Here is a 56,479-nt window from a genome sequence, read left to right as displayed (position 1 = left end):
GTCTGCTGCCCGACGATGACCGTGTCCTGCGACACCTTGACGGTCGACGGTGGCAGTTCGCGCACGGTGATCTTGCCCTTGGGCACCTGTACCGTGCCGGCGATTTTCAGTTGGTCATCCTGCAGGGTAATCGCCAGATCCGGTGCCGCCTCAAGCTCGGCATACGGTTGGACTACAATCGGCAGACGCGAACCCTTGAGACGAATATCCACCGCCAGCGCGCTACCCCAGGCCACCTGCCCGCCGATGCTGCCAACGCCGGTCGCACCGCTTTTCCAGCCGCCATCGAGTTGCACGTTTTCGCCGGCAATTTGTGCGGTGAGGCGCAGGTCCTGCAATTGAATCGGCAATTCAGGCCCTGACACTTCGCCACCCGACAGGGTCAGATTGCCATTGACCTGCGGCGCCAGCAGACTGCCGGAAATGCGCCCGCTGCCGTTGAGACGCCCGTTCAGGGTTTCGACCATGGGCGCGAACGGTCGCGCCACCGAGATGTCCACGGCACTCAGGGTAAAGTCGCCAGTGACCGGCTTATCGCGTGCCACCGGATCGATGCGCGCATTGAGCAGCAGGCGCCCCAGGCGGTTACCGTCGAACTCCAGCCGGGAATCGATGCGCTTGGGCGTCAGGCTGCTGGTCAGCTTGAGGGTGCTGTAGGGGAAGTCCAGCCACTGTTGCTTGTCACGGATACGCAACGTGCCGCCCCCGGCATCGACGCTGATCTGGCCACTGGGGCCGGCGGCTGGCACATCGAGCGAGACGTCGGCATTGACCTGGCCTTTCCAGGCGAAGTCCTTGGGCATCCACTGTGCCAGACTGTCGAGCGGGAAGTTTTTCAGGCGATAACGCAAGCGTGGGTCGGGCATCAGCCGCTGGTTATCGCCGCACAGGCTGGCCGCGCCGGATACAAAGCAATGCGCGCCAAAATTGACGGTGCCATTGGCCAGGCGCTCAAGCCGTGCCGGCGCCTGCAAGCGCCAGTGCTGGCCACCGCTTTGCACATCGCCACTGACCAGCCGGCCGCGCCAGTTGTCTTTATCGACGCCGCCATCGAGCGCCAGCGCCAGTTTCAGCAACGGACCTTGCAGGTCGAGCTTGAGCTGCTGGGCCTTGAGCGTGCCCTGACCGTCGACCAGCAAGCTACCGAGTTGCGTATCGCCCGCCTGGATAGCCTCGCCTTTCAGGTTCAGGGTCGCGCGCTGAGCCGCGTCGAGCTTGCCGGCAAGGCTCAGGCGTCGCAGGCGATTGTCCTGAAACGCCAGAGCATTGCCTTGCAGGTTCAACTGACCTTGCGGCGCTTGCAGCGTACCAGCCGCATCCAGTCGCCCTTTGACTGCGCCTTGCAGGCCCGGCCAGAGTTGCGCCAGCCTCGGCAGGTCCAGATCGAGCTGCCCGCGCAGTTGCTGCGCCAGGCTGCCAGTGCCTTGAATACGGTTATCGCCCAGACGCACCAGCAACGTGTCGAGCTTCCATTGCTGTCCATCACCAGCGGCCTTGGCCTGCAACGCCGCCGGCTGACCACGCAAGCGACCGTTAAGGTCGAGGTCGGCTTGCAGATCGAGCTTGTCGCCCTTGAGGCTGCCTTTACTGCGCAAGGGGCCGCCCAGCGTGCCGGGCAGTTCGGCAACCCAAAAGGCCGGGTTCAAGGCGCTCAGTTTCAGGTCGGTGTCCCACCCCACGCCGTCGGCGAAATTCAGGTTCAGGTAGCCGCTGGCCTTGCCCTGCCCCGCCACCAGTTCCAGTTGCGGCAGATAGACCGATTGCAGGTCGCCACTGAACGGGCTTTGCAGCGTGAACGCGCCTGCCGGACCATCGGCCCTGGCATTGAAGTTACCCAGGTACTTGCCATCGGTGTACGAGACCAGCCCCTTGAACTGACGCAGTGCGACCTCAGGCTCGGCAATGGCCGGGTACAACCGGTGCCAAGGGAAGTCCAGCCAGTCCAGCGTGGCATCGGCCTTGAAGCCTTCAGCCCAGCCCAGTGTGCCCTTGAGGGACACATGCTGTTTTTCGCTGGCGGTCAGGTCCAGCGCCGCAATCTCGGCACCTTTGGCATCGACCTTGCCACGCAGCAACAGCGCCACCGGGCTTTTTTCAGCCGGCAGGCTGGCATTGCCCTGCAACTGATAACCGGCGGCCAGATCGCCCTTGGCTACCAGGTTGAGTTTTTCCAGGGTCAGGGTGTCCGGCAGGTCGGGCGTGGCTTTAAAGCTGTCGACCACCAGGTTCACTTGCGCCGGCAGGTTGTCCGCCAGCGGTTGCAGTTCGCCGGTCAGCAGGCCTTCCAGATAACCGCTGCTTCGCGCCTTGAGCTGCAAGGTCTTGAGCAGTTCACCCTGCACGTCCAGCGCCAGGGTCCAGTTCTGTTCGCCTTGAGCCGGCAATTGCAACTGGCCGCTCAGATTCAGCGGCCAGTCGCCGCCGGGCGTGAGCAAACCGGCCAGTTCCAGATGCAACTCATCGCGCTGCAAATAAACCCGGTCGATCTTTAAACCCTCCGCGGTCCAGTGCGCAGCCAGTTGCAGGTCTTGCAACTGATCGACACCATCGAGTTGCAGGCTGGCGATCTGGATGTCCTGCACTTCGATGGCCAGCGGCAGATTCAGGTCCGGCAAGGTCAAGGGGCCGGCAGACTCGCTGGGCTCACTGGCCGGCAATTGCAGGCTGACTTGCCCGGTGTGCAGCTTTTCGATGCACAGGGTCATGCGCCACAGGCAGGCCGGCGACCAGCTCAGTTGCGGCGCCTCGATGGCCACCCGCTGTTCACCCTGCTGCCAGAGCAGCCGCTCGGCCTGCCAGTTGCCGCCCAGGTGGCCAGTGAACTGCTCGACCTGCAAACCAGGCACACGCTCAAGCAGCCATTGACTGCCACGCTGAGTCCCCAGCACAACCGCCAGGGTCAGGCTTATTAATAAAAGTACGGCCAGCAAGCTGGCCGCGGTGATGATCAGACCACGCTTGAGGCGTGTATTCATAATTCCGGTCCCATGGAAAAGTGCAGGCGTACGCCGCCATCGCCGTCCAGCGGATGGGCCAGGTCGAGGCGTATCGGCCCGACCGGCGACACCCAGCGCACACCAACGCCCACGCCGGTTTTCAGGCTGGGCATGTCCAGGCTGTTAAAGGCGTTACCCTGATCGACAAACGTCGCCAGCCGCCACTTTTCCGCAATCGAATACTGGTACTCGGCACTGGCCGCGACCATGTAACGCCCGCCAATGCGATCGTCATCGGAGTTGGTTGGCGACAGGGTCTGATAGTCATAACCACGCACACTTTGGTCACCACCGGCAAAGAAGCGCAGTGACGGCGGAATCGACGAATAACCATTGGTCCAGTTGCCGCCGACCTGTACCCGCCCCAGGAAGCGATGATCGCGCCCTACCGTGGTCAAGCCCTTGAGCAACGCACTGCCACGCAGCAGGTTGGTGTCGGACAGCGCACCTTCGGCCGCCACTTGCGCGTCGAATTGCAGGCGGTAACCGTTTTGCGGATCGATACGGTTATCGCTGCGCAAGAACGAATAGCTCACCCCCGGCATCAATAGCGTGCTCAGGCCCGAGTCATCGCCCAAGCGATATTCTTCACGCTGCCACTTGAGCGACAGCACCCGCTCCCAGCCACTGGGCAACTTGCTGTGCCATTCAGGGCCAAGGGTCAGCAGCTTGCTGAGCGTGTCAGTGCCGGCGATCTCTTCATATTGATAGCCACCGGCAAAGCGCAGCTTGTCGGTCAGCGGCGGGTCCAGCGGAATGTCGTACCACAGGCCGATATTCTGCCGGGGCGCCGACAGCTCGGACTCGAAGCCATAGCTATGGCCTTGCGGGTTGGCCCAGTGACGGGTCCAGTTGGCTTTGCCACGTGGCCCCACATCGGTCGAAAAACCCAGGCCCAGGCCCATGGTGCGCGGCTTGCGGGTTTCGAGCTGGACATTGACCGGGATCGCCTGGCCCACGGCCGTGGTCGGCGTTGCATCGACACGCACGCCTTCGAAGTAACCGCTGGACTGCATCGCCTGATTGAGGTCAACGATCAGTTGCGAATCGTAAGGCGTGTTCTCTTTGAACGGCACCATGCGCTTGAGCAGGTCGGGATCAAGCGGCGTATCGCCACTGAAGGTCACCTGCCCCAGGGTGTAACGCGGGCCACTGTCGTAGACCAGATCGATATCCGCCACCCCACCCTGCGGGTCGACCGACAATTGCTGGTGGGTAAAACGCCCACTGAAAAAACCATAGCGCGAGGCCTGGTTCTGGATGAGCTTCTTGGCGTCTTCGTAAAACCCGTGATTGAGCGGACGGCCCGGCTGCAACGCTGAGCTTTTCGGCACCTTGAACGCTGCCATCGAGGCCGCCGGCCCTTCGACCCGCACCACAACATTGCGCAGGCGCACGGGTTCGCCGGGCTCGATACGGATGATCAGTTGTGGCTGCTGGCCATCCTTGACCTCGGTGTCGATCCGCGCCTGGTAGTAACCCAGCGCCTGCGCAGCGGTGCGGGCCTGTTGCACCGCCCCCAGACTGAACTGCTCCAGCGCCTGGGCATCGCGCTCACCCAGGCTGCCGATGTAGCCCTCGACATTTTCCTTGAGCGCCGCGTTGGCGGGCGTGACATTGACCTGTAAACGCGCCTCGGCATGCACCGTGGCACTCAACGACAGGACAAACAAACTGCTGAATATTCTAAAAGGCTTCATGGGTCCGGATGCTAACACGACTCAATGGCGGCGCCGCCCACAGGAGGGACAAGCACCCGCACATCACGTCGGGGTTTTACCACTCATGCACTGATCATGTCGTTCATGTAGCGGCGTGAGTCACAGCCCGAGGGCTGGGATGAAAAAACACATGCTCACGAATCGGCCCGACCGTTACCTCACCGATTTCCTCGTAGCCCTGCTGTTTATAGAATTCAAGATAGCGGGGATTTCCGGTGTCGAGGACAACACCACGCGAATGTTCGTCTACCGCGCACCATTCATGCAGTGTCTGCAACAACTTCTCACTCAATTGCTGGCCCATGCGCTGGCCCTGATACGCAGGGTCCAGCCCTACCAGTGGCAATACATGCACCGCTTGCGAGGGCAGGCAGGCCAGCACGGCGTTGTAATAGTCCAGATAGCGCTGGGTGCAGCTCAGACCCGTACTGAGCACCATGCGCAAGCGCCAGGCCCAGCTCTCGGTGATGCCCAGACGGCGTTGCGGCGGCGCAATCAGCGCCACTCCCGCCAGACGGTCTTCGACAAACAGGCCCAGGGCCGGCAGGTCTTGCAGGAAATGCTGCTTGACCAGCGCATTGACCGTGGCTTTGACCCGCTGCTCGTAGCCGGCGCGCTTGTTATTGAAGACATAGGCAAAGTTCGGGTCATTGCGGTAGACCTGAAACAGCAGATTGCGGGTCTCACGCGAGTAACCGCTATCAAGCTGGCGAATATCGATCTGGGAAACGGTGGATTCAGGCATACGGCAAAACCTCGTATTAGCGGCAGTGCAAAAAATGCGCAACTGGCATGCACAGGCTCAGAGTCCTTGATCTTCGCGACAGTTCCAGAAATCTGATGGCGATGTAATAACCGCTTGCACACTGGCCGCAAACGGCCGGGTCAGCTAGCATCGCGGTCTCGTTTTCGCTTCAGGATTGTGTGCTTTATGAAAATCATCTCGTTCAACATAAATGGCCTGCGCGCCCGGCCGCATCAACTGGCGGCACTGATCGAGAAATACCAGCCTGACGTGATCGGCCTGCAAGAAACCAAAGTGTCCGACGAGCAGTTCCCCCAGGCTGAAATCGAGGCCTTGGGCTACCACGTTCACTACCATGGGCAAAAAGGCCATTACGGCGTGGCCCTGTTGTCGCGCAATGCCCCGCTGGCATTGCACAAGGGCTTCGAGGGCGATGACGAAGAGGCGCAGAAACGCTTTATCTGGGGCACATATGCCGACGCCAACGGCCAGCCGGTCACCATCATGAATGGCTATTTCCCCCAGGGCGAAAGCCGCGACCACCCGACCAAGTTTCCTGCCAAGCAACGCTTCTACAATGATTTGCAAGCGCTGCTGGAAAGCCGCTTCAGCAATGATCAGCCGCTGGTGGTCATGGGCGACGTGAACATCTCGCCCGAGGACTGCGACATCGGCATCGGCGCCGACAACGCCAAACGCTGGTTGAAAACCGGCAAATGCAGCTTTTTGCCCGAAGAGCGCGAATGGATGGCACGCCTGAAGAACTGGGGCCTGGTCGACAGCTTCCGCTACCTGCATCCAGAGGTGAATGACCGCTTCAGCTGGTTCGACTACCGCAGCCGTGGTTTCGAGGACCAACCCAAGCGCGGCCTGCGGATCGACCTGATCATGACCTCATTGGGGTTGCAACCACGCATCAAGGCAGCCGGCGTGGATTACGACCTGCGCGGCATGGAAAAGCCCTCTGACCACGCGCCGATCTGGCTGGAGTTGAGCTAAACCGCAGCGTCATCGCCCAGTCATATTTGTGTCTTATTCTGCCCGCACCTTTCATGATTCAAGGTGATGCAGATGCTGCGTATCGTGCTTTGCGCACTCCTGCTGAGCAGTACCCTGCTGGCTCACGCGGCATCTGACGCTTCGACGCAGGTGCTGAGGCTGCTGGGCTCCAACACCCTTAATGCGCAATTGGGCCCGGCGCTGATCGAAGGCCTGATGCGCCAGCGTGGCCTGTATGCGGTCCGGACCCTGCCCGGTGCTGCGCCCAATGAAATGCAGGTGCAGGGTGTCGATGCCAGTGGCACGCTGTTTCAGGCAAGCGTGGCCGCACACGGTTCGGGCACCGGCTTTACGGCTCTGGAAAAAGGGCTGGCGGATGTCGCGGCCTCTTCGCGTCCGATCAAGGAGACAGAGCTGCAGGCGCTGGCAGGTCTTGGTGACTTGCGCAGTGCACAGGCGGAGCATGTGATCGCCATCGACGGTGTGGCGGTGATCGTGCATCCCTCTAACCCGTTGCGCCACCTGGACACCCGCACCCTGGCGCGCATTTTCAGCGGCGACATACATAATTGGCAGACGCTGGGCGGCAGGTCTGGGCGTATCACTTTATACGCACGCGACGATCAGTCCGGCACTTGGGAGACGTTTCGCGAACTGGTGCTTGGCCGCCACGACAAGCGCTTGTCGACCCATGCACGGCGCCTGGAGTCCAGCGAGCAATTGTCCGATGAAGTCAGCCGTGACCCCAACGCTATCGGCTTTATCGGCCTGCCTTATGTACGTCATGCCCGCGCCCTGGCCATCGCCGATGGCGACTCGCAGCCCATGCCGCCGAGCCTGGAACTGATTGCCACCGAGGACTATCCGCTATCGCGGCGACTGTACCTGTATCTGCCGCCGCGCCTGCAACAGCCATGGGCTCAGGCACTGGTGCATTTTGCCCAGAGCCCCGAGGGCCAGGCGATCGTCGCCGCCAGCGGCTTTGTGGCCCAGCGCGTACAGGCTATCAAGGTCCGTCCGACGGTGCAGATGCCGGGTGATTATCAGGCGCTGAGCCGGGAAGCCGAGCGGCTGTCGATCAACTTTCGCTTCGATCAGGGCAGCGCCCGGCTGGACAACAAGGCCCTGTTCGACGTGCAGCGTGTCGTCGACTTCTTGAAGGCCCACGACAAGCTGGACCGTCAGGTCACGCTTGTCGGCTTCGGCGACACCAAGGATGACCCCGAGCGCGCCACCCTCCTCTCGCGACTGCGCGCCATGGCCGTACGGCGTGAACTGCTGCGTCACGACGTGATCCTGCGTGATGTGATTGGCCTGGGCGAAGAAATGCCGGTGGCCACCAACGAGGCCGACGATGGCCGGATTCGTAACCGCAGGGTTGAGGTCTGGGTGTATTGAATCGCTGTGTGCTTGACAGCGCGGCGCTCGTCGGGCAGTACGTGCGACACATTGTCACGCAGTGTTACCCTGCACGAAAGTGTTTCTGGAAACGGGTAGCACGGAAACATCCCAGCGCTTTCAAAGAGCCATCATCAACGTGACATTTCGGCCAAAAGCCCGTTTTTCGGGGCTTTGAAAAACCTGGCACGGGTCCTGCTATATCTTTCGTACAACAAGAACAAGAAATCGCAGCAAACCAATAAAAACAAGACGTAACGGCTCTGACATAACAAGAACAACACGGACAGAGGCGCAGCCAACAGATTTTTTTGGAGTAGATAGCTTTTCGAGGCACCGCCCTCGCAACCCGTCACAAAACAACAAGACTGCGCAGGCAGCTGGAAGACAGGTTGGATCGGTTGATGAAAGCGACTCAGCGCTCAAAAAAATACGTTTGCTCTTGACCCCGCATGGGGGTCGCCAAAAGCAGTAACGGGTAAGGTCGCCAAAAACAACAACAGGCCGCCCCGAACAATAAAAAGAGCATACAAAGAAACCTTGAAGGGGAGCCCAGGCTCCCCTTCGTGCTTTCCGGGTTTTGACACACAGCCAGAAAGAATCTGCGCCATTGCTGACAGATCGGCATGGGTTGGTAAAGAAGGATTTTGACGGTGTGAAGATGGCGGGTATGTCCGCCTGACAGAGCAGGCGGAATTTTCATTTCAGAGGAGTGCAAGAAAGAGCTTGACGCTCAAATGATAATGATTATTATTGCACCAGCTGGTCGCGAGACCGGCGGGTAACCCAGGAGCCTTAGGTCGGCTCTCGGATTATCTCCTCATCAGGCTAATCACGGTTTTTGACCCGGCTTTTTGCCGGGTCTTTTTTTTGGGTGTTTCTCGTTGCTTCAGGCTAATGAAGTCTTTGCGCGTTGCGTATGGCGCGCATCATAGCAAAACAATATCGGGCTGCCTTATAGATTTTGACTTATGCCCTGATCAAATCAGGTAATTGTTGATGCTTTTCGCTTGAGAATGATTCTCGAACTCACTAAGCTAGCGAAATCATGGACGGCACACTTCAAGATGCCTTCCCCACGGAAGATCAGCGAGCGATACATCATGAGTAGCCAGCTCTCGTCCTTACTGCCAATCACCACCCAGCCAACGGCTCAAGCCAGTGCCGACACCCTCGAACTGACCCGGCGCTTGCGCAAGCTGTCGCGGCGTACGCGGCAAATTTTTTTGCTCAGTCGCCTTGAAGGCCAGTCCTACGCAGAAATTGCAGGCTTTCTCGGTGTCGATGCCAACAAGGTCGAGCGTGCCATGTTGCGCGTCATGCGCCACGCCCATCGGCCGCTGTCGGACACCGATGCACAACTGGCCGCCCATGATCAGGCCGATGCCTGGTACATCCACCTGCAAAGCCCGGCGGCGACCGCCAGCCAGCGGATCGAGTTTCGTCATTGGCTCGATGCCGACCCGGCTCACCTGGCCGCGTTCCAGGCCAGCGAACGCTTGTGGCGCCAGTTGCAGGCACCGGCAGCCCTGCTGGGCGCATCCGGCTGGCATCGGCGCAAACGCAATGCGTATCTGACCTGGTACCTGGCCACCGGCTTCGTCTGCAGCCTGATGATGACCGCCGAGGCTTTCAGCTGACCATAGTTGGCCGATTCATGACAGAACGCGGCTGACAACCCCTGTAAAGTAAGTGTCACATGTCATATCCGGCACTTGCGTATACAGGGAGACACCGTGAGTCTGATCATCAGCGCCAACTTCGACAGTGGCAACATTGAAGTCATCGATGCCAGCGACCCGACCCGCATCGAACTGGCCATCCGCCCCGACACCCGCAGCGCCCATTTTCAGTGGTTTCATTTCAAGGCCAGCGGCCTGACGCCGGGTGCGCAGTACACCTTCAGGCTAGGCAATGCCGGCGGTTCCAGCTACCCACATGCCTGGAGCGGCTACAACGCCGTGGCCTCCACCGATCAAAAACACTGGTTTCGCGTAGCGTCCGGCTTTGATGGCCAGGCCCTGAGTTTTACCTTCAAGGCCGACCAGACGCAGGCCTGGTTTGCCTACTTCGAACCGTATAGCCGTGAGCGCCACGACACATTGATCGCCCAGGCGCTGGGCAGCGCTGGCTGTGAGTTGCTGGCCAGCGGACTGAGCGTCGAAGGCCGGGCCATCCCGCTGCTGCGCAAGGGCGATGGTGCTCCCGGCAAACACAAGATCTGGATCATCGCCCAGCAACATCCGGGCGAGCACATGGCCGAATGGTTCATGGAAGGCGTGATCGAGCACCTCCAGCGCCGTGACGATCCGCAACTGCAAGCCTTGCTCGACGCGGCCGACCTGTACCTTGTCCCCAATGTGAACCCCGATGGCGCCTGGCATGGCCATCTGCGTACCAATGCACAGGGCAAGGACCTCAATCGCGCGTGGCAGGACAGCAATGCACAGGACACGCCGGAGGTATTCTTCATTCAGCAGCAGATGGCGCATTACGGCGTCGATATGTTTCTCGACGTGCACGGCGACGAAGAAATCCCCTACGTATTTACCGCCGCCTGCGAAGGCAACCCTGGCTATACCGCGAAACAGGCCGGGCTCGAAGCGCTGTTTCGCAGCACCCTGGAGCAGGTCACGGCGGATTTCCAGAGTGTCTACGGCTACCCGCGCAGCGCACCGGGCCAGGCCAATATGGCGCTGGCCGCCAACAGCGTTGGCGAACGCTATGGGTGTTTGTCGCTGACCCTGGAAATGCCCTTCAAGGACCACGATAACGCCCCGGACCCGGTGGCCGGCTGGTCAGGCCAACGCTCGAAAGACCTGGGCCGCGACGTGTTGTCGACCCTGTCGCGTCTGGTTCATGCGTTGCGCTGAACAGCGGCTGCGCCAGCACGCTGGCGCAGCAGACCGGCCAGGGCCAGCAACGCCAGCAGGATCACCAGCGCGCCGTACACCTGACTGGTGACGATCAGCCCAAAAGTGCGCGAGGCAAAGCCGGCGGCCAATGCCGGCAGGCAGAATGCCAGATAGCTGACCACATAAAAGGTCGACATCAGCCCTGCCCGCTCCTCGGGTCTGGCCAACGGCACCAGCAAGCGCAAGGCACCCAGAAAACCGGCGCCGAAGCCAATGCCGGCGATCAGGGTACCCAGCAGAAATACGCCCAGAGAGCCGGATTGCACCGCCAGCAGAATCACCACGACGCCTGTCGGCAGAAAGCTCGCGCCTACCCATAAGCCTTGCACCGGCTCACGGCTGCGCATGACCAGAATCGACATGGCGCCACTCAGGGTCAGGGTCGCCACCGCCAGACCGCCGTTGAGCGGTGAATGCGAGCCGGTGGCTGCCGCCAGCAACGATGGGCTCAGCGACAGAAAAAAGCCGCCCAGTGCCCACGCGGCAATATCTACCGGCAATATCCGCCAGAACATCGCCCGCGCCCGCAACGGCACATGCACTGAGGGCCGCAAAGACGCGAGGGCACCCGGTCGGCGCGCGGCACTTTCAGGCAAGCACCATAGATAGCCGGCCTGAAATACGAAGCACGCCAGCAGCGCCACGTAAGGCAACAACAATGGCCAGGGCGCCTGAATCACCAGCAAGGCAGTACCCAGCGCACCGGCGGCCATGCCGAACATCGGCGCGATGCTATTGACCAGTGCACCCAACACCGGATCGCCATCGAGCATCGCAGCGCCCAGCGCACTGGCCGCCATACCGGTGGCAAAACCTTGTAGCAGCCTGGCGGCGATCAGCCAGGCCGGATTGCTGGCAAAGATAAACAGCAGCATCGCCACCCCCTGCACCACAAGGGCTGCAAAGATCACCGGTCGCCTTCCCAGGTAATCGGACAGCGCGCCAACGCTGAGCAAGGCCGCCAGCAGGCTGAAGGCATACACCGCAAAAATCAGCGCCAGCATCCCCGGCGAAAATTCCCAGGCTTGCTGGTACAACGGGTACAGCGGCGTCGGGGCGCTGGAGGCGGCAAAAAAGCACAGCAGCACAAAGGCCAGAAAACCTAGAGGAGACTTGCCCACCGCGACCGGCGGTGGCGGCGCAGGGTTATGCGAAGTCAGGGACATGGGTACACTCTCCGGCAGCGTTTCATTAAAGCCCAAAATTAGCTTTAACTCTGAACCTGCTCAGAGCTTAAAGCAAATACTTTGCGTTAAGGCTCGACATATGGTCATCAAAGAAAGCATCCGCACTGGCGGGCGCAGCGCCCGGGTACAGGCATCGATCCACCAGGCGGTGCGCGATCTGCTGCAAGAACACGAACGTGCCGACCTCAGTGTGCCGATGATTGCCACGCGCGCGGGTGTCACGCCCTCGACCATTTATCGTCGCTGGGGCGACCTCACCAACCTGCTGGCCGATGCGGCCATGGAACATCTGCGCCCTGATGCGCCGATCGACCAGGGCAACCTGCGTGACGACCTGCTGGTCTGGAGCGAGCTGTACCTGGAAGACATGTCGTCGACACCGGGCCGGGAAATGTTACAGGACGTGATTGCCAGCAGCGCCTGCTCGGGCAGATGTGTCGCCATCGTGCGTGGCCAGCTGGAGGTGATCCTCGAGCGCGCCCAGGCTCGCGGCGAAACGTGCCCCGATGCCGAAGACCTGATCGACAGCGTGGTGGCCCCCATCATCTACCGGATTCTGTACACCGGCACCGCACCGGCACTGGCGCGCGTACAAGGCTGGGTCGAACGCTGCCTGACCTCATAGCGGCGCGGTTTGACCCGCGACGCTGCGCAGCCAATGCGCTTATCATGCGCGTCCGTCCGATCAATGGCCCCTCTTCACATGCACACCCTTGCAGATCTGCGCGCCGGCAAGCTGGCCGGTATTCAACGCCTGGACCTGGGCTGCGGCCTCGACACTTTTCCGCCAGAAATTTTCGACCTGGCCGACTCGCTCAAGGTGCTGAACCTGAGTGGCAACGCCCTGAGTCACCTGCCCGACGACCTTTACCGCTTGCAACACCTGGAAGTGCTGTTCGCTTCCGACAACCTGTTCACTGAACTGCCCGCCTGCCTGGGCCAGTGCCAACAACTACGCATGGTCGGCTTCAAGGCCAATCGCATTGAGCATGTACCTGCGCAAGCATTGCCGCCACAACTGCGCTGGCTGATTCTTACCGACAACCAGATCGAAACACTGCCCGACGCGCTGGGTGAGTGCCGTAACCTGCAAAAGCTGATGCTGGCCGGTAACCGCTTGACCCACCTGCCCAAGAGCCTGGCCCATTGTCACAACCTTGAGCTGATCCGCATCGCATCCAACCAGTTGAGCGAATTGCCTGACTGGCTGCTGAGCCTGCCCGCGCTGGCCTGGCTGGCGCATTCAGGCAACCCGTTCAGCCTCAACCCTGCCACCGAATCGATCCGGCAAATCGACTGGGCACAGCTCGACGTGCACCAACGCCTGGGCGAAGGAGCTTCCGGGGTGATTCAGCAAGGGGTCTGGCGCGACGGCGCTGCTGAGCATCAGGTCGCGATCAAGCTGTACAAGGGCGAACTGACCAGCGACGGCTCGCCACTGGATGAAATGCAGGCGTGCATCAAGGCTGGCCTGCACCGGCAATTGATTGCCGTACTGGGGGAAGTCGATAAGCACCCCGAGGCGCGTCGCGGGCTGGTCATGGGGCTGATCGATCCGGCATTCAGCAACCTGGCCGGGCCGCCAAGCCTGGAATCCTGCACGCGCGATATCTACCCGGCCGACATCCGCCTGACGCTACCCGCGTTGCTGGAACTGACTCGAGGCATCGCTTCGGTCACCGCACACCTGCACGCGCAAGGCTTGAGCCACGGCGATCTGTATGCGCACAACATTGTCTGGCAAGAAAGCGGCGAGTGCCTGCTGGGCGATTTCGGCGCTGCGTCCTTTCACCCTTCAAGCTGCGCCGCCGGCGCACTGGAGCGTATCGAGACACGGGCCTTTGGCATTTTATTGAGTGAACTGCTGGATCGCTGCCCCGAGAGCGCAACGCGGCCAGCGCTGCGGGCGCTGGCCGAACGTTGCATGCAGGCCGATGTTCAGGCCCGGCCGGCGATGCAAACGGTTTATCAGCAACTCATGTAGTCGCAGGCGGCGGATTAGCCTGCCAGACCCACGTACATGTTCTGCACATCGTCGTGTTCGTCGATGGCTTCAAGGAAGGCTTCGACTTCAGCCATCTGCTCGGCAGTCAGGCCTTCAACCGGATTTTTCGGGCGATAGCCCAGTTGCATCGATTGCACGGTGAAGCCGTGCTCAGGCAGTGCCTTGCTCACCGCGTCGACATCGCTTGGCTCGGTGAGGAACAGCACGACGCCCTCTTCACCGGTCTCGCAGTCCTGGGCACCCGCTTCGATGGCCGCTTCTTCGGCGTCCAGGCCCGGTCTGTCGGCCACGGCCTCGATCATGCCCTGATGCAGAAAGTCCCAGGACACCGAACCCGAAGCGCCCAGTTGCCCCTTGCGAAACAGCACGCGGATTTGCGCCACGGTGCGGTTGACGTTGTCGGTCAGGCACTCGACGATCACCGGTACCTGGTGTGGGGCGAAACCTTCGTAGGTCACGCGTTCGAAGCTGATGGTCTCGCCCAGCAGGCCGGCGCCCTTCTTGATTGCCCGCTCCAGGGTGTCACGCGGCATCGAGGCCTTTTTGGCTTGCTCTACCACCAGGCGCAAACGCGAGTTCATTTCAGGATCGGCACCGGCGCGTGCAGCAACCATGATTTCTTTGGACAGCTTGCCGAAAATCTTGCCCTTGGCGTTGGCAGCCGCTTCTCTATGTTTGACTTTCCACTGTGCGCCCATGTCTGCTCTCTTGATTCGCTGGCGCCCCGGCTGATACAGCCAGGGTTTTGAAAAAGGAATTGCCCGAAATGCTTCGGACACAGGGCGTGCATTCTATACGCCCGCCGCGCAGATGAAACCCCTCCCGCTTGCGTCGGACAATTACACCTTGAGCGACAAAAGCTGTAGTCCTTTTCTGAAAAGCCGGACAGGCCTGCTTTTGCGTCGTGGCATTCCGTACCCTTCGCAGCCTTGAAACTCATGGAGAGAGAGTCCGCGAATGCCACACGATCAACCCAGGCCGATAACCCTGGCGATTGCCGACTGCCAGTCGGACCTGCAGGTGGTCGGTTTCACAGGCCGCGAGGCGCTCAATGAAACCTGGCGCTTCGATATCGACCTGATCAGCCGCGACCCGTACCTGGATATCAGTGCCTTGCTGCAGCGCCGCGCCTGCCTCAAGCCGGCCCCTGACCACGCCGGTATACACGGCGAAATCGGCAGTGCCAGCCAGGTGTATGCCGGTACCTGCCTGAGCCACTACCGGCTCAGCCTCTGGCCGCTCGTGCAACGCCTGGCACAACCGCGTCGCCAGCAACGCTTCCACAACCTGAGCGTGCCACATCTGATCGAGCACCTGCTGCGCGAGCGCGGGCTGGACGACGCGCACTTTCGTTTTGAAGCCTTGTGTGGCGTCTACCCGCCTCGCCCACTGTATGTACAGCATCAGGAAAGCGACCTGCATCTGCTGCAACGCCTGTGCGAAGAAGAAGGTATTCACTTTCGTTTTGACGGCCAGCAACTGGTGTTTGCCGACGACTGCGCCAGCTTTCCCGAACGCCACGGCCCATTGCAGTTCATGGGCAGCGCCGAGCAGTCCATCAGCCACCTGAGCGAATCGCAGGCCCTGCAACCAGCGCAAAGCCATAGGCCTGCGCCACCGCCCCACCTGCGGGTTGCGCCCACGCCGGGCAGCCAGCGTGCCGAAAAGAAACCGGCCGATAATCAGGCCTGGCCACACGCCTCGGGCATGCCATCACAAGACCTGACGTCTGCCTGGGAACGTCAGCGCAGTGCCCGCCAACTCCAGCGCCTGCGCAACGAACGCCGGCAGATAAGCGGTTGCAGCCAGCAGCCGACATTGACCTGCGGCCAGATCGTGCAAGTGCTCGGGCACCCCGAGCCATTGTTCAACGATCACTGGCTGCTGACCTGGGTTCGCCATGCCGGCAAGCAGCCCGATGTACTCGAAGGCCATGACCCTCACGACGTTGCAGCGATCGTCAGAATACTGTCCGGCACGCCCTCAGCAGACGGGCTGCCTGGCGACAGGTTCGACAGCGGCTACCGCAACAGCTTCGGCGTAACGCCGTGGAGCGAGCCATTCAGACCGCCGCTGCGCCATGCAAAACCCGATGTTCAGGGCCTGCATGCAGCGACACTGATGGGCCACGAGGTAGACTCGCAAGGCTGCCTGCCGATGCGGCTGGATGGGCAAGCCGAGCCGGCCGGCCACCACGGCTGGCCACGGGCACTGCTGGCGCTCAACCACGCACTGCCTGCGCCAGCATTGCGCAACGGTTGCCGCGTGCAGATCGGCTATCTGGACAACGATCCCGAGCGCCCGGTGATTTGCGCCCTGCTGTCGCCATCATCCGCTGAACCGGCCATCCAGGGCTGGATGGATGGCCATGCACTGCAGCCGTTGCCCGAAAGCATCGTCGTACAAAGCGGCCAGGCATTACACATCCAGTCCAGCCGCCCGCTGACCCTGCAAGGCCTGGGTACCTTACAGATCGAAGCGCAGGCACTTACCGCCACAAGCCCCGGTGGCCTGCTGATGGGGCTGCCTGCAGCCCTTGCGCCGCCGCCATTGCACGATCTGCGTCTGCCCCCGCAAGGCACCACACCGGCCCATTGCCTGTGGTACATCGTGCGCATGGCCGAACCCGGGCTTGAGCATCTGTCCCGGCTGGACCCGGAGCACTTTCTGTTTGAAGGCCGCACAGATGCCGAGGGCTATCTGGGCCTGACGCCTGAGCAACGCCAGCAACTGGCCGCTGAATACGCAAAAACACCCGATAACCTGTGCCTGATTCATCCCGGCCGCTGCATCACATTCAATGATTTTTTGCATGGGTCGGGCAGCGAAGCCCAAGCCTGGCTTGCCGGCTTTTCGCCCAGGCCCTAACCCCCCTTGAACACCGGAGGACGCTTGGCGATAAAGGCCGCCATGCCCTCTTTCTGATCGTGGCTGGCAAAGACGGCATGAAAGACCCGGCGCTCAAAACGGATGCCTTCGGCGAGGCTGACCTCGAAAGCGCGATTAACGCTTTCCTTGACCATCATGGCCACCGGCAGGGATTTGCCGGCAATGGTCGCCGCCGCTTTCAGCGCTTCGTCGAGCAACGACTCCGGCGCCAGCACCCGCGCCACCAGCCCGGCGCGCTCAGCCTCATGGGCATCCATCAAACGCCCGGTGAGGCACAAGTCCATGGCCTTGGCCTTGCCCACCGCACGGGTCAGGCGCTGGGTGCCACCCATGCCCGGCAAGACCCCCAGATTGATTTCCGGCTGCCCGAAACGGGCGTTGTCGGCCGCCAGAATAAAATCGCACATCAGCGCCAGCTCGCAGCCACCGCCCAAGGCGAAACCGGCCACAGCGGCGATCATCGGCTTGCGTCTGGCGGCGACCCTGTCGCTTTCGACGAACAGGTCATCGAGGTATATCTGCGGGTAACTCAGTTCAGCCATTTCCTTGATATCGGCGCCGGCGGCAAACGCCTTGTCAGAGCCGGTCAACACGATGCAGCCAATCTGCGGGTCGGCTTCAAAACCATTCAGGGCGTGGTTCAACTCATCGATCAAGCGTGCATTCAACGCATTGAGCGCTTGAGGGCGATTGAGCGTAATCAGCGCGACCCGGCCACGCACCTCTGCAAGAATTTCACTGTAATTCATTGACTCTTGTCCTTGTGAACGATCGCTTTGAGCGTAGCCCAACCGATGCCATCCGGCAGCGCAGCGGCTGCCTGGGCGAATATCTGCGCTGCCTGGGGGTCTGAACCCGGGTACTGAATAAGGAGCCCATCATGCTGCGTCATATCGCCCGTCTGCTGCTTGTCACCCTGCCCCTGCTGTTGGGGGCTTGCGCGCTGTTGCCCGACCGCGATGCGTTGCTGATCGACGTGGTGGGCATCGAGCCCTTGCCGGGCCAGGGGCTGGAAGTGCGCATGGCGGTGAAACTGCGGGTTCAGAACCCCAACGACACAGCCATCGAATACAACGGCGTGGCCTTGCGACTGGAGGTCAATGCCCGCTTGCTGGCCGCCGGAGTCAGCGACCAGCCCGGCAGCGTCGGACGGTTTGGCGAAACCCTGCTGGTGGTGCCGGTGAGCATTTCGGCGTTTTCGGCACTGCGCCAGGCACTGGGGCTGGCCCAGGGTCAGCAGATCGACTCACTGCCCTACACACTGCATGGCAAGCTGGCCGGCGGGCTATTCGGTACCCAGCGTTTCAGAAGCAGCGGCACCCTGAGCCTGCCGGGCAGCGGCAGCAGGAATGGAAGCGGCAGTTGGTAGCGTTAGCGGGCAGCGGCGACCAGACGATTGAGTTCGCTGCGCACCATGTTGGCAAACTCCGGCGGGCTAAGGTTATCGAGCTCTGCACGTGCCCACTCGGACCACTTGCCCTTGCGCTTGGAGCGCTCGCCGATCAGACGGGCCGCTTCGCTCTTGGCCTTGCCCAGGTTGCTTTGCCACAAATCGAACAGGCGAGACTTTTCGTCTTCAAGCTCCGCGCGTTCAGCCAGGGGACGGTTGGCGAGATTGAAACTCATGACGGTGACCTCTTACAAAAACCGGCGACAATCTTACACCGCGCACCACGGGTACTGCTTGAGGTGCGGGAAAAAGGTTGCAACTTTTCCGACGACCGCATACTCCATTGCTCATCGCCATCAACTGAAAGGAAAACACCATGGCCCGCAAGAGAACCGAACAGAACCTCACTGACCAGATCAAGGACCAGACCTTCAGCGAGTTGCAGGCGCTGATCGAAGAGTCCGACAAACTGCTCAAGGACAGCGCCTCGCTGGTCGGCGAAGAAGCGGAAAACCTGCGTGAGCAACTGAGCGTCAAGCTCAAGCAGGCTGCAGAGTCGATCACCAGCGTGCGCGAACGTACCCGGCCGGTGGTCGAAGCCACCGAAACCTATATCGGCGGCCATCCATGGCAGACCGTTGCCATCTCGGCAGGTTTCGGCCTGGTGGTGGGTCTGTTGCTGGGTCGTCGCTGATCGCCTGCACCTGATTACAACGCGCGATTCACCACACTCGGCTCGGTAAAGCGGTGTGACTTGGCGACCTTGGCCTGCAAGGTCGTCAACTGCGTTTTAGCCTGCTCTTCCGATTCGTAAGGGCCCAGCAGGATCTGCTGCTTGCCGTCGATATTGACGATCACCGGCGCATAGCTACGCTCCAGCAGCCAGGCGCTGGTGTCGCTGACCGCTTCACGCGTGTTCATCTGGATGTACCATTTCGGCTGCTTTACTTCTGCCGCCGCTACCTGCGCACTGGCAGCTTCGCCAGCCGGTGGCTGAGGCTTGCCTGCGTCGCATCCGGCCAGTGCCAGCACTGCCATCATCAATACCCTCTTGCGCACGTCGAACTGCTCCTGCCTGAATGAAGAGGCGGCGAGTCTAGCACTCCCGGCGGCTTAATCGACGGGTGCGTAAAGGTGTCGCAGCTGAGCGCCTGGGTATGACGAATGCACGCAATCGCAGCCTGCACAGGCCTCAGGACCGATTTACGGCCGATTGCCATCGTGTAATCAAATATTTCCCAAACGGTCCTGTAAACCGCCCGACGGCCACCGCCCCGCTGACCTCGACCACTATGCTCCAGCATGGATTCTCCTCATACCCGGCAGGAGTTAAATCATGTGCACGCATAACCCGCTGCATTGCTTCATTCCTCCCTACATGCTCGAACACATGTCCGAATCTCCAAACCGCAAGGTGCGCCATTGCGCCATTGCCAACCTCGCGTGTCGATCTGCTTTTATCGCCGAGCGCCTGACGAGCCAGGTCATGCCGACGCCGTCAGCACTGGCGACCGCGCACGGGCAAAAGCACCGACAGGTCTACGATGCCGGCGGCACTCCCAGCCTGCCAGGTCGCCTGGCGCGCAGTGAAGAGCAACCAGCCACCGGCGATGCAGCGCTGGACGAAGCCTTCGACGGCTCGGGCATCGTCTACGACTTTTATGAGCAACTGTTCGAGCGCCACTCACTGGATGACAAGGGCCTGTCGCTGATTTCTTCGGTGCATGTAACCGAAGCCGATATGCAGGGCGATCTGGCGCCGCTCAACAATGCGTTCTGGAATGGCCGGCAGATGGCCTATGGCGACGGGGATGGCGAAGTTTTCAGGCGTTTTACTGCCAGCCTTGAAGTCATCGGCCACGAACTGACCCATGGCGTGCAGAGTTTTACCTCGCAACTGGTCTATCAAGGCCAGTCCGGCGCGCTCAACGAGCATTTCGCCGATGTATTCGGCGTGCTGGTGCGCCAGTGGCATGAAGGCACGCCGGCCAGTGACGCCAGCTGGCTGGTCGGTCGCGAATTACTGGTGCCCGCCAGTACCCGGCGCGGCATACGCGACATGCTGCATCCCGGCACTGCTTACAGCCACGATCCCGATCTGGGCGACGACCCGCAGCCCGCCAGCATGGCCGACCTGTATACGGGCCATCGAGACCGTGGCGGGGTGCATATCAACTCGGGAATTCCCAACCGTGCGTTCGTTCTGGTGGCCAAGGCACTGGGCGGCAATGCCTGGGACATCGCCGGACGGATCTGGTACGAAACCCTGCTGCAATTGCCCGCCAACAGCCAGTTCAGCGACTGCGCGCGGATCAGCACCAAGCTGGCCGGCCAACGGCGTTATGGCGCGGCAGCGAAACGGGCCGTGACAGCTGCCTGGCGAGAAGTGGGTGTAAGGCCATGAAAGTGTGTTTCATCCAGTCTGGCGGTTTTGCCGGCATGATCAGGCGCTACGAAGTCGACACTCAAACGCTGCAACCTGCCGAGGCGCACCGGTTGCAAACACTGATAGACCAGAGTGGCCTGTCGCAGTCCGGGCAATGGCTCGATGAACAGGCCACAGACTTGAAACAATATGAAATCAAAATAGAAGATCAGAGCAATACCTTCTGCCTGACGTTCGATGATCGCAACATCCCCGATTCCGTCCGCCCGCTGCTGGGTTTTCTGCTGCAACAGGCTCGCCCCGGCAGGCTCTAGCGTCTGCGCAAAGAACAGGCCAAAATAATGGCGCCGTGATGCATGAACATCGCGGCGTCATCAGGGTCCACTCTTCAACGTATCGCCCGATGTATCGGTTTGGTATCGACGTGCATAAATACAAGCCCTCGCGGCTCCAACAAGGTATCTTCCTGTGCCTTTTCATTTATCGTCCAGGATTTGCATTTACTGCATTCGATGAGTATTGAAGCCCCCCACGATCAAGCGCCGGGTTTGATCATCTGTGAGCATTGCGACTCGCTGTATGAAATTGCTCCTCTGCGCGCCGGCGAATCTGCGTATTGCCTGCGTTGTCGTGCCCTGCTCGGGCGCGGCCAGCGCATGTCGCTGGAACAATGGCTGGCCCTGACCGTGGCGGCTGCCGTGCTGTTTGTACTGGCCAATATCTTTCCGGTCATCAGTATCAGCATGAAGGGCCTGAGCAACGAGGTCACCTTATGGCAATCGGTCGAAGCCCTGGCGCAGGGGCGTATCACCCTGATTGCCCTGGTGGCCGGTTTGTCGATCATCTTCGCCCCGCTGCTGCAAATCGTCCTGCTGCTGTGGGTACTGCTGCACGCCCAGCGCGGCGTGGTCGCTCCGGGTTTCAAGGCTTGCATGCGCGCCCTTGAGCACCTGCGGCCATGGAGCATGCTGGAGGTGTGCATGCTGGGCATTCTGGTCGCGATCATCAAGTTGTCGGGCATGCTCGATGTCCATCCCGGCATCGGTCTGTGGGCCATGGCGATGTTGATGGTGCTGATCCTGCTGATCGCCAACCGCAATATCCGCAGGCTGTGGGATGTGCTGGAGGTGAAACCGGCATGAGCGAGGTTCCCTACGCCCACCAGCACCAACTGTGCCTGTGCCATATCTGTGGCCATGCGTGCCAGGAAGATGCACATTGCTGCCCACGCTGTGACTCGCCGGTGCACAGGCGCAAGCCCAACAGCCTGGCGCGCACCTGGGCCTTTCTGATTGCCGGGCTGATCTTTTACATTCCGGCCAATGCCCTGCCGGTGATGTACACCACCCTGCTGGGCAACAGCAGTGAAAACACCATCATGAGTGGCGTGATCGAATTCGTTCACAGCGGCTCGTGGGACATTGCCCTGCTGATTTTCATTGCCAGCGTGGTGGTGCCCTGCATCAAGTTCGCGGTGCTCGGCATGTTGCTGATCACCTGCCAGCGGCGCAGTCGCTGGGCCATGGTCGAGCGCACGCGGCTGTATCGCTTTATCGAACTGATCGGTTATTGGTCGATGCTCGATGTACTGGTGGTCGCGCTGGTCGCCTCTCTTGTGCAGTTTCGCGAACTCAGCAGCATCGAGCCGCGCATCGGCATTCTGTTTTTTGGTTTGGTTGTGGTGATGACGATGTTCGCCGCCATGAGTTTCGATCCCCGGCTTATCTGGGATGCAGAGGTTGAAGATGCCTGACAACACCCCCCCTATGTCTGCTGCCGCGCCGGCCAGCCCAGAGATCAAGCCACGCCGGGTGCGTATCTCGCTGGTCTGGCTGGTGCCGATCGTGGCCGGCCTTATCGGCCTGTCGATGGCCGTCCATGACTGGATGAACATCGGGCCGAAGATCACGGTCAGCTTCCAGACTGCCGAAGGCATGGAAGCCAACAAGACCCAGGTCAAGTACAAGAATGTGGTGATCGGCATGGTCACCGCCATCGAGCTGAGCGAAGACCGCAGCCATGTAAAGACCACTATCGAGCTGAACAACAGCGCGGGGCCCTTCACCCGCGTTGACAGCCAGTTCTGGGTGGTACGTCCGCGCATCGGCGCGCATGGCATTTCAGGCGTCGACACCCTGCTTTCAGGGGCATTCATCGGCGCCGATGCTGGCAACGCCGAGCAGACCAAAAATGAATTTGTCGGTCTGGAAACCCCGCCGCCGGTAACCTTTGGTGAAAAAGGCAAACGCTTCATCCTGCACACCGATGACCTCGGCTCGCTGGATATCGGTTCCCCCATCTATTACCGGCGCATTCAGGTCGGCCAGGTGGTGGGCTATAACCTTTCCGACGACGGCAAGGGCGTGGACATCCAGATTTTCATCAATTCGCCCAACGACAAGTACATCACCACCGACACCCGCTTCTGGAATGCCAGCGGCGTGGATGTCAGCGTTGGCGCAGCGGGCCTGAAGATCAATACCCAGTCGCTGGCCTCGATCGTCTCCGGCGGCATTGCTTTTCGCGAACCGAACTGGAGCCCGGACACCAAACCCGCCGATGAAAACGCCGAATTCCGTATTTTCGACGACCAGGCCGCAGCCCTCGCGCCGCCCGACGGCGAGCCGCGTTACATCCGTATGCGCTTCAAACAGTCGCTGCGTGGTCTGGCAGTCAATGCGCCGGTGGACTTTCTGGGGGTCAACATCGGCAGGGTGGTGTCGGTCGACCTGGATTACGACGGCGACACCAAGACCTTCCCCGGTGTGGTCGGCGCCGTGATCTACCCCAAACGCCTGGGCGCCGCTGAATCGAAGCTGCAGCAACTGGCCGGAACAGGAAGTGACGAAGAGCAATCGGCGCGCATTCTGGGCGCGTTCATCAGCAATGGCCTGCGCGCGCAGGTGCGCACCGGCAACCTGCTTACCGGACAGTTGTACATCGCCATGGAGTTCGACCCCAAGGCTCCGAAGGTCGCCTTCGATCCCAAGGCACGCCCGCTGGACATTCCGACCGTCCCAGGCAGCTTCGACAAGTTGCAGGAGCAGTTGCAGGCCTTTGTCGACAAACTCAGCCGCCTGCCGGTCGACGAGTTGGCAGGCAACCTGAATGGCACGCTGAGCGAATTGCAGAAAACCCTGAAAATAGTCAACGCCAGCGTGTTGCCGCAAGTGCGCGGCACCCTGCAACAGGCCGAGAAAACACTGTCGACCGCCAACGACACACTGGGCGAAGACTCACCCGGTCGTCAGCAACTGGGTCAGGCACTGGACGAGGTGCAGCGTGCGGCGCGTTCCATGCGCGTGCTGACCGACTTCCTCGGCCGTCAACCTGAAGCGTTGATCCGTGGCCGCAGCAGCGACGCCGCGCCCGCCTCGTACAAGAGTTCGTCTTCACGCAACAAGAATCTGGAGCCTCAACCATGACCCTGCGCCTGAAACTGGCCATTGTGGCCGCCACTCTGGGGCTGGCCGCCTGCGCCTCCCCTGTGATGCGCTACTACACCCTGGTCGCGCCGCTGGGCGCGGCTCCTGTAGTCAAAAACCAGCCGGCGCCGTTCCAGTTCGAGATGCTGGCGGTGCAGTTACCGGTTCAGGTCGACCAACCGTCACTGGTGGTCCGCCAGGGCGACGGCAGCCTGGCCATTCTCGACACCGAACGCTGGGGTGCACCGCTGGGCGATGAGTTTCATGACGCCCTGACCGCACAACTTGAAAGCCGCTTTGCCCGCCGTGACGTCGCCGGCCTGCCCAAGGACAGCAATGAGCCGTTGCTGTCGCTGCGCACCGATGTTCGGCGCTTCGAGTCGCTGCCCGGCCAATATGCGCTGATCGACGTGGTGTGGAACCTGAGCCTGCGCAATGGTCCGACCGGCAGCCCGCGCAGCAACCTGACCTGTAGCAGCGTGATCCGCGAAAACGCCGGTGCCAGCCTGGAAAGCCTGGTGCTCGCGCATCAGGCCGCTGTAGCGAAACTGGCCGATGATGTCGCTCGCACCGCGCAAAACTGGTCACACACGCCCGCTGCCGGCTGCCTGTGAAAAGCGCTGCTCATGAACACAGACGATTAACATTTTTTTACATAAAAAAACACTATCCGATCTAAAACTCACACTTAAACCATTCAAATTGGTACAAGAAAGTACTATTTCGCCTCCCCATTTAAGGGTATCTTGGCCTGCGCCAAAGTAATGGCCAGTGAGTTTTCAAGATAGACCATCTGTGGCTGTCACGTGCAAACAGCCGGTCTGTTCACTCCTTTCTTAAATGGATATAAATCTGCAAAGGCAACCCTCGTGCGGATGATTTAATGAGGATAAACGGATGATAGGAATCGGTCCGCGCCTGAAAAGGGAACGTACACGCCTTAAACTTTCACAAAGTGCACTGGGCGCCATCGGTGGCGTTGAAACCAATGCACAGGGCAACTATGAAAATGGTCTTCGCTATCCAAGAGCTGATTATTTATCACGCGTGTCCGAAGCCGGAATCGATATCGCCTACGTTGTTACCGGCCAGGAAAAGCGCTACACCACGGTTGCCACACCCGTGGTGTCCGATCTCAATCGGGTGATTGCCCGTCTACACACCAGCCTGCACGACATGAATCAGCAGCTGTACCAGATGACTCAATTGCTTGAGAGGCGCCAGAGCGATGACGCTGGCACGGACAGGCTGCAGATCGAGACAGTACGTGACGATGCCCAGGCCATCAGCCTGGCGGCGGTGCGTCTGATCTATGTCACCTCAAAGCTCAGTTGAAGGGCTCATGCAACAGCGGGGCGCGGCACCAACGTGACCCAATAACGGGTACGGGTCTGTACTTGCACAGGCAGGCTGGCGGCCAGCAGCTGCAGAATACGGTCGGTGTCGTCGAGGCGAAACGCGCCGGTAACGTTAAGCTTTTCCAGGCTCGGCTCCCAGCGCAAAACACCCGGCCGGTAGCGGCTCAGTTCGGTGAGAAAACTGCCCAGCGGGCGGTTTTCAACCGTCAGCACGCCGGTTCGCCAGTCTGGCTGTTGGGCGTCGAAACGCTCTATGGCTCCAGTTCCCGAAGGGCTGAGCGAGACGCGCTGGCCGCCCTGCAAATGCACGGGCGCGCCGGCCACTGGCAGCACCTGGACCCGCCCGCGCAATACCGATACCCGACAACGCCCGGCGTCCTGGCGAATACACAGCTCGGCGCCCGTCGCAATGGCGTGTCCCAAGCGGGTTTGCACAATGACCGCCGGGGCATTTTCGGCCATGCTCAACGCCAGCTCGCCTTCGATCAGCGACAGTTGATGCCTGCCGGCGTGCCAGTCCAGGTCGACCGCCGTCGCGGTATTGAGCTGCAACAGGCTGGCATCGGACAGGCGCACGGTACGTCGCTCGCCGGTGCCGGTTCGCAAGTCGGCGCGCCAGGCTGCGACGGGTAACTGCTGGCTGAGCAACCAGCCGGTGGGCAGCACTGCGGCAAGCACCAGTGCGCGCTTGAGCAACGCCCGACGTTGCGGTGCTGCGGCCGGACGATCAAGGCTGGCCATGGCCAATTGTGCAGGCACTTCGGCAAACCGCTGGCGCAGCCCCTGGGCTTTCTGCCACATCTGCTCATGGCTGGGCGACTGCTCACGCCATTGCTGCAGGCCCGCACGGTCTTCGGCGCTGGCGGTGCCCGACTCGACCAGCGCCAGCCAGCGTGCAGCGGCATGCGCCACCTGGCGGGCGTGATCGTGGTTTGCCGGGTTCACAGGTCGGCCACCAGACAGTGTTCGTAGGCCTGAGCCATGTAGCGTTTGACCGTACGCTGCGAGACCTGCAAGCGTTCGGCGATTTGCGCATAGTTCAGGCCTTCGAGCTGCGCCCACAAAAAGGCGCGGCGCACTGCTGGTGGCAAGCCATCGAGCAAATCATCCAGAGCCTGCAAGGTTTGCAACACGATCCAGCGCTGCTCCGCCGAGGGCGTCACGGTTTCAGGCAGATGCGCCAGGGCATCCAGATAGGCCTGCTCCAGACGTCGACGGCGCTGATGATTGAGCAACAGTCGCTTGCCCACCGTGACCAGATAAGCCCTGGGTTCACGCAGCGCGGCCAGCGGCTCGCTGTGCGGGCCGGTCAGTACACGCAAAAAGGTTTCCTGACTCAGGTCGGCCGCATCCCAGGCATTGCCCAGGCGCCGATGCAGCCACGCTTCCAGCCAACTGCGATGTTCACGATAGAAACTGTCCAGCCCAGGCTGCATGGGGTGTGCGGCGTCAGTCATGCGAAGGGCACCATCGAAGTGAGTCATGATTTGTAATGAGAATAATTCTAATTAACTCAGACGCCGCCGCCAATCGGAATTTTTCGCCAACAGGTCCATTGGTCGCCCACGCCTGGCAATTGTGACCAGGCAACTATTCTTGTCGAGTCGCTTGCGACACCCCTTTTCAATACCTTTTTTAACTTAAGGGACTAACGTTATGTCGATACCGCCTGAGGATGATGTGCTTAAACACGCTGTGGGCCACTCTGTCGCCGAACTGGACTTTGCCGACGTCCATGATTTCAGTCGGCCTTGGGAAGCGGCCCCCGGTGCGCCGGATTTAACCGGCGCCAAAGCCCCAACCGGCAATGAATACCGAAAATCGCTTAAGCTTTATGCCGACTGCGTCACCGTCAATCGCCGTTACATCGCCGCCTATCAACTCTGACAAGGCGGCAAACGGTACTTGAGCAATGCGTCAAAGCCCGATACTGTACATAAAAACAGTATCGGGTAATTTACATGCAGCTGATCGACAAGCTGAGCATTCTGGCCGACGCCGCCAAGTACGACGCCTCCTGCGCCAGCAGTGGCGCGCCCAAGCGCAGCTCGCAAGGCAAGAACGGGCTGGGCTCGACCAATGGCATGGGCATCTGCCACAGCTATACGCCCGACGGGCGCTGCGTCTCGCTGCTGAAAATCCTGCTGACCAACTTTTGCCTGTACGACTGCCAGTACTGCGTCAACCGGCGCTCCAGCGATGTGCCGCGTGCGCGCTTCAACCCCGAAGAAGTGGTCGCCCTGACCCTGGACTTCTACCGGCGCAACTGCGTCAGCGGGCTGTTTCTGAGTTCCGGTATCATCCGCTCGGCCGACTACACCATGGAGCAACTGGTCGAAGTCGCCCGATTGCTGCGTGAAGAACACGAGTTTCGTGGCTATATCCACCTCAAGACCATCCCCGATGCAGACCCTGCGCTGATCGCACTCGCCGGTCGTTATGCCGACCGCCTCAGTGTCAACATCGAGCTGCCCACCGACCACAGCCTGCAAATCCTTGCGCCGGAGAAAAACATCGGCTCGATCCGCAAGGCCATGCACACCATTCATAACGGCGAACAGAACGTCAAGGATGAGCCACGCGCGCCGCGCTTTGCACCCGCCGGGCAAAGCACACAGATGATCGTCGGCGCCGACGCCACCGACGACAGCACCATTCTGCACAGCGCCCAGACCCTGTACAGCAACTACAAGCTGCGCCGGGTCTATTATTCGGCGTTCAGCCCAATCCCCAACAGCCCGGGCAGCGTGCCGCTGGCCGCCCCGCCACTGCTGCGCGAACACCGCCTGTACCAGGCCGACTTTCTGCTGCGCGGCTACGGTTTTCAGGCCAGCGAACTGCTCAAGGGCCCCGGCGACCTGGCGCTGGACATCGACCCCAAGCTGGCCTGGGCGCTGAACAACCGCGATGTGTTCCCGCTGGACTTGAACCGCGCCGACCCGAGCCTGATCGCCCGTATTCCAGGCATCGGCCTGCGCACCACGCAACGCCTGGTCGAGCTGCGCCGGCAGCGGCGCATCCGTTACGAAGACCTGGCGCGCATGCGCTGCATCCTCGACAAGGCTCGTCCGTTTATCATCACCAGCGATTACCGGCCGCCGCAGGCGCAATCCTCAAGCGAGCGCCTGCACCAGCAATTGCGCGACCGTCCGCAGCCTCAGCAACTGGGGCTATGGGCATGATCAGCCTGGACTGCGATGACCTGTTCGAGGTCTGGCGCGGGCAGGCACGCTGGCTGTTAAGCCACGCCGTCGACCCCAGCCGGGTCAGCTGGAATGGTGGCCAGGGCAGCGATCTGTTCGGCAGCGACGAGCAACTTCCTGATACGCCCGGCCCGTTTCAGGCACGGGTACCGCTTGCGTTGCTGGAGCAACTGCAAGCGGCAGCGCAGTACCGTGGCGAGCAACGCTGGAGCCTGCTTTACGAGGTACTGTGGCGGGTGTGTCATGGCGACCGCACCGCCATGCTCGCTGGCGACCGGCTGGGCAGCGAACTACAGCGGCGGCTGAAACAGGTCAGCCGCGAGGCTCATCACCTGCATGCCTTCTTGCGCTTCGTGGCGGTTAAAACCGACCTGCCCTGGCCGGACGACAACGCACCGCACTATGTGGCCTGGCATGAACCGGCCCACGACATTCTGCACAGTGCCAGCGAGCATTTCATCGGCCGCATGGGCCGTCATCGCTGGCTGATCGCGACCCCGCGCGACGCTGTTTTCTACGACGGTAGCCGATTGATTCACCAACGACGCTGCCCGCAGGCATGGCAACAGCTGGCCCGCCAGCCGGACGACTCACACGGCGAGCTATGGCTGACCTACTACCAGCACATTTTCAACCCGGCGCGGCTCAACCCTAAAGTCATGCAAGGCCACTTGCCGACGCGTTTCTGGAAAAACCTGCCCGAAGGGCCGTTGATTCCGGCCTTGATTACCCAGGCACGCACAGGCAAACAGCGTGATGGCCAGGCCAGCAGCATCGCGGCACGCCCCGGCAAACGCATTCGTCACGACAACAGTTCAGACACGCCATGAGGCCAGTGCTACGCGGCAATCGCCATCGAACAGCGTGCCACCGTGTGGCGCCAGCTCATCCTCGGCCAGGGCAATCACCAGGCTTGCGTTGCCCGATACGAACAGCGCTCGAAAAGCCTCGTCGAATCGCTGCGCCAGACGCGGGTCCATATCACCGAGCAGACGCGGCGCCCATTTTCCAGTGCCATACCAGCAGCCCCGTCCGCGCAGCGCAAGTTCTACCAGCCGGGCATGCAACATGGCACCGATCGCCATGACCTCACTGGCCGACCGCTCACCGCGCAGGTCATCGATTGCATCGGTGATTTCATAGCGTAAAGCGTTCAGGGCCGCAGTTGCCAACGGTTGCGGCCCTGCGTTCAAACGCTTGCGAACCTCTTGGCGCAACCGTTCTGCCGCACCCGTCGCCGGGCCAATCACCACGCCTTCGCTGATCATGTTGAGCAGGCTTGGACGCCCGCGCTCGATGTCTTCATCGATGAACCACGCCACGGTCCGCAGGTCATGAACGAACACTTCGACCGGAATACCCTGCGCGATGAACGACTCGCGACGCGCTGCATCGAGGTGATCGTAAATCACCACCAGATCGATATCGGAAAGGTAAGTGCCCTGCCCGCGCATGATCGAGCCGGCCACACAGGCAAAGGATGCGCCTTCATAACGGCTGCGCAAAACCGTCTCGGCCACGGCCAGCGCGGTGGCAGGAGAAGGACAAGCAGGTTCGCTCATATCGTTGAGTCTCTGTGCGCCAGTACCGGCAGGGTTATTTCTTTCAACGTCGCTTTCATGACCAGCATGCCGACCGTGCAGGCAGCCAGAGCAACCGTTGCATTACCGAGCAAGTGGCCGAGCAAGGCGCCCGCGCCGCCATCAAGGTGCGCGCCATACCAGACAAACGGCACCGTCCCCAGGCTGGCACGCAGCCAGCCGAACAGCGTGACAAAGATCGGTCGGCCCATGGTCACGAAAATGGAAATGGCGACGAACTGCAAACCGATCAAGGTCCAGAGCACCCCGCCGAACTGACAGAATACCTGCAGAATGCGCACGCCTTCGCCTTGCACATTGAATAGGCCTTGCAGTGTCTGCGCCGACAGCGCCAGGATCAACGCCACAACGGCCCCATAACCCAGCGCCAGCCAATACGTGGTCTTTATCGCCTCGCGCGCACGCTCTGCATTTCTGGCCCCCAGGTTCTGCCCGATAATCGGACTCAGCGCACCGGGCAACACAAAGAACACGCAGAACGACAACTGAATGATGCGGTCGACCACGGCAATGCCGGCCAAAGCTTGCGAGCCATAGGCGGCCACCGACGACATCAGGTACGCCATGCCCACCGGGGTGGCCAGGTTGCCGAACACCGCCGGCAGGGCAATCCTGGAAATCTGGCCGATGTCTGCGCGCATCTGTGCAGGCGCGGCGCGTGCGGTCAGCCTGGCGACACGGTGCACGTAATACACGCTCAGGGACGCGGTCACGCAGGCCATCAGCAAATAGGCAAAGCCTGCACCGTTGAGCCCCAGATTCAGCCACAGGATAAATACCGGCTCGGCCAGCGCACCCACTGCGGTGCCGGTCAGCACGATATACATCGGTTGCTTGCCGAACCCGGAAGTACGCAATGTCTGCATGCAGATTTGCCCAATGGCCATGAACAGCGTGGCCGGCAGGGTAATCCACAGATACGCATGCGCTGCCGCAAACGCTCGCTCTTCGAGCCCCAGCAGATTGAGGATGGCATCGAGAAAAAACAGCTCGACTGCCGCCGCCGATATCGAGAGCGCGATCACCAGTGCCAGGCCGCTGCCTGCCAGTTGCCGGGCACGCTGGATCTCACCGGCCCCCAGGCGACTGGCAATCAGCGCAGCCGAAGCCATGGACACGCCCATCGACATACTGGTCACGAAAAACGTCAATGTCTTGCCCACCACCAGCGCTGCCAACAACACGTCGTCATGCAACATGGAGATGTAAAACACCGAAAGAACATCAATGACGAAGATAGACAACAAACTGGTGGTACTGGTCCCGGTCATCCGCACGATATGCTTGAGTACAGAGCCTTGGGTAAAGACGGCGTTATTATTTTTCATTACAGCGTGCCTGTTGAAGGACGGCCACTAAAGGGCTGAATGACCGCCACTAAAGGGGTCAGGCACGGTACTCTTTTCACCCTGCATTGATTAATACAAATACGTTCTATTGTTATGCCCTGACGGCACGTATCCCTACAAATGCAGCTGCCCCTCAATACAGGTCACGGACGCACCGCCAATCCAGATGTCATCGCCAATGCGCTCGACCTGAACCCGGCCATTGCGGCCTATCGCGGTGCCCTGGCTGACCACATAGCGTTGCGGTGCCAGGCCTTGTTCGAACAACCAGCGGGCGATCCCGGCGTTGAGGCTGCCGGTTACCGGGTCTTCGGGCATGCCATCGCCGCCGACGAAGGCACGCACTTCATACTGTGCCTCATTGCCGTCAATGGCCGGCTCCCAGGCACCGAATACACCAAGCACCAGACCATCGAGGCGGGAAAAGTCAGGTTTCAGCGACAGTACCCGCGCGCGGTTGGCCAGGTGCAGGGCAAACCAGCCGGGGCCGTTGTCGACCCAGCGGGCATCGAGCACTTCATCACGGCTCAAATCCAGCGCCAGGCATACCCGCGCCAGCAGTTCATCGTCTACCGGGCCGCTGCGCAACAGCGGCGGCGCGGTAAACGCCAGCTGCTCGCCGACCTTGCGAATTCGCACCAGACCGATACCACATTGCTGAATGATTTCTTCGCCCTTGGACACCCCGCCGCTTTCGAGCCACGCATGGCAGGTGCCAAGGGTCGGATGCCCGGCAAAGGGCAGTTCTCTGAGCGTGGTAAAAATGCGCACGCGATAGTCGGCCTGCGGGTCGGTGGGGGTCTGGATAAACGTGGTTTCGCTGAGGTTGGTCCAGTTCGCCAGCGCGGCCATACGCTCGTCGCTCAGGTCGTCGGCATCGAACACCACCGCCAGTGGATTGCCTTGCAACGGTTGCTCGGAAAAAACATCGAGCTGTTTGAACGGGTAGCGACGCATGACGGACTCCTGTCGGGCAAAGACTGTGAGGATGGCATACGCCTGCGGTGCAGATAAAGCACCGCTCGGGTTAAGCTCGGTGAGCCTGCCAGGAGAAAATCGCTCATGCCCCTCGAAACGCTCTGCCAGTACCTTTCTCGACAACCGCTGCTGGTGATCACCGGCGCCGGTATCAGCACCGCCTCCGGTATTCCCGATTACCGCGACCGCGAAGGTGTGCGGCGCGGCCAGCAGCCGATGATGTATCAGGAGTTTATCGCCAACCCCGCCGCACGCCAGCGCTATTGGGCGCGTGCCTTGCTGGGCTGGCCGCGCATTCTGGCGGCACAACCCAATGCCGCGCACCGTGCCTTGGCCGAGCTGCAGACGGCGGGCCGCATCAGCGGCTTGATCACCCAGAACGTCGATGCCCTGCACAGCCGTGCCGGCAGCCCGGCGGTGACCGAGTTGCATGGCAGCCTGCACCGGGTGTTGTGCCTGGATTGCGGGCAGCGCTGCGAACGCACGGTGGTGCAGCAACAGATGCTGGCCGACAACCCTTACTTGAGCAGTGTCGACGCCGTGCAGGCCCCCGACGGTGATACCTTGCTGGATGCGGCCTACATCAGTGACTTTCGCTTGCCGGCCTGCCCGCACTGCGCAGGCGTCAGGCTGAAGCCGGATGTGGTGTTCTTCGGTGAAAACGTCGCCTGCGACACCGCCGCCCTGGCCATGGAGCAGGCTGGCCAGGCAGCGGGGCTATTGGTGGTCGGCACCTCGCTGATGGCCTGGTCGGCGTTCCGCCTGTGCAAACACATGGCTGAACAAGGCAAACCGGTTCTGGCCATCAATCAGGGCAAGACCCGTGCCGACGATCTACTGACCGCCAAGTTCGAAGTGCCTTGCGAAACCCTGCTACCGCAGGTGGTTGAGGCACTGGGTTAAAACAGCCCCAGTTGCCCGCCGATCAGGCGACTGAAATCGTCGTCGACAAACGGCAGGATGGCATCGGCCAAAGGTTGCAGCTGGCGGGTCACGTAATGGTCGTAATCGATGGGTGCTTGACGTGCCTCCAGGGGTTCCGGGCCGTTGACAGTCATTACATAGCTGATCCAGCCGCCGCGCTGGTATTGCAGCGGCCGGCCCAGGCGCTGGTTGTATTCATCGGCCAGTTTCGCGGCGCGCACATGCGGCGGCACGTTGCGCTGGTACTCGTCCAGACGCCGACGCAGGCGCTTGCGAAACACCAGCAAGTCGTCCAGCTCACCGGCCACGGTGCGGCGCACATAATCGCGGATGTACTCCTGATAAGGGCGGCGCTGGAAGATCAGCAGGTACAGCGCCTGCTGAAACTCCCGGGCCAGCGGCGACCAGTCGGTGCGCACCGACTCCAGACCCTTGTAGACCATTTCTTGAGTGTTATCGGCGCGGGTCACCAGGCCTGCGTAACGCTTCTTGCTGCCCTCCTCGGCACCGCGAATGGTGGGCATCAGAAAGCGCGAATAATGGATTTCGTATTGCAGCTCCAGCGCGCTATCAAGGCCATATTCCCGTTGCAGGTGCGCGGCCCACCACTGGTTGATATGTGCCACCAGGTCACGCCCGATGGCCTGCGCCTGCCGCTCGTCGTGGGGCGTGCCCAGCCAGACGAACGTCGAGTCGGTGTCGCCATAAATCACCTGATGCCCCCGCGCCTCGATCAGTTGCCGGGTGGTTTGCATGATTTCATGCCCGCGCAGGGTGATCGACGACGCCAGGCGGGTATCGAAAAAACGGCACCCGCTGGAGCCCAGCACGCCGTAGAAGGCATTCATGATGATTTTCAGCGCTTGCGACAACGGCGCATTGCCTTCGCGCTTGGCCGTTTCACGGCCCTGCCAGACCCGCTCGACGATGGCCGGCAGGCTGTGCCGGGTGCGTGAAAAGCGGGCGCCGCGAAAGCCCGGCACCGAATGCACATCATCGGGTTGCTGCAAGCCTTCGATCAGCCCCACCGGGTCGATGAGAAAAGTGCGAATTATCGACGGGTACAGGCTCTTGTAATCGAGCACCACGACCGACTCGTACAAACCGGGCCGCGAGTCCATGACAAAGCCGCCGGGGCTGGCCTCGGGCATGCGCTCGCCGAGGTTGGGCGCAACGAAGCCCTGACGATGCATCTGCGGCAGGTACAGGTGATAGAACGCGGCCACCGAGCCGCCACTGCGGTCGGCGGCAAGGCCGGTGACCGTGGCGCGCTCGAGCAGAAAGGTCAGCAGCCCGGTGACCTCGAACACCCGCGTCACCAACTCACAGTCCTTGAGGTTGTAATGCGCCAGCGCCGGTTTGTCTTCGGCGAACATGCGGTTGATTTCGTCCATACGCTGGTACGGCGTGTCGATCGCCTTGCCCTCACCCAACAGGCTCTGGGCGACGAATTCAAGGCTGAACGAGGCAAAGCTCCAGGTCGCTGAACGCAGCGCCTCGATGCCGTCAATGATCAAGCGGCCGCTGACCTCGGCAAAGAAATGCTGGCGGCTGCCGTGCTCGCGCCAGCCCATCGGCTCACCGCCACGTCCCAACAGCAAGGGCACGCCGAGCTTTCTGGAATGCTCATGCAGGATGCGCAGGTCGAACTGCACCACATTCCAGCCGATGATCGCGTCCGGGTCATGCTCGGCCAGCCATTGGTTCAGCCGGGTGAGCAGTTCAGCACGGCTGGCGCAGTACTCAAGGTCGAAATCCACCTTCGACGCATCACCATTGGCCGGCCCCAGCATGTACACCTGGCGCTGCCCGCAGCCCTCCAGGGCAATCGAATACAACTCGCCGCGCTCGGTGGTTTCGATGTCCAGCGACACCAGTTTCAGGCGCGGGCGGTAATCGGGCGCCGGGCGCACGGTCGCCTGGCACACCACGCCGTCGGCATCGACAGTACCGCCAAACAGCACAGGCGCCGTGATGAAACGCTCCATCAGGTAGCGCTCCGGGGGACGGATATCGGCTTCGTAGACGTCCAGGTTGCCCTTGCGCAGCAAGCGCTCGACGTTCATCAATTGCCGGTACTGTGTGCAATAAATACCCACGACAGGCCGATGGCGAAAGTCTTTCAGCTCAAGCTCGCGCAGCTCGACCCCTTCCTCGCCGCGCAGCAGGGCCTGGGCGCGCTCGCGTTGCACCGCAGGCATGAACGCCACCGACGGTGGGGCGCGCAAGCGAATCAGACGCGGGCCGTGATCGGTGGCCAGCCACAACTCGATTTCAGTCCCGGCGGGCGTGTCGCGCCAGTGGCGGCTGAGGATGAAACCCGGCTGTAGATCCAACGCGCTGGCCTTGTCTGTCGGTTGAAGCGGACATTCTACTCAGTATTCAACAGGGACAGGACTGGGCGTCAGACGCCTTTGTAGTCAATACTCGTCATCAGTAGTAGCACTCTGGAAATTGCTTGATGAAAACAGCGACAAGGGTACAAGCCTCCGACCCTCGCAATGTGTTGCTGGCCAGACGCACCCTGTTTGCATTGCTGGGGCTGCTGGGGACGATTTCATTGATCATGGTCGCGGCGTTGCTGTTGATCGCCGTGCAGTTGAACCGCGATGCCAGCGCGCACAGTGAGCGCTTGATGCAAAAGCTCTGGCAGGCTACCCAACAGCGCCTTACCACTGTAGCGCTTGAAAATGCCCCTTGGGGCGATGCCTACCGTCATTTGCACCTGCAGGTCGACCGAAACTGGGCCTATACCCGCGATAACCTGGGGGCTTCACTGTTCAGCAGTTTCCATTTCGAAGGGGTATTCGTGATCGACCCTCGCGACAACACTGCTTATTCACTGGATCAGGGCGAGTTGACCGATGAATCGTTGCAGAACTGGCTAGGCAGCTTTCCGGCCAATCTGATCGAAGAGGCACGCACCGCCCATGATGATGAATATGTCGCCACGCAGATTCGCGAGCGTCAGGGCCAACCGGTCTTTCTCGTGGCTTCGCGGTTAAGTCCCGGTAACGATCCCAGCGTAGAAAAGACCACGGGCGTGCAGTCGGTACTGGTACTGGCATATCTGTTGAGTCCGCAAAAGCTGCGTACGCTGGGCAACAGCTATGAGCTCTGCGACTTGCGCGTGCCTGTAGCCCCTGACGACGCTGCCGGGCAGCCCCGGTTGCAGGCCGCCCCTTACTTGCTGTTGCGCTGGAATCCCGATCAACCCGGCTACCGCTTGCTGCGTGTACTGCTACCGCTGCTGTTGATATTGCTGGCTACATTGCTGTTCGTGGCCCGCCGCATCGCCCACCGCACCCTCAATACTGCCCGCCTGCTGGACAAGCAGTACGAGGTGATTCACAGCAGCCGCGCGGCACTGGCCAGTAGCGAAGCACGCTTTCGTAACGTAGCCGAAGCGGCCTCGGACTGGCTGTGGGAAACCGACCTGGATTTGCGCATCACCTACTTGTCGGAGCGGTTCAGCGATATCACCGGGCAACCCGCCGACGCCTGGCTGGGACAATGCCTGGACGACATGCTGCAATGCCAGGGCCAGGCACTGCGCGACTGGGTACGAGCGCAACACACAGCCACTGCCCGCTCGGTGATCCGCTGCACCCATTGCTCGCCCACCGGCGCGGTGTTGACCAGCCATATCGCGGTCAGGCCGATCCTGCGCGATGAACAGGTGATCGGTTACCAGGGCAGCGCCTCGGACATCACCCGCGAGGTGGCTGGCGAAGAGCGTTTGATGTACCTGTCGCGGCACGACACGCTTACCGGCCTGCCGAACCGCCTGCAACTGCGCGAATTTCTGATCGGCCAACTGGAACAACTGCCCCGCCGCCCGCAGCCACTGACCCTACTCAATCTGGACCTCGATCATTTCAAGCCGGTCAACGATATCTACGGCCACAGTGGCGGCGATTGCGTGCTGCGCGAATCGGCGCTGCGCATGGCGCGCTGCCTGCCGCCAGGCGGCCTGCTGGCACGCCAGGGCGGCGATGAATTCATTCTTGTCGCCCCTGCACTGGCGACCCTTGAAGACGTCGAGCAGCTGTGCAAGGCATTGATTGCCTGTATCAGTCAGCCGTTTATCGTCAACAATCAGGAAGTCGTTATTGGCCTGAGCATCGGCATCGCCCAGGCACCGGTCCATTCCCGCCAGCCCGAAGACCTGATCAGGTTTTCGGACCTGGCCCTGTATCAGGCCAAGAACGGCGGTCGCAATACCTGGCGCTCATACGATCCGGGCATGCTCCTGCACCTTGAGCAGCAACGCGAACTGGAGACCAGCCTGCGGGCGGCGCTGAGGGATGAACAATTCAGCCTGCACTACCAGCCCCGGCACGATGTGCACACGGGGCGCATCATTAGCGCCGAAGCACTGATTCGCTGGCAGCACCCGCAACGGGGCTTGTGCATGCCCGACCAGTTCATTGAGCTGGCCGAAGAAAACGGCATGATCGTGCCCATCAGTGACTGGGTATTGCATCGTGCCTGCAGCGATGCCGCACTATGGGGTGACGCGCTGCATGTGTCGGTCAATATCTCTGCCGTGGAGTTTCGTGCTCCGGGCCTGGTCGAGCGGATCCGCAATGCACTGACGGCGACCGGCCTGCCCAGTCACCGGCTGGAACTGGAACTGACCGAGCGGGTGGTCATCGAGGATGCCGCGTCAAGCCTGCAACTGATGTTTGCCCTCAAGGCACTGGGGGTGCGGCTATCGATGGACGATTTCGGCACGGGCTACTCGTCGTTGAGTTACCTGAAAGACTTCCCGTTCGACACCCTGAAAATCGACCGCAGTTTTATCCAGGAAATCGACAGCAGTGTGCAGGGCCGTTCTATCGTGCAAGCGATCATTGCATTGGGTCGTGCCCTGTCGATGACCATTACCGCCGAAGGTGTCGAAACCGAACAACAACTGCAACGCCTGGCCGCCTTCGGTTGCGACGAAGTCCAGGGCTATTACCTGAACAGGCCAATGCCACTGGCCCAACTGTTGGCAGCCCTTGCCACCAATAACGACCGGGTCGGGTCCTGAAATCGACGTTTTCCTTAATACACAGGGCGTTTTCAGGCTTGCACGGTACAGGCGCTTGCCGGATGCTTGTGTCACCCCGTCGAGGGCCAATCCTGTAAGTTCTCGCCTCTGGAGAGCACGATGAAAACCGTAGCCCAGTTACTTAAACTCAAGCCTGAACAGCATCGTCAAGTGCACACCATTGCCCCCGACGCCTTCGTGCTCGACGCTCTGCGGCTGATGGCCGACAAGAACATCGGTGCCCTGGCCGTGGCCGAGCATGGCAAGGTGGTCGGGGTACTCAGCGAGCGCGACTACGCGCGCAAGATGGTCTTGCAGGGCCGCTCCTCGGCCGGTACCCCGGTCAGCGCGATCATGAGCAGCAAGGTGATTACCGTCGACTCGACGCAAAACGTCGAAACGTGCATGAATATCATGACCGACCACCACTTGCGCCACCTGCCGGTGGTGGATGACGGCCAACTGCTGGGCCTGCTGTCGATCGGCGACCTGGTCAAGGAAGCCATCGCCGAGCAGGCCAGCCTGATTCAACAACTGGAACAGTACATTCGCGGCGAATGAGTCAAAGGCCGGCGCTGCCCGGCCTGATCGATCTAATCATCCAGCGCGGCAGGTGCGCCCTTGCCGGCCGCCTTCGGGGCCTTCTCGGCAGGCGCTTCGGGCGCAGCACTCACTGCCGGGGCAGCGGCTTCTTTCTCGCGCATGGGCATCTGGTCGATGGTGGCGAAGATTTCCTTGGGCTCAACCGTCTCTTTGTTGATTTTCACTTCGCCGTCCTTGCCGATCAGAACCACCCGGTTCCCGGCACCCACACCCGGATTGAAGTAGCGGATCAGCGCCATGGTGGTCTGGGTATCCAGAGCCTTGCCGTTGCGCTCACCGTTAAGGCCCTCCACTGTGTACAACACCATGTTGCGCTGGGCAAAGGCTTCGCGGTTGGCCGGTTCATCGAGGGCTTTCTTGAGTTTGGTCAGGGTCGGATCGGACGCCTTGGGCGCGATGATGAGCAAAGGCCGGGTCTTGCCGCGCTCCTGGGCCAGCGGCGTATCGCTGTCGGCGGCAAACACCGGCGCGGCCACCAACAACAGGGTGGCGAGGGTCAGGGACCGGATAGGCATGAGTAGCTCCTTGTAAATCCATGGGTTGGCATATGGCGAGGTTGATTCGCAATTCCCACGTGAATTTCTACCGCATCACGCCCTGATGGTATACCCCAAAATCCACCCTGCTTCCTGTGTGGTCGGTCAGGCCAGCAGTTGTTGCAGACCCTCAACGATCATTTGCGCCTCATCGGCAGCCAGGGTCAATGGCGGCAACAAACGAATGGTCCGGCCCCGGGTCACGTTAATCAGAAGCCCGTGCTGCCGGGCCGCCATCAAGGCCAGACCGGCAATCGGCTGGTGCAATTCAATGCCGATCATCAAGCCCCGCCCGCGTATGGCGGCAACGTGAGGGTGAGCGCCCAGTACCTGATTCAGACGTTCCAGCAGGTACTGTCCCTGCACCTGAGCATTGTTTACCAGTTGTTGCCGTTCGATGATCTCCAGCACGGTGCAGCCCACCCGACAGGCCAGCGGATTACCACCAAAGGTGCTGCCATGACTGCCGGGGGTAAACAGGCTGGCCGCCTTGCCCCGTGCCAGGCAAGCGCCGATCGGAATGCCATTGCCCAGGCCTTTGGCCAGGGTCATGACGTCCGGCACGATGCCTTCATGCTCAAAGGCAAACCAGCGACCGGTACGGCCCATGCCGGTCTGGATCTCGTCGAGCATCAACAGCCAGTCGCGCCGGCTGCACCGCTCGCGCAGGGCCTTGAGGTACCCGGCAGGCGCCACATGCACGCCGCTTTCGCCCTGAATCGGCTCGACCAGTACCGCCGCAATACGCGGGCCATGCTGGGCACACACCTGGTCGAAAGCGGCAAGATCACCGAACGGTACCCGCAGGATATCGCCCGGCAGCTGCGCAAAACCCAGACGCACCGCCGGCCCGTCACTGGCCGCCAGCGTGCCCAGGGTGCGGCCATGAAAGGCGTTGTCCATGACCACCACCAGCGGTTGCTCGATACCTTTGTGCCAGCCGTGCAGCCGGGCCAGCTTGAGTGCGGTTTCATTGGCCTCGGCACCGGAATTGCTGAAAAACGCCCGCTCCATGCCCGACAGCCGGGTCAGCTCGCGCGCCAGGCGTTGCTGCCAGTCAATGCTGTACAGATTGGAGGTGTGCAACAGCAGGCCGGCCTGCTCGCTGATCGCGGCCACCAGGGTCGGGTGGGCATGGCCGACGTTGGTCACCGCCACACCGGCCACTGCATCGAGGTACTCACGCCCGTCCTGATCCCACAGTCGGGTGCCCAGGCCACGCACGAAGCTCAGCGGCAACGGCTGGTAAGTGTTCATCAGGCAGGTGGCGGTCATGACATCAGGCTCCATGGTGTGACGGGGGATATTTGCAGTATCGTTAGCCACCTCTGATGGATAAACCCCGCAACACTTCTATCTTCTTAAAGTATGGATTGATAATGGACCTTTTTCAGGCGATGTCGGTGTACGTCAAGGTGGTCGAGTCCGGCAGCATGACCGCCGCCGCGCGCGAGTGTGCGATCTCCACGACCATGGTCGGCAATCACCTGCGCGCCCTGGAACAACGCCTGGGCGTCAGCCTGCTCAAACGCACCACCCGCCGCCAGCGGCTGACCGAGTTTGGCCAGGCCTATTACCAGCGCTGCCTGGAGGTACTGGGGCTGGTCGCCGACTCCGAACAACTGGCCGAGCAGGCTCTGGGCGAGCCGATCGGCACCTTGCGCATCACCGCGCCACTGACCTTCGGCTCCGAGCGCCTGGCGCCTGCGCTGTGCGAATTTTCCCGACGCTACCCGCAGATCAAGCTGGACGTGGTGCTGACCAACCAGCGCATGGACCTGCTCGACAACGGCTTCGATGTCGGCATTCGTATGGGCACCCTGCCGTCGTCGGCGCGACTGATCGCCCGACCGCTGCAGGATTACACGCTGACCATTTGTGCGGCGCCCGAGTACCTGGCGCGACGCTCGACGCCCCGGCACCCGGACGACCTGCAAACTCACGATTGCCTGTCATTTGCCTACCTGGCAGGCGATGACTGGAGCGCGACCGAAAAACACTGGCTGCTGGGCGGGCCTGAAGGCGAGGTAAAAGTGCCGGTTGCCGGTCCCTTGATCATGAACTCTTCGGCAGGCCTGTATCGGGCGGCCATAGCCGGCATGGGCATCGTCATGCTGCCCGATGCACTGGTCGAGCAGGACCTGCGCGAGGGCCGGCTGATCGCACTGCTGCCCGACTATCGCCTGCCCGGCCGGCCCATGCACCTGATCTACCCGCAAGATCGTTATCGCCTGCCCAAACTGCGCAGCTTTGTCGAGTATGCGGTGGGGCTGTGGGGGATTAATCCGTAGGCCATCTTGCAGATTGGCCATGCGCCGCATAAGGTGCGGCACACGCCGTAGACCGCAAGGACCGACATGATCAACATCCGCCCCATGACGCCCGACGACTTCGAACGCTTCTGGCCGACCTTCCAGGCCATCGTCCAGGCCCGGGAAACCTATGCCTACGACCCGGCACTTGACGCAGAACAGGCCCGTGAACTGTGGTTGAACCTGCCGTTGCACACGCTGATTGCCGAGCAAGACGGTGAACTGCTTGGCAGTTATTACCTCAAGGCCAATGCCGCCGGCCCCGGCAAGCATGTGTGCAACTGCGGTTATATGGTCACTGAGGCTGCCCGTGGGCGCGGCGTAGCGCGCCTGATGTGCGAGCACTCCCAGCAACTGGCGCGTGACAGCGGCTTTCTGGCCATGCAGTTCAACTCGGTGGTGTCCAGCAACAGCATCGCCGTGGCGCTGTGGAGCAAGCTGGGCTTCGAGACCGTCGGGCGCCTGCCGCGTGCCTACCGGCATGCGCGGCTCGGGCTGGTGGATTGCCTGGTGATGTTCAAGTGGCTGGCAGAAAAACCGCCAGTGGCGAGCGAACCGGCCTCCGGGCGAGCGTTGCTGATCGGGCGCAAGAATATCGAATCGGTGATCTCGCGCCCACGCAGGCGCTGATCGGCTATTACCCGGCTACTCCTTGACTTCGCTCAGCGCGAAGCGCTGCCCCTTGGTATCGCGCACTTCATTGCCAACGATCCAGGCAATGGTTTGCCCGTCGTGGTCGACCAGCCGCTGCGGATTGCCCAGGCTCAGGGTACCGATCTCGCCGCTCCAGTCGCGGCGCGGGTCGTGCTCAAGGTAGGCATAGACCTTGCGATCACGAATGCGCCACACCGGATACGGTTTGCGGCTGGCGCTCGGGATTACGTCATAGGTCAGTTTGGGATTGAAAAGAATGGCAGCAGTCATGACAAGCTCCAGGGGGTGGAGTGGCTGACTGCAGGTTGAAGCCACGGTATGAAGGCAGGATAGACCAGCCTTATGCCATTTTGTTGAAACCAGGCGACCAATAACACGCCGCCGACGCTGCACAGGCGTCGGCGGCGGATTGACGGTTAGCCGGCAGCCGCCTGGCGCTGCAACAGCACCTGCGATACCCGGCGCTCTTCGACGCCGACCACTTGCAGGCTCCAGCCCTCGTGGTCCAGACGATCCCCGATCACCGGCAGGCGATCCAGCAAGCTCATCACCATCCCGGCAAGGGTCTGATAATCCTCGGTGGGCCGCGCCTGAAAGCCGGTACGCTCGCGGATCAGGCTCAGGTTCAGCGCACCCGAGACAAGGAAATCCTCACCCTGCGCGACGATGCCGGGGCCGACCATTTCACTGGCGTCCGGCAGTTGGCCGGCAATCGACTCAAGAATGTCGGTCATGCTCAGGATACCGATGAAGTCACCGAATTCGTTGACCACAAAGGCAATGTGCGTCGACTCCTTGCGCATCTGTTCCAGCGCATTAAGGATGCTGAAATTCTCCAGCAGATTGATCGCCTTGCGCGACATGTGGGTCATGTCCGGCTCGTTGCCGGCCAGCAGCTCACGCAGCAGTTCCTTCTTGTGCACATAGCCCAGCGGTTCGTCGATACCGCCCTCACCCACCAGCGGCAAGCGCGACACGGACGAATGCATCAGCTTAAGACGGATCTTGTCGGCGTCATCCTTGAGGTCCAGATAGTCGACCTCGGCACGCGGCGTCATCACCGTACGGATTGGACGCTCGGCCAGTTGCAGCACACCACTGATCATCACCCGCTCGCGGCGATCGAACACCGCCGCTTCGCTGTCGGTGTCACCCAGCATGTCGCTGATTTCTTCGTCGACCTCGCCCTCTTCCAGCTTGCGCCCACCCAACAGACGCATCACCGCATGCGCTGCACGCTCACGACGTGGCAGGCTGCCATGCGCCGAGGCCTTGCGGCGTTTGCGCGCGATCTGGTTGAACAGCTCGATCAGGATCGAGAAGCCGATGGCCGCATACAGATAGCCCTTGGGAATATGGAAACCCAGGCCTTCGGCGGTCAGGCTGAAGCCGATCATCATCAGGAAGCCCAGACACAGCATGATCACCGTCGGGTGGCTGTTGACAAATTTGGTCAACGGCTTGCTGGCGACAATCATCAGGCCGATGGAAATGATCACCGCGATCATCATCACCGACAGGTGCTCAACCATGCCCACCGCCGTAATCACCGCATCCAGCGAGAACACCGCATCGAGTACGACGATCTGCGCCACGATAGGCCAGAACTGCGCATAGACGCCGGTGGCAGCGCGCTGGCTGACCTGGCCCTCCAGACGCTCATGCAACTCCATGGTGGCCTTGAACAGCAGGAACACACCACCGAACAGCATGATCAGGTCACGGCCCGAGAAGCTCTTGTCGAAGACCTCGAACAACGGCTCGGTCAGGGTCACCATCCAGGAAATGCTCGCCAGCAGGCCCAGGCGCATCAGCAATGCCAGGGTCAGGCCGATCACCCGTGCGCGGTCGCGCTGGTGTGGCGGCAATTTGTCGGCAAGGATGGCGATAAACACCAGGTTGTCGATACCCAATACCAGTTCCAGCACGATAAGGGTCAGCAGGCCGAGCCATGCCGTGGGGTCAGCAATCCATTCCATGTGTCAGTTCTTCTTGTCGGTAAAAAGGGCGGCAAACGTCAGCGCACGACGGCTAAAGGTCGGGCTTTGCTCAAGGCAGACAGATGAGAGGCTGAGCGGACGGCATCGGGGCATGCCTGAATCGGAACATTCGCTGGCGATCGAGCGAAATACCGGCAAACGCAAAGGGGGGCGTTTGCAACGATTGGGGGGCTCCTGGAGGGTGTTCATACAGTCCTGAAATCAATGACGGGATCAAATCCTACAATACGCGGTAACTTTTCTTAATCTGAAGAATTATTACAAGGATTGACGGAGATGCTTGGGAGGACAAGGCGATTCAGCGGGCGACGTGGCGATTTGCCGCAGCCCGATCAAGGACCAGTTGTCCGACAACCATGGATTAGCGCTGGCCTTTACCGTTTTTTTTGTTCTAAAATGTTGCAACAGCGACAAGCGCAGGCATCCATGCCTTCAGCGACTTGATCCACTTATAAAAAGAAAGCCCGTCCAAAAGACGGGCTTTTTTCGTTTTCGGCTTTTCCTTTTCATCACCTTGAGGCTCTCAACCATGCTGCGGTACGTTGTAATCCACCTGTTCCAATGGCTCAAACGCTTTTCCTCGGTACAGGATCCCCGCCACCACGCTGACAAGCAATACGCGCGCGACTTTACCCGCGAGCAAGAGCGTGCAGACAGCTGGAGCCTGACCACCATTCTGCTGGTCGGCGCTCTGGTCTGCTACAGCCTTGGCGGGCTGGGCTACTACGCCAAGACCCAGATCTGGGACACCATGACTGAAGTGCAGAAAGTACAAATGGCTCAGGCCATGATCGCCAGCTCACAGAACCTCTGAGCGCCGATGCGTGACACCCGACGGGGAAGCCAATGGCTTCCCCGTTTTCGTTTGCGCCCGGCAACGCGGTATCGTCTGCCTTACCGAGACCCTGCCGAGAACCGTCGATGCCGTCCGAACCCGTAAATCCCATTCCGCGTTACCGTTTGCGGCAGAAAATCCGCGACCGGATCGGCCTGGCCCTGGTGGCTTGCCTGTCGATGCTGGCCGGCATGACCGATGCGATCGGCTTCATGGCCACCGGTGATTTCGTCTCGTTCATGAGCGGTAACACCACCCGCCTGGCGGTGGCGATCGGTGAAGGCGATATAAGCGCTATCGGACGGCTGGCGCTGGCAATCGTCATCTTCATCCTCGGCAACGCACTGGGCATTCTGGTCGCCCGCCTGGGTGGCAGGCGCGCCCTGCCGCTGCTGCTGAGCATCAGCGCCTTGCTCTGTGGCGCCGCGCTGCTGCCGGCTCAAGCACAGTTGAGCGCACTGGTCTGCGCCATTCTGGCGATGGGCATGCTCAATGCCGCCGTCGAGCAAGTCAGCGGCATGGCCGTGGGCCTGACCTATGTGACCGGTGCGCTTTCGCGTTTCGGTCGTGGCCTGGGGCGCTGGCTGCTGGGCGAGCGCCGAACAGGCTGGGCCATGCAACTGGTGCCCTGGGCCGGCATGTTCGTCGGCGCGGTCGTAGGCGCGCTGCTCGAACATCGCCTGGGCATGGCGGCCTTGCTGGTCAGCGCGGCACTGGCCGGTGTGCTGGGGCTGCTGACGCTGGGAATTCCGGTGCGCTGGCAACGGTGTTACATGCCGCGTTGAGGGCAAAACCCACGGTTATCGTTACGTTTACTCATCTGCTGACACTCATTATCAGCCTTGTACACGTAGCCCACACATCCCCCGGCCACTTATGCTGGGCGCGACACAATGGACTGACGCTGGTAAGACAGATAAAGGATTATCGATGACTGAAGACGATGCGCAGCAACTGTTAAGAACATCAATTGGCAATACGAAAGCCTGCTTTCGACCCGGGCAATGGGAAGCCATTGACGCACTGGTCAATCGCCGCGAGAAACTTCTGGTGGTACAACGCACAGGGTGGGGCAAAAGCGCTGTCTACTTCATTGGCACCCGAATTCTTCGTGACCGCGGCCATGGCCTGACGCTTATCGTGTCACCGTTACTGGCCTTGATGCGCAACCAGATCGACGCCGCCAGACGTTTGAACATTCGGGCCGTTACGATCAACTCCACCAATGCAAAAAAATGGGAAGAGGTCAAACAAGCGATTCTGGCTGATCAAGTCGATTGCCTGCTGGTATCACCCGAGCGACTGGCTAACGACAGCTTCATCCAGAACGTTCTACAACCTGTCGCTGACCGTATTGGCCTGATGGTAATAGATGAAGCCCATTGTATTTCAGACTGGGGACACGATTTCCGACCGGACTATCGACGCATTATCAACATCATGCGTTTTCTCCCGGCCAACACCCCCATGCTGGGTACGACGGCGACGGCCAACGACCGTGTCATCAATGACATTCGTCATCAATTCGGCGACATCAAGATCCAGCGAGGTCCATTGATTCGCGAAAGTCTTGCGTTGCAGAACCTGAAACTCCCCGATCAGGCAACGCGCCTGGCCTGGCTGGCACACACCATCCCGCAATTATCGGGATCCGGCATTGTGTATGCACTGACACAGCGAGATGCCGAGCAGGTCGCCCGATGGCTACAGACTCACGCCATCACCGCTGCGGCTTACCATAGCGAGGTCATACACGGCGACTTTCCGGACAGTCATGCCTATCGCCAGTTTCTCGAAGATGCGCTCCTTCATAACCGGATCAAAGTGCTGGTTGCTACCAGCGCTTTAGGCATGGGTTACGACAAGCCTGATCTGGGCTTTGTCATTCACTATCAGGCACCGGGCTCGCTGGTTGATTATTACCAACAAGTCGGGCGGGCGGGACGGGCCATCGAGCATTCCGTAGGCATCTTGATGTCAGGGACAGAGGACTCACTGATCCATGGTTTTTTCCGCCGTTCGGCTTTCCCATCACCCGCACAGATTGATGACCTGCTAAACACCCTTGAACAGCATGAAGGACTATCACTCCGCGATCTTGAACAACACAGCAACCTGCCCAGCAGCCAGATCGAAAAGATCCTCAAGCTGCTCAGCGTGGAAAGTCCGGCACCCTTGATCAAGCTGGAAAACAAATGGCACCGCACGCCTATCCATTACCAACTTGATGGAGAGCGCGTAACCCGCCTGTCACAGATGCGCGAACAGGAGTGGGCACTGGTCAATGCCTATATGGATGAGCGCGGATGCCTGATGAGCTTTCTACGAAACAGGCTGGACGATCCACATCAAGAAGCGTGCGGAAAATGCGCAAACTGCCTCGCACGTGCATTGGTATCCCACTCGGTCGATGTAGAGCGGATACACGAAGCCGCAACATTTATGCGAAATGCCGAATTTCCAATCAAGCCCCGAAAACAGACCAGTGAGAACGCTTTCAACACCTACGCTTTCCCGTCTCGGTTGCCCAAACATTTACAGGCAGAAGAAGGCCGTGTCCTGTCCCGCTGGCGAGATGGCGGATGGGGTGCGATGGCGGCCGATGACAAGGAGCGTGGCCGCTTTGATGACCGGCTAGTCGAAGCGCTTGCGCAAATGATCAAGCAGCGCTGGCAGCCCAAACCGGCTCCTGCCTGGTTATGCTGCGTTGCCTCCTTGACTCACCCGGAACTGGTTCCCGACTACGCGCGCAGGCTGGCCGAGGCGTTGGGCATTCCATTTATCGACTGTATAAGCAAAGTCGCCGTCAACCTGCCGCAAAAATTTCAAAGCAACAGTTTTCATCAGTGCCGCAATCTGGACGGTGTCTTCGCCATCAATCAAACGATCCCTTGCGGTCCAGTGTTGCTGGTCGATGACATGATCGATTCAGGCTGGACATTGACGGTCATCGCGGTACTGTTGCGCATTGCCGGCAGTGGTCCGGTCTATCCGGTTGCGATCTCCTCCACGGCAAGCAAGCAATGACCAACACCCATACTCAGTCCATTCTCCTGTTGACCTCGCATTTTTCCAGGCCCGAGAAAGACAGTATCAAACCCCTTACTCCCTCGGAATGGGGACGTTTTGCGCAATGGCTCAACGAGCAGGGCAATACCCCTTCAGACCTGATCACGAATGATCCGCGAACGGTTTTACAAGGCTGGACTGACTCCAGGATTGCGCTTGAGCGTATCGAACAGCTCCTGAACCGTGGCCATTCTCTGGCACTTGCACTGGAGAAGTGGAGCCGGGCCGGTATCTGGGTCCTGACCCGCTCGGATGCCAGCTATCCAAGACTGCTCAAACACCATTTACGCACCGACGCACCACCTGTTCTCTACGGCTGTGGCAACAAGGAGCTATTGAATCGTCAAGGGGTGAGCGTCGTGGGTTCCAGAAATGCCAGCGAAAACGAACTGGATGACGCTTGTTTACTTGGCCAGCGCATTGTTGAAGCGGGCTACAGTGTCGTTTCCGGGGGCGCAAAAGGGGTTGACGAAACAACAATGCTCGGCGGTCTGAGCCATGGCGGCACTGTAGTCGGCATCCTTGCAGACAGCCTGTTGCGAGCAGCTACAACCTCAAAATGGCGACAAGGGTTGATGAATGGCAACCTTGTTCTGGTGTCGCCGTTTTATCCGGAGGCTGGTTTTAATAAAGGCAATGCAATGGCTCGCAACAAGTATATTTACTGCCTGAGCCAGGCAGCTCTGGTCGTACACTCTGGTGTATCGGGAGGTACGTGGAGCGGTGCGCTGGAAAACCTGAAAAAAGACTGGGTGCCCTTATGGGTGAAGCAGACCGAAGACTCACACGCCGGCAATCCTGCTTTGGTCGCTCAGGGTGGAAAGTGGCTGAAAGAGACCCCTGACCTGCTGGACATCGGAACATTACTGTCGCCGCAGGCCGTCAGAGAGCCATCAGTAGGCCAATACTCCGTGGAGCCTGCTGCATTGCCGAGCGGGTTGAGCTTTTATCAGTTGTTTCTGGAAAAAATGCAGCAACTCGATCAGCCAGTCACCGCGCAGCAGTTGACTGCACAGTGGGCGCTTCCAGAAGAACTCGTGAATGCCTGGCTCAAGCAATCCATGGATGAAGGCCGGGTAAATAGACTCACGAACCCTGTGCGCTATCAATGGGGCGCTCCAGAACAACCGGAACTGAACCTGCACGCCTGAGGGCAAAAATCCGTTTACCATACGCGTCCGATTATTTATGACCGCTGCCATGACCCCGCAATCGCTCGCCACCCTGCAACAGCACCTGCTCACCGCCCTGGACCCGGCCCCGGCCGAAACCCGTCGCCTGTTTCACGGCCGTGGCCGGGTATGGCCGGGGCTTGAGCACATTACGGTGGACTGGATGCAAGGCGTGGTACTGGTCGCCTTGTTTCGCCAGCCCGCTGAAGACGAACTGGCCGCCCTCAAGCAGCTGTTGCTCGACCTGACCCGCTCGACGCCATGGCAGACCAGCCAGGCGCAGGCCTTGCTGTTGCAGCATCGCTACCTGCCGCAAAGCACCACCGAATGGCTGGTCGGCGAGCACTTCGACAACCGGGTCATCAGCGAAAGTGGCCTGCGCTACAAGCTCGACTTTGGCCGCAACCAGAACACCGGGCTGTTTCTGGACATGCGCTATGGCCGCGACTGGGTACGCGCCCAGGCTCAAGACAAGCGCGTACTCAACCTGTTTGCCTACACCTGCGGCTTTTCCGTAGCCGCCGTGGCCGGTGGCGCCGAGCATGTGGTCAACCTCGACATGGCCAAGGCGGCATTGAATCGCGGTCGCGAGAACCACAAGCTCAACGACCATGACCGCAACCGCGCCAGCTTTCTGGGCCACGACCTGTTCAACTCGTGGGGCAAGGTCACCCGCAGCGGCCCGTACGACCTGATCATCATCGACCCGCCGTCGTTCCAGAAAGGCAGCTTTGTGCTGGACAAGGATTACCAGCGGGTACTGCGTCGCCTGCCACAATTGCTTGAACCGGGCGGCAGTGTGCTGGCGTGCATGAACGATCCGGCCATCGGCCAGGACTTTCTGCTCGAGCAAATGGCCCGGGAGGCGCCGCAGTTGCAGTTTGTCGAACGGCTGGAAAACCCGCCGGAATTTCCCGATGCCAGTGCCGAAGGTGGCTTGAAGGCGCTGGTGTTTACCCTTGCCCCGTAAGCACAGCGCCTGGCGCTCGACCGGCACGATCAGAAAGCTGAAAACTGCCTCCAACTCTCACCGGCACGCGTAGTCACACCTTGATAGCAAGGCTGACGAGGATCCCGGAATGAGTTTCATGCTGTGTATGGCGGTATTGGGCGTCTTGCTGATGCTGCTGGCGCTGACGTCGTCGTGGCTGCGCTGGCTGCCGGTGACGACCTCGGCGGTTTGCCTGCTGTTTGGCTTTGCCATCGGCCCGCTGGGTTTTCAGCTATTGAGCCTGGACATCGAGCAGTCCAAGGAATGGCTGGAGCGCCTGACCGAGGTGGCAGTACTGTTTTCGCTGTTCAACACCGGCATCAAACTGCGCATGCCGCTGCGTGACAAGGCCTGGCATTCGGCTTACTGGCTGGCGGGGCCGGTGATGGTAGCGAGCATTGTCGGCCTGGCGCTGGTAGCGCATTACTTGCTGGCGTTGTCGTGGAGTTTGTCGATTCTGCTCGGCGCGGTGCTGTCGCCCACCGACCCGGTGCTGGCCAGCCTGGTGCAAGTCAACGATGCGCAGGATCAGGATCGCCTGCGCTTCGGCCTGTCCGGCGAGGCCGGGCTTAATGACGGCACCGCCTTTCCATTTGTCTTGTTTGCTCTGATGTTGATTACTCAAGGCGGACCGATTCAGGACTGGGTCGGCGACTGGGCGCTCAAGCATTTGCTGTGGGGCGTGCCGGCCGGCCTGCTGATCGGCTATTTCATGGGTCGTGGCGTCGGCCATCTGATGATTTACCTGCGCGTCCGGCATGCCGACAGCACCACCTCACCCAATGACTTTCTGGCCCTGGCGCTGATTGCCCTGGCCTACGTCGTCGCCCAGAGCCTGGAAGCCTTTGGCTTTCTGGCGGTGTTTGCCGCCGGCGTCGGCTTGCGCCGGGCCGAGGCGCGCATCACCCATTCTGAAGTGCCTGCCGAGCATATCGCCAAGCCTGTTCTGGCGCACAAGCACGTAGCGCCCGCTGAAGCCACGATGGCCCGGCCCGAAGAACTGAGCGACCCGCAACTGGCCGCCGGGGTGATGATGGGCGACATGCTGGTGTTCGGCAGCCTGGTCGAGCGGGCCATGGAAGTGCTGCTGATTACCCTGCTCGGTGCCTCGCTGGCGCTGTATTGGGACTGGCGGGCCATTGCGCTGGGGCTGGCACTGTTTTTTGTCATTCGTCCGCTCAGTGTCTGGCTGCTGGTCAGCCGCAAGCTGCTGGCCCCCCGGCAAAAGCTGCTGGTGGGCTGGTTCGGCATTCGTGGCATCGGCAGCCTCTATTACCTGTGTTACGCCCTGGCGCACGGACTTGAGCCGCAAGTGGCACACAGCATCACCGGCTTGACCTTGTCGGTGGTCGGCATGAGCATTTTATTGCACGGCATCAGCACTCAGCCGTTGCTTGACCGTTATGAGCGCAGCCTGCGATGAGTCCTGCCAGTGGCCATCATCAACCCGGTCGATCATGCTATTGTCACAAGCGATTGGACGGTGACAGGGTCAGGACTCAAGCTGGCGCCTGTCATGATTTGCGAGGGTGTAATGGCTGATTCTGTCTTGCTCGACCGCTTTGCACGCAAGGTCGACTATTTGCGCCTGTCGGTGACTGATCGCTGCGATTTTCGCTGCGTGTATTGCATGGCCGAAGATATGACGTTTCTGCCGCGCCAGCAAATTCTGAGCCTGGAAGAAATTCTCGCCGTGGCACAAAGCTTTGTGGCGCTGGGCACACGCAAGATTCGTCTGACCGGCGGCGAGCCGTTGGTCCGTCAGGGTATCGTCGGTTTGTGCAAGCGCATCGCCGCCCTGCCCGGCCTGCGCGAGCTGTGCATGACCACCAATGGCTCGCAACTGGGCAAACTGGCCGTGCCATTGTTCGAAGCCGGGGTCAAGCGCCTGAACATCAGCCTCGACAGCCTGGACCCGCAGCGCTTTCATGAATTGACCCGCACCGGCCACCTGCAACAGGTGATCGAAGGCATCGATGCGGCCAATGATGCAGGCTTTGTGCATACCAAGCTCAACTGCGTGGTCATGCAGGGGCGTAACGATCATGAGATCAACGACCTGGTGGCTTTTGCCATCGAGCGCCGGCTGGATATCACCTTCATTGAAGAGATGCCCCTGGGGCTGATCAGCGAGCACAGCCGCAAAGAGTCATTCTTTTCCAGCGACCAGGTACGCGAGCGGATTGCCGAACGCTACGACCTGCTGCCCTCCACCGATTCGACTCAAGGCCCGTCGCGCTACTGGCGCGTGGCCGATGCACCGCACAGCCGCATCGGTTTCATTTCGCCGCACAGCCATAACTTTTGCGCCACCTGCAATCGGGTGCGAATGACGGTCGAAGGCCGCCTGCTGCTGTGTCTGGGCAACGAGCACTCGGCCGACCTGAAAGCAGTGCTGCGCGCCAATCCGGACCAGCCAAAAGCCCTGGAAGACGCGATTATCAAGGCCATGCAGCTCAAGCCCTGGAGCCATGACTTCCGCATCGATGATGACGTGCAAGTGGTGCGGTTCATGAACATGACCGGCGGCTGATACTGCACAAACGCTAGAAACGCAAAAGCCAGCAGAGTGGTCCAGACCTACTTAAAGATCACTGCGGCGCCACCTGCTGGCTCTTGGGCAAGAAATTTAGCGTAACCAGCGCGGCTTGTAAAATCGACGCAACAGATTATTTCCAAATAAAAAACCCGGCGCCCATGCTTTTTACGGCATGGGTGTCGGGTTTCAGGGTGCGGTTTTTCAGGCTACGCGGGCGCTGGGACGCGTTTTGTGCCACTCATGCCGCAGGGCACGCAGCTGGGTTTCCAGAAATGCCTGGTCAGCCGCTGCCTTCTTGCCGACATAACCCTGGCCGCGACGAAACATCTTCAGCGCGACGCACAATTGCGGCTGGGCGGCGCGGAATTCGTCTTCCTGGGTGTACGGGGTGATCGGGTCCAGGCGAACTTCACCCGCGTGGGTGATCCAGAGGATATGGCTGTCCAGGGTGTCTTTGCGGGCAGCAAACAGACGAGCCAGTTCATCAATGGTCAGGTGGTTGATAGTCATGGTGATGCTCCTTCGCTCGTTCTCTGTTCAAGGGACTTGATCGTCGACTTTTACCGTGCGTTTCGAATGCAGCGTCGAATGTAGCTACAGGGCGAAACCACTACACCAGCGTGTCGGTTGCAGAGAGAAGGTAGCGAAGGCCCAAGACCTGGCTGGCGATCGGAAACGGATCAACCACAAAGCGCGTCATGAGGTCGTTTCGCCAGCTGCTCGTCTGTAATGACGTGATGCTGGTTCATCTTCTTCAATCTGCCTTGTGGGCAGCCTACATCCTGGAACAACCCGGCGGCTTGCAGGGCTGGTTATGTGCATCTTTTTTGCGCTCCCGATCAGGGAGATGGCTGCATCATGCAAAATGAAAACGCAGGCGTCAACCAATATGTAGTGATTATTTTTAATCACTACATATTTGGCCAGCCTGCAAAAAAACCACGGCGCTGTAGGACCGACTTTAGTCGGGAACGCGTACGGCGCCGTACAAGGATCAGTGCGAAGCGGTAAACGTCGTGTAGCTGTTGATCAGGTTGCGGTAGTTCGGCAGGCGCTGGGACAGCAGATTGGCCAGGCCTTCCATGTCGTTGCGCCAGTCGACCTGCAGCTCGCAAGCCACGGAGAACCAGTTCAGCAGGTGCGCACCGGCAGCGCTCATGCGCGCCCAGGCGGCTTGCTGCACGGTGGTATTGAAAGTGCCCGACGAGTCGGTGACCACGAACACTTCAAAGCCTTCGGCCAGCGCCGACAGGGTCGGGAACGCCACGCACACGTCAGTCACGACGCCGGCGATGATCAACTGCTTGCGACCGGTGGCCTTGACCGCCTTGACGAAATCTTCGTTGTCCCAGGCATTGATCTGGCCTGGACGGGCGATGTACGGCGCGTCCGGGAACTGCGCTTTGAGCTCAGGCACGATCGGACCGTTGGGGCCTTGTTCGAAGCTGGTGGTCAGAATGGTCGGCAAATTGAAGAACTTGGCGATGTCACCCAGGGCCAGCACGTTGTTTTTGAACTCGTTTGGCGAGAAATCCTGGACCAGCGAAATCAGGCCAGTCTGGTGATCGACCAGCAGCACGACGGCGTCATCTTTGTTCAAGCGCTTGTAAGGGGCGTTACTCATGATTGACTCCTGTGGTTTTCAAAGGCAGCGCCGAACCCCGTAGAGCCCGGCGCCTTACAAAATCAGAACGCGAAGCACGAACACCCGAAGGCGCCCCAGAAGCCCTGGAAGTCGCTTACAGGTGCATTCGACAGGCGTGCTTTCTCATGGCTGTGCGAGTGCACCTTGCACGGGCCGCTGCACTGGTGAACCTGGGCCAGCACCGGCGAGGCCGGACGCCAGTGGCCCTGTACCTTGGCCACCGGCGACCAGTCCGGCAGCACCGGCACACGCTTGGGCCCCAGCGGCTCGAAATCGTCGGCGCCGTACACCACCTTGCCGTCGACCACGGTCAATACCGACTCGATCCACTTGATGGCCTCAGGCTCGACACTGAAAAAGTCCGCCGACAGTGCACTCAGGTCCGCCAACTGGCCGACGCGAATCTGGCCTTTCTTGCCTTGCTCGGACGAGAACCACGCGCTGCCGTGGGTGAACAGCTCCAGCGCGGTTTCACGCGGCAGACCTTCGGGGTACAGCTCAAGGCCACCCACGGTGCGGCCGCTGACCATCCAGTACAGCGAAGTCCAGGGGTTGTAGCTCGATACGCGGGTGGCGTCGGTGCCAGCGCCCACCGGCACACCTTCGGCCAGCATGCGCTTGATCGGCGGCGTGGCCTGGGCGGCCTTGGCGCCGTAACGCTCGACGAAATACTCGCCCTGGAAGGCCATACGGTCCTGAATGGCGATGCCGCCGCCCAGCGCCCGCACCCGCTCGATGTTGCGCGGGGTGATGGTTTCACAGTGGTCGAAGAACCACGGCAAACCGTTGAACGGGATGTCGCGGTTAACTTTTTCGAACACATCGAGCATGCGGCTGATCGATTCGTCATAGGTGGCATGCAGGCGGAACGGCCAGCGCTGCTCGACCAGGTGGCGCACCACCGGCTCCAGATCGTCCTCCATGCCCTGCACCAGGTCCGGGCGCGGCTCGCGGAAGTCTTCGAAGTCAGCGGCCGAGAAGGTCAGCATCTCCCCTGCTCCGTTGTGCCGCAGGAAATCGTCGCCCTGATGCAGCTTGACGCTGCTGGTCCAGTTCTTGAAATCGGCCAGCTCTTCCTTGGGCTTTTGCGTGAACAGGTTGTAAGCAATACGTACGGTCAGCTGTTTTTCACGGTTCAGTTGCTCGATCACCGCGTAATCGTCGGGGTAGTTCTGGAAACCGCCACCAGCGTCGATGCAACTGGTGATGCCCAGGCGGTTGAGTTCGCGCATGAACTGGCGGGTCGAGTTGACCTGATACTCAAGCGGCAGCTTCGGCCCCTTGGCCAGAGTCGCGTACAGGATCATCGCATTGGGCTTGGCGACCAGCATACCGGTCGGGTTGCCGTTGGCATCACGCACGATCTCGCCACCCGGCGGGTTCGGCGTGTCGCGGGTGTAGCCGGCTACACGCAGGGCGGCACGGTTGAGCAAGGCGCGGTCGTACAGGTGCAGCAGGAATACCGGGGTATCGGGCGCGGCCTGGTTGATCTCTTCCAGGGTCGGCATGCGTTTTTCGGCGAACTGGAACTCGTTCCAGCCCCCGACCACACGCACCCATTGCGGGGTCGGCGTGCGGTCGGCCTGGTCCTTGAGCATGCGCAAGGCATCGGCCAG

At 60.7% G+C, this 56,479-nt stretch carries 52 protein-coding genes (2 of these 52 only partly in view); 31 read left to right on the top strand and 21 right to left on the bottom strand.

Going from position 1 to position 56,479, the window contains the following annotated elements:
• The 3 genes from ACYP2A_RS13085 to ACYP2A_RS13075 all read right to left on the bottom strand — a co-directional run.
• On the bottom strand, positions 1–2,975 hold the 5' portion of the coding sequence (locus ACYP2A_RS13085) for a translocation/assembly module TamB domain-containing protein (protein ID WP_459745485.1). It extends 712 nt beyond the left edge of the window; 2,975 of the gene's 3,687 nt are visible here — the first part of the coding sequence; it begins with the start codon at positions 2,973–2,975; the stop codon falls past the left edge of the window.
• Entirely contained in the window at positions 2,972–4,696 is a 1,725-nt protein-coding gene (locus ACYP2A_RS13080) for an autotransporter assembly complex protein TamA (RefSeq protein ID WP_459745483.1), read from the bottom strand. Before ACYP2A_RS13080 ends, ACYP2A_RS13085 begins: the two co-directional genes overlap by 4 nt.
• A gap of 103 nt (positions 4,697–4,799) precedes the next feature.
• The gene (locus ACYP2A_RS13075; RefSeq protein ID WP_459745481.1) at positions 4,800–5,462 is read right to left on the bottom strand and encodes a GNAT family N-acetyltransferase; all 663 of its coding nucleotides are present in this window, start codon (positions 5,460–5,462) and stop codon (positions 4,800–4,802) included.
• A gap of 186 nt (positions 5,463–5,648) precedes the next feature.
• Here ACYP2A_RS13075 and xthA point away from each other — a divergent pair, with 186 nt between their 5' ends.
• The 4 genes from xthA (at position 5,649) to ACYP2A_RS13055 (ending at position 10,732) form a co-directional block, all read left to right on the top strand.
• Positions 5,649–6,461 (top strand): exodeoxyribonuclease III, encoded by an 813-nt coding sequence (xthA, locus tag ACYP2A_RS13070; RefSeq protein ID WP_459745480.1) that lies wholly within the window; start codon positions 5,649–5,651, stop codon positions 6,459–6,461.
• A gap of 72 nt (positions 6,462–6,533) precedes the next feature.
• Entirely contained in the window at positions 6,534–7,859 is a 1,326-nt protein-coding gene (locus ACYP2A_RS13065; RefSeq protein ID WP_459745479.1) for a substrate-binding domain-containing protein, read from the top strand.
• 1,103 nt (positions 7,860–8,962) lie between these two features.
• Positions 8,963–9,499 carry a sigma factor-like helix-turn-helix DNA-binding protein gene (locus ACYP2A_RS13060; RefSeq protein WP_459745478.1) on the top strand — a complete coding sequence of 179 codons (537 nt, stop codon included), beginning with the start codon at positions 8,963–8,965 and terminating at the stop codon, positions 9,497–9,499.
• A gap of 96 nt (positions 9,500–9,595) precedes the next feature.
• Positions 9,596–10,732 carry a M14 family metallopeptidase gene (locus ACYP2A_RS13055; RefSeq protein ID WP_459745477.1) on the top strand — a complete coding sequence of 379 codons (1,137 nt, stop codon included), beginning with the start codon at positions 9,596–9,598 and terminating at the stop codon, positions 10,730–10,732.
• On the opposite strand, the gene ACYP2A_RS13050 is transcribed toward ACYP2A_RS13055, so the two are convergent.
• Positions 10,717–11,940, bottom strand: coding sequence for an MFS transporter (locus ACYP2A_RS13050; RefSeq protein WP_459745475.1), 1,224 nt, complete (start codon positions 11,938–11,940; stop codon positions 10,717–10,719). The two genes, ACYP2A_RS13055 and ACYP2A_RS13050, sit on opposite strands and share 16 nt — an antisense overlap.
• Before the next feature lie 100 nt (positions 11,941–12,040).
• Here ACYP2A_RS13050 and ACYP2A_RS13045 point away from each other — a divergent pair, with 100 nt between their 5' ends.
• A complete protein-coding gene (locus ACYP2A_RS13045) occupies positions 12,041–12,586 on the top strand; it encodes a TetR/AcrR family transcriptional regulator (protein ID WP_459745473.1) in 546 nt (181 codons plus the stop codon).
• A gap of 78 nt (positions 12,587–12,664) precedes the next feature.
• Entirely contained in the window at positions 12,665–13,945 is a 1,281-nt protein-coding gene (locus tag ACYP2A_RS13040; protein ID WP_459745471.1) for a leucine-rich repeat-containing protein kinase family protein, read from the top strand.
• A 14-nt stretch (positions 13,946–13,959) separates the two neighbouring features.
• On the opposite strand, the gene ACYP2A_RS13035 is transcribed toward ACYP2A_RS13040, so the two are convergent.
• Entirely contained in the window at positions 13,960–14,664 is a 705-nt protein-coding gene (locus ACYP2A_RS13035; protein ID WP_459745470.1) for a YebC/PmpR family DNA-binding transcriptional regulator, read from the bottom strand.
• 259 nt (positions 14,665–14,923) lie between these two features.
• On the opposite strand from ACYP2A_RS13035, the gene ACYP2A_RS13030 reads away from it, so the two are divergent.
• Positions 14,924–16,834 carry a type VI secretion system Vgr family protein gene (locus tag ACYP2A_RS13030; protein ID WP_459745469.1) on the top strand — a complete coding sequence of 637 codons (1,911 nt, stop codon included), beginning with the start codon at positions 14,924–14,926 and terminating at the stop codon, positions 16,832–16,834.
• Here ACYP2A_RS13030 and ACYP2A_RS13025 read toward each other — a convergent pair.
• Positions 16,831–17,604: an enoyl-CoA hydratase gene (locus ACYP2A_RS13025; protein WP_459745468.1), complete on the bottom strand. Its 774-nt coding sequence runs from the start codon at positions 17,602–17,604 to the stop codon at positions 16,831–16,833. The genes ACYP2A_RS13030 and ACYP2A_RS13025 overlap by 4 nt on opposite strands.
• A gap of 131 nt (positions 17,605–17,735) precedes the next feature.
• Here ACYP2A_RS13025 and ACYP2A_RS13020 point away from each other — a divergent pair, with 131 nt between their 5' ends.
• Complete coding sequence (locus tag ACYP2A_RS13020) at positions 17,736–18,224, top strand: LEA/WHy family protein (protein WP_459745466.1); 489 nt, start codon at positions 17,736–17,738, stop codon at positions 18,222–18,224.
• Positions 18,225–18,226: 2 nt separating this feature from the next.
• On the opposite strand, the gene ACYP2A_RS13015 is transcribed toward ACYP2A_RS13020, so the two are convergent.
• Positions 18,227–18,481 (bottom strand): hypothetical protein, encoded by a 255-nt coding sequence (locus ACYP2A_RS13015; RefSeq protein ID WP_459745464.1) that lies wholly within the window; start codon positions 18,479–18,481, stop codon positions 18,227–18,229.
• Between the two features lie 140 nt (positions 18,482–18,621).
• On the opposite strand from ACYP2A_RS13015, the gene ACYP2A_RS13010 reads away from it, so the two are divergent.
• Positions 18,622–18,939, top strand: a complete 318-nt coding sequence (locus ACYP2A_RS13010; RefSeq protein ID WP_459745462.1) for an ElaB/YgaM/YqjD family protein — start codon at positions 18,622–18,624, stop codon at positions 18,937–18,939.
• A 14-nt stretch (positions 18,940–18,953) separates the two neighbouring features.
• Here ACYP2A_RS13010 and ACYP2A_RS13005 read toward each other — a convergent pair whose 3' ends face one another.
• Positions 18,954–19,304: a hypothetical protein gene (locus ACYP2A_RS13005; RefSeq protein WP_459745460.1), complete on the bottom strand. Its 351-nt coding sequence runs from the start codon at positions 19,302–19,304 to the stop codon at positions 18,954–18,956.
• 277 nt (positions 19,305–19,581) lie between these two features.
• On the opposite strand from ACYP2A_RS13005, the gene ACYP2A_RS13000 reads away from it, so the two are divergent.
• From ACYP2A_RS13000 to ACYP2A_RS12970, 7 genes are all read left to right on the top strand, one after another.
• A complete protein-coding gene (locus tag ACYP2A_RS13000) occupies positions 19,582–20,649 on the top strand; it encodes a M4 family metallopeptidase (RefSeq protein WP_459745459.1) in 1,068 nt (355 codons plus the stop codon).
• Positions 20,646–20,945, top strand: coding sequence for a protealysin inhibitor emfourin (locus ACYP2A_RS12995; protein WP_459745458.1), 300 nt, complete (start codon positions 20,646–20,648; stop codon positions 20,943–20,945). The genes ACYP2A_RS13000 and ACYP2A_RS12995 overlap by 4 nt, the downstream gene beginning before the upstream one ends.
• A gap of 198 nt (positions 20,946–21,143) precedes the next feature.
• Positions 21,144–21,773 carry a paraquat-inducible protein A gene (locus ACYP2A_RS12990; protein WP_459745456.1) on the top strand — a complete coding sequence of 210 codons (630 nt, stop codon included), beginning with the start codon at positions 21,144–21,146 and terminating at the stop codon, positions 21,771–21,773.
• The gene (locus ACYP2A_RS12985; RefSeq protein ID WP_459745455.1) at positions 21,770–22,384 is read left to right on the top strand and encodes a paraquat-inducible protein A; all 615 of its coding nucleotides are present in this window, start codon (positions 21,770–21,772) and stop codon (positions 22,382–22,384) included. The genes ACYP2A_RS12990 and ACYP2A_RS12985 overlap by 4 nt, the downstream gene beginning before the upstream one ends.
• Entirely contained in the window at positions 22,377–24,056 is a 1,680-nt protein-coding gene (locus ACYP2A_RS12980) for a PqiB family protein (protein ID WP_459745453.1), read from the top strand. The genes ACYP2A_RS12985 and ACYP2A_RS12980 overlap by 8 nt, the downstream gene beginning before the upstream one ends.
• Positions 24,053–24,670, top strand: coding sequence for a PqiC family protein (locus tag ACYP2A_RS12975; protein WP_459745452.1), 618 nt, complete (start codon positions 24,053–24,055; stop codon positions 24,668–24,670). The genes ACYP2A_RS12980 and ACYP2A_RS12975 overlap by 4 nt, the downstream gene beginning before the upstream one ends.
• A 283-nt stretch (positions 24,671–24,953) precedes the next feature.
• Entirely contained in the window at positions 24,954–25,391 is a 438-nt protein-coding gene (locus ACYP2A_RS12970) for a helix-turn-helix domain-containing protein (protein WP_459745450.1), read from the top strand.
• A gap of 5 nt (positions 25,392–25,396) precedes the next feature.
• Here the strand turns inward: ACYP2A_RS12970 and ACYP2A_RS12965 are convergent, their stop codons facing one another.
• Both ACYP2A_RS12965 and ACYP2A_RS12960 read right to left on the bottom strand, forming a co-directional pair.
• Positions 25,397–26,359: a FecR domain-containing protein gene (locus ACYP2A_RS12965; protein ID WP_459745449.1), complete on the bottom strand. Its 963-nt coding sequence runs from the start codon at positions 26,357–26,359 to the stop codon at positions 25,397–25,399.
• A complete protein-coding gene (locus tag ACYP2A_RS12960; RefSeq protein ID WP_459745447.1) occupies positions 26,356–26,871 on the bottom strand; it encodes a sigma-70 family RNA polymerase sigma factor in 516 nt (171 codons plus the stop codon). Before ACYP2A_RS12960 ends, ACYP2A_RS12965 begins: the two co-directional genes overlap by 4 nt.
• A gap of 199 nt (positions 26,872–27,070) precedes the next feature.
• Here ACYP2A_RS12960 and ACYP2A_RS12955 point away from each other — a divergent pair, with 199 nt between their 5' ends.
• The 3 genes from ACYP2A_RS12955 to ACYP2A_RS12945 all read left to right on the top strand — a co-directional run bounded on the left by ACYP2A_RS12955 (position 27,071) and on the right by ACYP2A_RS12945 (position 29,447).
• The gene (locus ACYP2A_RS12955; RefSeq protein WP_459745446.1) at positions 27,071–27,301 is read left to right on the top strand and encodes a hypothetical protein; all 231 of its coding nucleotides are present in this window, start codon (positions 27,071–27,073) and stop codon (positions 27,299–27,301) included.
• A gap of 74 nt (positions 27,302–27,375) precedes the next feature.
• A complete protein-coding gene (locus tag ACYP2A_RS12950; protein WP_459745445.1) occupies positions 27,376–28,596 on the top strand; it encodes a putative DNA modification/repair radical SAM protein in 1,221 nt (406 codons plus the stop codon).
• Complete coding sequence (locus tag ACYP2A_RS12945) at positions 28,587–29,447, top strand: TIGR03915 family putative DNA repair protein (RefSeq protein ID WP_459745443.1); 861 nt, start codon at positions 28,587–28,589, stop codon at positions 29,445–29,447. Before ACYP2A_RS12950 ends, ACYP2A_RS12945 begins: the two co-directional genes overlap by 10 nt.
• Here ACYP2A_RS12945 and ACYP2A_RS12940 read toward each other — a convergent pair.
• The 3 genes from ACYP2A_RS12940 to ACYP2A_RS12930 form a co-directional block, all read right to left on the bottom strand.
• Positions 29,433–30,179, bottom strand: a complete 747-nt coding sequence (locus ACYP2A_RS12940) for a nucleotidyltransferase domain-containing protein (RefSeq protein ID WP_459745442.1) — start codon at positions 30,177–30,179, stop codon at positions 29,433–29,435. The genes ACYP2A_RS12945 and ACYP2A_RS12940 overlap by 15 nt on opposite strands.
• Entirely contained in the window at positions 30,176–31,546 is a 1,371-nt protein-coding gene (locus tag ACYP2A_RS12935) for an MATE family efflux transporter (RefSeq protein ID WP_459745441.1), read from the bottom strand. The genes ACYP2A_RS12940 and ACYP2A_RS12935 overlap by 4 nt, the downstream gene beginning before the upstream one ends.
• 135 nt (positions 31,547–31,681) lie before the next feature.
• Positions 31,682–32,524 (bottom strand): PhzF family phenazine biosynthesis protein, encoded by an 843-nt coding sequence (locus ACYP2A_RS12930; RefSeq protein ID WP_459745440.1) that lies wholly within the window; start codon positions 32,522–32,524, stop codon positions 31,682–31,684.
• A 105-nt stretch (positions 32,525–32,629) separates the two neighbouring features.
• Between ACYP2A_RS12930 and ACYP2A_RS12925 the strand changes: the two genes are divergently transcribed.
• The gene (locus tag ACYP2A_RS12925) at positions 32,630–33,448 is read left to right on the top strand and encodes an NAD-dependent protein deacetylase (RefSeq protein ID WP_459745439.1); all 819 of its coding nucleotides are present in this window, start codon (positions 32,630–32,632) and stop codon (positions 33,446–33,448) included.
• Here the strand turns inward: ACYP2A_RS12925 and ACYP2A_RS12920 are convergent.
• Positions 33,445–35,805, bottom strand: coding sequence for a DNA polymerase II (locus tag ACYP2A_RS12920; RefSeq protein ID WP_459745438.1), 2,361 nt, complete (start codon positions 35,803–35,805; stop codon positions 33,445–33,447). The genes ACYP2A_RS12925 and ACYP2A_RS12920 overlap by 4 nt on opposite strands.
• Positions 35,806–35,930: 125 nt before the next feature.
• Here ACYP2A_RS12920 and ACYP2A_RS12915 point away from each other — a divergent pair, with 125 nt between their 5' ends.
• Together ACYP2A_RS12915 and ACYP2A_RS12910 are read left to right on the top strand one after the other, a co-directional pair.
• Positions 35,931–38,507, top strand: coding sequence for a bifunctional diguanylate cyclase/phosphodiesterase (locus tag ACYP2A_RS12915; protein ID WP_459745436.1), 2,577 nt, complete (start codon positions 35,931–35,933; stop codon positions 38,505–38,507).
• Between the two features lie 120 nt (positions 38,508–38,627).
• On the top strand, positions 38,628–39,068 hold the full coding sequence (locus ACYP2A_RS12910; protein ID WP_459745434.1) for a CBS domain-containing protein: 441 nt from the start codon (positions 38,628–38,630) through the stop codon (positions 39,066–39,068).
• A gap of 32 nt (positions 39,069–39,100) precedes the next feature.
• On the opposite strand, the gene ACYP2A_RS12905 is transcribed toward ACYP2A_RS12910, so the two are convergent.
• Both ACYP2A_RS12905 and ACYP2A_RS12900 read right to left on the bottom strand, forming a co-directional pair.
• Positions 39,101–39,625, bottom strand: a complete 525-nt coding sequence (locus ACYP2A_RS12905) for a DUF4174 domain-containing protein (RefSeq protein ID WP_459745433.1) — start codon at positions 39,623–39,625, stop codon at positions 39,101–39,103.
• A 126-nt stretch (positions 39,626–39,751) separates the two neighbouring features.
• Positions 39,752–40,921 carry an acetylornithine transaminase gene (locus ACYP2A_RS12900; RefSeq protein ID WP_459745431.1) on the bottom strand — a complete coding sequence of 390 codons (1,170 nt, stop codon included), beginning with the start codon at positions 40,919–40,921 and terminating at the stop codon, positions 39,752–39,754.
• 104 nt (positions 40,922–41,025) lie between these two features.
• Here ACYP2A_RS12900 and ACYP2A_RS12895 point away from each other — a divergent pair, with 104 nt between their 5' ends.
• Together ACYP2A_RS12895 and ACYP2A_RS12890 are read left to right on the top strand one after the other, a co-directional pair.
• Positions 41,026–41,937 (top strand): LysR family transcriptional regulator, encoded by a 912-nt coding sequence (locus ACYP2A_RS12895; protein WP_459745430.1) that lies wholly within the window; start codon positions 41,026–41,028, stop codon positions 41,935–41,937.
• A 66-nt stretch (positions 41,938–42,003) separates the two neighbouring features.
• On the top strand, positions 42,004–42,588 hold the full coding sequence (locus ACYP2A_RS12890; RefSeq protein ID WP_459745429.1) for an N-acetyltransferase family protein: 585 nt from the start codon (positions 42,004–42,006) through the stop codon (positions 42,586–42,588).
• Between the two features lie 15 nt (positions 42,589–42,603).
• Here the strand turns inward: ACYP2A_RS12890 and ACYP2A_RS12885 are convergent, their stop codons facing one another.
• Both ACYP2A_RS12885 and ACYP2A_RS12880 read right to left on the bottom strand, forming a co-directional pair.
• Positions 42,604–42,882 carry a hypothetical protein gene (locus ACYP2A_RS12885; protein ID WP_459745427.1) on the bottom strand — a complete coding sequence of 93 codons (279 nt, stop codon included), beginning with the start codon at positions 42,880–42,882 and terminating at the stop codon, positions 42,604–42,606.
• 146 nt (positions 42,883–43,028) lie between these two features.
• Positions 43,029–44,591 (bottom strand): TerC family protein, encoded by a 1,563-nt coding sequence (locus tag ACYP2A_RS12880; protein ID WP_459745426.1) that lies wholly within the window; start codon positions 44,589–44,591, stop codon positions 43,029–43,031.
• Between the two features lie 550 nt (positions 44,592–45,141).
• Between ACYP2A_RS12880 and ACYP2A_RS12875 the strand changes: the two genes are divergently transcribed.
• The 7 genes from ACYP2A_RS12875 (at position 45,142) to moaA (ending at position 53,212) form a co-directional block, all read left to right on the top strand.
• Entirely contained in the window at positions 45,142–45,426 is a 285-nt protein-coding gene (locus tag ACYP2A_RS12875) for a hypothetical protein (RefSeq protein ID WP_459745424.1), read from the top strand.
• Between the two features lie 107 nt (positions 45,427–45,533).
• Positions 45,534–46,232, top strand: coding sequence for a YoaK family protein (locus ACYP2A_RS12870; protein ID WP_459745423.1), 699 nt, complete (start codon positions 45,534–45,536; stop codon positions 46,230–46,232).
• Between the two features lie 145 nt (positions 46,233–46,377).
• Entirely contained in the window at positions 46,378–48,474 is a 2,097-nt protein-coding gene (locus ACYP2A_RS12865; RefSeq protein ID WP_459745421.1) for a RecQ family ATP-dependent DNA helicase, read from the top strand.
• Positions 48,471–49,667, top strand: coding sequence for a DNA-processing protein DprA (locus ACYP2A_RS12860; RefSeq protein ID WP_459745420.1), 1,197 nt, complete (start codon positions 48,471–48,473; stop codon positions 49,665–49,667). Before ACYP2A_RS12865 ends, ACYP2A_RS12860 begins: the two co-directional genes overlap by 4 nt.
• Before the next feature lie 49 nt (positions 49,668–49,716).
• Entirely contained in the window at positions 49,717–50,658 is a 942-nt protein-coding gene (locus ACYP2A_RS12855; RefSeq protein WP_459745418.1) for a class I SAM-dependent methyltransferase, read from the top strand.
• A gap of 109 nt (positions 50,659–50,767) precedes the next feature.
• On the top strand, positions 50,768–52,102 hold the full coding sequence (locus ACYP2A_RS12850) for a cation:proton antiporter (RefSeq protein WP_459745416.1): 1,335 nt from the start codon (positions 50,768–50,770) through the stop codon (positions 52,100–52,102).
• Between the two features lie 111 nt (positions 52,103–52,213).
• Positions 52,214–53,212 carry a GTP 3',8-cyclase MoaA gene (gene moaA / locus ACYP2A_RS12845; protein ID WP_459745414.1) on the top strand — a complete coding sequence of 333 codons (999 nt, stop codon included), beginning with the start codon at positions 52,214–52,216 and terminating at the stop codon, positions 53,210–53,212.
• Positions 53,213–53,419: 207 nt separating this feature from the next.
• On the opposite strand, the gene ACYP2A_RS12840 is transcribed toward moaA, so the two are convergent.
• The 3 genes from ACYP2A_RS12840 to ACYP2A_RS12830 form a co-directional block, all read right to left on the bottom strand.
• Positions 53,420–53,728, bottom strand: a complete 309-nt coding sequence (locus ACYP2A_RS12840) for a hypothetical protein (protein ID WP_459745413.1) — start codon at positions 53,726–53,728, stop codon at positions 53,420–53,422.
• A 484-nt stretch (positions 53,729–54,212) separates the two neighbouring features.
• Positions 54,213–54,842, bottom strand: a complete 630-nt coding sequence (ycaC, locus tag ACYP2A_RS12835; RefSeq protein ID WP_459745411.1) for an isochorismate family cysteine hydrolase YcaC — start codon at positions 54,840–54,842, stop codon at positions 54,213–54,215.
• A 62-nt stretch (positions 54,843–54,904) separates the two neighbouring features.
• On the bottom strand, positions 54,905–56,479 hold the 3' portion of the coding sequence (locus ACYP2A_RS12830; RefSeq protein WP_459745410.1) for an amidohydrolase. Its footprint extends 267 nt past the window's final position; only the last 1,575 of its 1,842 coding nucleotides appear in the window; its start codon lies beyond the right edge, outside the window; the stop codon is at positions 54,905–54,907.

This window comes from Pseudomonas sp. 3A(2025) (assembly GCF_054589175.1).
This window is presented reverse-complemented; position numbering and strand designations above follow the sequence as displayed.

What these genes read in the sequence shown, in the direction of transcription:
- ACYP2A_RS13080 (WP_459745483.1), bottom strand. Translation starts at nt 4,696, where the DNA reads ATGAAGCCTTTTAGAATATTCAGCAGTTTGTTTGTCCTGTCGTTGAGT.
- ACYP2A_RS13075 (WP_459745481.1), bottom strand. Translation starts at nt 5,462, where the DNA reads ATGCCTGAATCCACCGTTTCCCAGATCGATATTCGCCAGCTTGATAGC.
- xthA (WP_459745480.1), top strand. Translation starts at nt 5,649, where the DNA reads ATGAAAATCATCTCGTTCAACATAAATGGCCTGCGCGCCCGGCCGCAT.
- ACYP2A_RS13065 (WP_459745479.1), top strand. Translation starts at nt 6,534, where the DNA reads ATGCTGCGTATCGTGCTTTGCGCACTCCTGCTGAGCAGTACCCTGCTG.
- ACYP2A_RS13060 (WP_459745478.1), top strand. Translation starts at nt 8,963, where the DNA reads ATGAGTAGCCAGCTCTCGTCCTTACTGCCAATCACCACCCAGCCAACG.
- ACYP2A_RS13050 (WP_459745475.1), bottom strand. Translation starts at nt 11,940, where the DNA reads ATGTCCCTGACTTCGCATAACCCTGCGCCGCCACCGCCGGTCGCGGTG.
- ACYP2A_RS13045 (WP_459745473.1), top strand. Translation starts at nt 12,041, where the DNA reads ATGGTCATCAAAGAAAGCATCCGCACTGGCGGGCGCAGCGCCCGGGTA.
- ACYP2A_RS13040 (WP_459745471.1), top strand. Translation starts at nt 12,665, where the DNA reads ATGCACACCCTTGCAGATCTGCGCGCCGGCAAGCTGGCCGGTATTCAA.
- ACYP2A_RS13035 (WP_459745470.1), bottom strand. Translation starts at nt 14,664, where the DNA reads ATGGGCGCACAGTGGAAAGTCAAACATAGAGAAGCGGCTGCCAACGCC.
- ACYP2A_RS13030 (WP_459745469.1), top strand. Translation starts at nt 14,924, where the DNA reads ATGCCACACGATCAACCCAGGCCGATAACCCTGGCGATTGCCGACTGC.
- ACYP2A_RS13025 (WP_459745468.1), bottom strand. Translation starts at nt 17,604, where the DNA reads ATGAATTACAGTGAAATTCTTGCAGAGGTGCGTGGCCGGGTCGCGCTG.
- ACYP2A_RS13020 (WP_459745466.1), top strand. Translation starts at nt 17,736, where the DNA reads ATGCTGCGTCATATCGCCCGTCTGCTGCTTGTCACCCTGCCCCTGCTG.
- ACYP2A_RS13015 (WP_459745464.1), bottom strand. Translation starts at nt 18,481, where the DNA reads ATGAGTTTCAATCTCGCCAACCGTCCCCTGGCTGAACGCGCGGAGCTT.
- ACYP2A_RS13010 (WP_459745462.1), top strand. Translation starts at nt 18,622, where the DNA reads ATGGCCCGCAAGAGAACCGAACAGAACCTCACTGACCAGATCAAGGAC.
- ACYP2A_RS13000 (WP_459745459.1), top strand. Translation starts at nt 19,582, where the DNA reads ATGTGCACGCATAACCCGCTGCATTGCTTCATTCCTCCCTACATGCTC.
- ACYP2A_RS12995 (WP_459745458.1), top strand. Translation starts at nt 20,646, where the DNA reads ATGAAAGTGTGTTTCATCCAGTCTGGCGGTTTTGCCGGCATGATCAGG.
- ACYP2A_RS12990 (WP_459745456.1), top strand. Translation starts at nt 21,144, where the DNA reads ATGAGTATTGAAGCCCCCCACGATCAAGCGCCGGGTTTGATCATCTGT.
- ACYP2A_RS12985 (WP_459745455.1), top strand. Translation starts at nt 21,770, where the DNA reads ATGAGCGAGGTTCCCTACGCCCACCAGCACCAACTGTGCCTGTGCCAT.
- ACYP2A_RS12980 (WP_459745453.1), top strand. Translation starts at nt 22,377, where the DNA reads ATGCCTGACAACACCCCCCCTATGTCTGCTGCCGCGCCGGCCAGCCCA.
- ACYP2A_RS12975 (WP_459745452.1), top strand. Translation starts at nt 24,053, where the DNA reads ATGACCCTGCGCCTGAAACTGGCCATTGTGGCCGCCACTCTGGGGCTG.
- ACYP2A_RS12970 (WP_459745450.1), top strand. Translation starts at nt 24,954, where the DNA reads ATGATAGGAATCGGTCCGCGCCTGAAAAGGGAACGTACACGCCTTAAA.
- ACYP2A_RS12960 (WP_459745447.1), bottom strand. Translation starts at nt 26,871, where the DNA reads ATGACTGACGCCGCACACCCCATGCAGCCTGGGCTGGACAGTTTCTAT.
- ACYP2A_RS12955 (WP_459745446.1), top strand. Translation starts at nt 27,071, where the DNA reads ATGTCGATACCGCCTGAGGATGATGTGCTTAAACACGCTGTGGGCCAC.
- ACYP2A_RS12950 (WP_459745445.1), top strand. Translation starts at nt 27,376, where the DNA reads ATGCAGCTGATCGACAAGCTGAGCATTCTGGCCGACGCCGCCAAGTAC.
- ACYP2A_RS12945 (WP_459745443.1), top strand. Translation starts at nt 28,587, where the DNA reads ATGGGCATGATCAGCCTGGACTGCGATGACCTGTTCGAGGTCTGGCGC.
- ACYP2A_RS12940 (WP_459745442.1), bottom strand. Translation starts at nt 30,179, where the DNA reads ATGAGCGAACCTGCTTGTCCTTCTCCTGCCACCGCGCTGGCCGTGGCC.
- ACYP2A_RS12935 (WP_459745441.1), bottom strand. Translation starts at nt 31,546, where the DNA reads ATGAAAAATAATAACGCCGTCTTTACCCAAGGCTCTGTACTCAAGCAT.
- ACYP2A_RS12930 (WP_459745440.1), bottom strand. Translation starts at nt 32,524, where the DNA reads ATGCGTCGCTACCCGTTCAAACAGCTCGATGTTTTTTCCGAGCAACCG.
- ACYP2A_RS12925 (WP_459745439.1), top strand. Translation starts at nt 32,630, where the DNA reads ATGCCCCTCGAAACGCTCTGCCAGTACCTTTCTCGACAACCGCTGCTG.
- ACYP2A_RS12915 (WP_459745436.1), top strand. Translation starts at nt 35,931, where the DNA reads ATGAAAACAGCGACAAGGGTACAAGCCTCCGACCCTCGCAATGTGTTG.
- ACYP2A_RS12910 (WP_459745434.1), top strand. Translation starts at nt 38,628, where the DNA reads ATGAAAACCGTAGCCCAGTTACTTAAACTCAAGCCTGAACAGCATCGT.
- ACYP2A_RS12905 (WP_459745433.1), bottom strand. Translation starts at nt 39,625, where the DNA reads ATGCCTATCCGGTCCCTGACCCTCGCCACCCTGTTGTTGGTGGCCGCG.
- ACYP2A_RS12900 (WP_459745431.1), bottom strand. Translation starts at nt 40,921, where the DNA reads ATGACCGCCACCTGCCTGATGAACACTTACCAGCCGTTGCCGCTGAGC.
- ACYP2A_RS12895 (WP_459745430.1), top strand. Translation starts at nt 41,026, where the DNA reads ATGGACCTTTTTCAGGCGATGTCGGTGTACGTCAAGGTGGTCGAGTCC.
- ACYP2A_RS12890 (WP_459745429.1), top strand. Translation starts at nt 42,004, where the DNA reads ATGATCAACATCCGCCCCATGACGCCCGACGACTTCGAACGCTTCTGG.
- ACYP2A_RS12885 (WP_459745427.1), bottom strand. Translation starts at nt 42,882, where the DNA reads ATGACTGCTGCCATTCTTTTCAATCCCAAACTGACCTATGACGTAATC.
- ACYP2A_RS12880 (WP_459745426.1), bottom strand. Translation starts at nt 44,591, where the DNA reads ATGGAATGGATTGCTGACCCCACGGCATGGCTCGGCCTGCTGACCCTT.
- ACYP2A_RS12875 (WP_459745424.1), top strand. Translation starts at nt 45,142, where the DNA reads ATGCTGCGGTACGTTGTAATCCACCTGTTCCAATGGCTCAAACGCTTT.
- ACYP2A_RS12870 (WP_459745423.1), top strand. Translation starts at nt 45,534, where the DNA reads ATGCCGTCCGAACCCGTAAATCCCATTCCGCGTTACCGTTTGCGGCAG.
- ACYP2A_RS12865 (WP_459745421.1), top strand. Translation starts at nt 46,378, where the DNA reads ATGACTGAAGACGATGCGCAGCAACTGTTAAGAACATCAATTGGCAAT.
- ACYP2A_RS12860 (WP_459745420.1), top strand. Translation starts at nt 48,471, where the DNA reads ATGACCAACACCCATACTCAGTCCATTCTCCTGTTGACCTCGCATTTT.
- ACYP2A_RS12855 (WP_459745418.1), top strand. Translation starts at nt 49,717, where the DNA reads ATGACCCCGCAATCGCTCGCCACCCTGCAACAGCACCTGCTCACCGCC.
- ACYP2A_RS12850 (WP_459745416.1), top strand. Translation starts at nt 50,768, where the DNA reads ATGAGTTTCATGCTGTGTATGGCGGTATTGGGCGTCTTGCTGATGCTG.
- moaA (WP_459745414.1), top strand. Translation starts at nt 52,214, where the DNA reads ATGGCTGATTCTGTCTTGCTCGACCGCTTTGCACGCAAGGTCGACTAT.
- ACYP2A_RS12840 (WP_459745413.1), bottom strand. Translation starts at nt 53,728, where the DNA reads ATGACTATCAACCACCTGACCATTGATGAACTGGCTCGTCTGTTTGCT.
- ycaC (WP_459745411.1), bottom strand. Translation starts at nt 54,842, where the DNA reads ATGAGTAACGCCCCTTACAAGCGCTTGAACAAAGATGACGCCGTCGTG.